The organism is Salinimicrobium sediminis, assembly GCF_900215295.1.
Lineage (GTDB): Bacteria > Bacteroidota > Bacteroidia > Flavobacteriales > Flavobacteriaceae > Salinimicrobium > Salinimicrobium sediminis.
Map to the genome: position 1 here is coordinate 518,546 of NZ_OCMF01000002.1, position 57,671 is coordinate 576,216.

Consider the following 57,671-nt stretch of genomic DNA (forward strand, 5'->3'; position numbering starts at 1 on the left):
GTAAGGGCGATTACCAACGAGAAGAACTTTGAGCTTTCTGTAAGCAACCAAGGTGAAAGGATATCAGAAACTGCACTTGCGCACCTGTTTGAACCATTTTACAGAGAGAGCAATGATGCTAATAAAAAAGGGCTTGGTTTGGGTCTTTTTATAGCTTCAGAAATTGCCAAAGCTCATTCCGGTGACCTCCTGGTGTGTTCGACCAGTAAGGAAACGCGGTTCACTCTTCAAATTCCTTTGAACGGAGGGAATTAGGCAATAACAGTTTACACCGGTGTAAATCCTAAATCAGGTTGTTAGTAGACTGCCGTGTACCGATGCGCAGCTACAGGCCTGGAAATTGGCACTATAGCTGCTTTCATTTCCGGCAGTCTGAAGCTTTTTTACCTGACGCTTCAGTCAAAGGCCTGTATGGAGTCCCGGTTATTTACTAAAAACACCTGCTCCATTCCTGTTAAGTCTTTATTAAGCTGCTTGTTTCCCCCTGTAACTCTTTTTACCTTAGGGAGATACCTATAAAAGCCAGCTATGAAGATGAAAAACAACACGCAAACTACAATTCTGCACTTGCAGGATCAAATGAAATTATGGACTTCCCTTCTTACGTTACTGCTGTTAAGTTGGAGTGCTCTTGCACAAAAACCAACAGTTAGAACAGATGCGGGAGATGTAGCCGTCCACAAGATCGCCGATGGTCTGGATCACCCATGGGGAATAGAATTTCTTCCCGATAATCGTTTACTGGTTACAGAAAGAGCCGGGACCTTAAGGATCCTTGAGGCAGACAATACTATTTCGGATCCTGTGCCGGGCACTCCCGAAGTTTTTAATGTAGGCCAGGGAGGCTTACTCGATGTGGCACTTCATCCCGATTTTGACCAGAATAAATATGTTTATTTCACTTATTCCGATCCGGGTCCGGACAGTACAGCTACCACAGCCCTTGGGAGAGGAACTTTTGAAAATGATCAGATCAATAATTTTGAGGTACTTTTTAAGATGGAGCCTTATGTAAAAGGACCAAACCATTTTGGTGGCAGGATCAACTTTACTGAAGATAATGAGATCTTACTTACGCTTGCCGAGAGGTTTAAATTTGATCCTGCACAGGATCTGTCAAGCCACTTGGGAACCGTAGTTCGTTTAAAAGACGATGGAACAGCTTCAGAAAAAAATCCAAAGTTCGAAGATAAAAATGCTCGGAAGGAAATCTGGTCATACGGTCACCGGAATATTGAAAGCGCGGCAATTCATCCGCAAACCGGGGAGCTCTGGGTAGCCGAAATGGGGCCTATGGGTGGTGATGAACTGCAGGTAGCCAAAGCCGGAAAGAACTATGGTTGGCCGGTGGTGAGCTGGGGAGACAACTATGATGGCAGTGAAATTCCGAAACCTTCCACCCGTCCCGAATTTGAGGATGCTGTAGTTAAATGGACCCCCACGATTTCCCCTTCCGGAATGATCTTCTATGAGGGAGATTTGTTTCCTGAATGGAAGAACAGCATGTTCATTGGCGGCCTTACCAGCAGCGGTTTGGTACGTGTGAAGGTAAATGGTGCACAGGCAGAAGAAGTGGAAAGAATTCCGTTGGCAAAAAGGATCAGAGATGTGGAGCAACATCCGGATGGATCCATTTGGGTGATCACAGACGAAGATAATGGTATGATCCTCCAACTTAAGCCGGTGAAATGAAGATTGCAACCTATAATGTAAACGGGATCAACGCCCGCCTGCCTGTCCTCCTGGACTGGCTGGAACAGGAATCCCCGGATGTGGTTTGTCTTCAGGAATTAAAGGCTCCGGATGAAAAGATTCCGAAGCATGAGATAGCCCGCTCGGGATATAATGCGATTTGGCACGGACAAAAGCGGTGGAATGGCGTGGCAATTCTGGCTAAGGAACAGCTCGAAATAAAAGAAGTTGGGCGGGGATTGGAAGGAGAACCCGAAGATGAGCAAAGTAGGTACCTGGAAGCAATAATAAATGATATAGTTATTGGCTGTTTGTACCTTCCCAACGGGAATCCAGCGCCCGGACCAAAATTTGATTATAAATTGCGCTGGTTCGACAGGCTGGCAAAAAAGGCAAAACAGTTGCTGGACCAGGATGTACCGGTGATCCTCACCGGAGATTACAATGTAATGCCCACAGAAAAGGATGTTTACAAGCCGGAAAGATGGGTGGATGATGCCCTTTTTCGTCCTGAAACCAGAAAAGCTTTTCATGATCTCTCAGCCCAGGGATGGACAGATGCTATTAGAAAACTTTATCCAGATGAAACTATCTACACCTTCTGGGATTATTTTAGGAATGCCTTTGGAAGAAATGCAGGATTGAGAATAGATCATTTCCTGCTAAGCCCGCACCTGGTTCCAAAATTGAAAAATGCCGGAGTGGACAAGCACGTTCGGGGTTGGGAGAAAAGCAGCGATCACGCACCTGTGTGGATCGAACTGGAGAAGGAATAGGAAGTGCCAGGACAGATCTTAAAGCAATCCAGGACCGTCTGATTATTTAAAATAAAGGAAGAGTATTAGGCAATTAACCTATAGGCACAGCTAAAAGAGGGATATTAAGCTCATCAATAAGGTCTTTCTTCTTGTTAGTGGTAAACATGTCATAGAGAAAACCTTTTCTTTTATGCCCTGCCACGACAAGTTCGATGTCATTCTCCTCTACTTTCTTCTTTATAGCTTTAGGAATGGAACCTTCAATAAGGATCCCTTCGGCAGGAAGGTCATACTTTTGGATAATTTCCTCAGCACACTTTCTCACAAAGGCAGCTTCTTTCTTACGCTCTTCTGTGCGTTGGTCATAAATATACTGTGGACCTGCTTCCAGGGCAAGAAAATCATCGGGATTGGGTTCTGAGACGTGAAGCACCCATATCTTGGCATTGGTGTGTTTTCCAATATTTACCGCATGGGCAATTAATTTTTCCGCATTCTCCGGTTTGGCAATAGCCACAAGTATATTTTTCATAAGGCTGATTTCAAACCAATAAAGTTAGGAAAAATTGAGAGAATTAAAATAGCCTGTACTTCCGGTAAAGTGACCGGAAAATGATTTTATTTAAACACGTACTAATCAGATTAATTTTAAATTAAATCCTGAAAAGTTTATTACAAGCTAGTCGATGGATTGATACTAACTATATCCTGGGCGACCATTACTGCTCCTTTATCAAAGAGGATCCATGAAACGCTAAACAACATGATCACGCACACCACTATAAAAAGGAGATTTGTGAATTTATCCACGATTGATCCCCATTTGTTTTCCGGTCTTTCCTCAAAATTTGCAGCATCCATAAACATTAATTTAATTCAAACCTTTTGTAAGTAAAATATTACAAAAAATCTCAAGGTTAATGTATTTCAACACAAATATAAGTATTTCAACTTAATATCCTTAACGAAATTTTAAGAAGAGCGGCGGTAAAACGTTAAATTTCACTCACTAATGTTTCTGCTACTAAAAATTGGGTTTTATTTTTTCACTGCTTTCCAAATCCTGCTGAAAAGCATGATGCATAGCAGGACAATAATTCCCACTATTAGTCCTACAATGAATTCAGCAATTATTCCGGGGATAGGAAGATGCTCTACCAGCTCGTGCACGAAATGAAGGTTGTGGACAAAAATACCTCCTGAAACCAGAAGTAAGGCAAGGGTTCCAATTACCGAAAGGCTTTTTATGATCTTAGGTAATGCAGCCACAAGGAAATGTCCAATCTTATCTGAAAACGAATTTTCCCGGTCATTATAATTAATAAGTTTGGTACCATATTCATCCATTCTCACGATAAGGGCAACAATTCCATAAACTCCCACTGTTGCCACGAGAGCAATAATCGTCACGACCAAGATCTTAGTGACAAGGGTTTCATCTACTACACTCCCCAAGGCTATTATAATGATCTCTACCGACAGAATAAAATCGGTCACAATTGCCGACTTGATCTTCTCTTTTTCCAAACCCAGGATATCTTCTTTGGTCATTTTTTCAAGCTTTGGTGCTTCTGAAGGATGAGCATGCGGAAAGAAGTATTCGTAGATCTTTTCGGCCCCTTCATAAGCCAGATAGAGTCCTCCAATGACCAGGATGACTGTCACAGCGGCGGGTAAAAAGGCACTTAATAAAAAAGCCAGGGGTAAAATGATGAGTTTATTGAGAAATGATCCTTTAGTAATGGCCCAAAGGACGGGAAGTTCCCGGTCTGACACGAATCCGGAAGCTTTCTCGGCATTCACCGCAAGATCATCTCCCAATATCCCTGCTGTTTTTTTTCCGGCGACCTTAGACATCATCGCCACGTCGTCCATTAAAGTTGCTATATCATCCAGAAGTGCAAAAAATCCTGAAGCCATACTTTTTTAATTTTTAAGGACAGCAAGATAAGCCAAATAAAAAAACTGCTGCAGCTGTTTTAGCCGGGTTTAACTTATAGAAGAATTGACGACACAGGAATGCCCAGGCCTAAAAAAGCATCTTCAAAGAAGCCATTTTAAGGAAGACATTTTCAGAAGACTTAAGAATTGAAAATAAAGTTTCTCCCAAACTTTTATTTTACATCAAAACTAAAGTGGTTCTGGGAATTATGTTCTTCAGGCTCCCCTATTGAGACTTTCCACCTGTCATAAGCCGCCTTTTTTAACCACTGCACTTCATAAACATCTTTAAGAGCAGGATCTTCGGCAGCAGCCCCTGCTAAGGAAGCTGCAAGCCTGTAATCTTCACTTTCCCTGCTGTGGTGAAGCACAAATGCTGCATGAAATTTATCCAGGGATTTCAACATATCCTTTCTGCCTAAAATGTCTTTGACCTGTTGTAACCTTAGGCTGTCCCGTTCTTTTAGCTTGCTAAAAATGTCAATATAAGATCTTAGTTGCCAGCGGTCCTTTTGATCTGTTTTATAGGCATGTTCCAGTTGCTCTGCGGGAAAGCCGGAGTATTTCACAGCTTCCCCATAAGGCCTGAAGAGAGATACGAATATCCCGAAAAGAGAGATAGCTATCACAAAAAACGGAATTTTCAGGTACTTTGAATTTACTCTTTTAAAACTCCTAATGACACCGGTGACCACCAGGAAAATCAGGGCCAGGAGGACTATTGCAAGCAGAAAGAATTCGGAGGATTTGATTTGAAAGGATAGAAATGCAGTTAGCAGAACAAGGGCAACAATAGGTATACGCATCATTTTGATTGTGGGGATTTATAAATACGACGCCTAAAAGTCAATTTTGTTACTGTTTCCGGCTTTCTTCGGAAGCATAGAGGCTCTAGAAAACCTCCGAAGCTATCCTTCTTATATTTTCGCTTTTGCCCATGGAGTAGTAATGCAGTACAGGCACTCCCGCAGCCACCAGTTCCCGACTCTGTTGAATACACCATTCAATTCCCACTTCCTGCACCTCATTGTTGGAAGAACATTTTTCCACCTCTCGGACCAAATCACAGGGAAGATCAACATGGAAACGGTGCGGGATAAGGCTTAGGTGTTTCTTAATGGAAATGGGTTTTAAACCAGGGATGATAGGAATATGAATTCCGCTTTTTCTGCATTTTTCTACAAATTCAAAGAACCTGGAATTATCAAAGAACATTTGGGTCACCACATACTCTGCTCCCGCTTCCTGTTTTGACTTTAGGTATTGAATATCCCGATCCAGGCTGGGGGCTTCCATGTGTTTTTCAGGATAACCCGCGACTCCTATACAGAATTCAGTTTTATGGCCATTTTCCAGGGCCTCGTCCAGAAAATTTCCCTCATTCATTTCTGAAACCTGTTTCACAAGGTCACAGGCGTAACGGTGGCCGTCTGCTTCGGGTTTAAAATAGACTTCACTTTTTACGGCATCTCCCCGTAAGGCCATCACATTCTGAATTTCCAAAAAGTCAAGATCAATGAGAAAATTTTCTGTGTCCTCTTTGGAGAATCCACCGCAAAGGATATGTGGCACAGCATCTACTTTATATTTGCTCTGGATGGCTGCACAAATTCCCACGGTGCCAGGGCGTTTTCTTACCACTCTTTTCTCCAGAAGTCCTTTTTCCCGCTCAATAAATACATATTCCTCCCGGTGATAGGTCACATCAATGAACGGAGGCCTGAACTCCATGAGCGGATCTATCCCGTCAAAAATGCCCTGTACATTATGCCCTTTTAAAGGCGGAAGGATCTCAAAAGAGAAAAGAGTCCTGCCTCCGGCTCTTTCAATATGCTCTGTAATTTTCATTTGGTCTGCTTTTCAGTTTTTAGGAAGTTCATCTGTGATCGAAGGGCTTAACCACCTTTCAGCTTCCTCTAAGGTGATACTCTTTCTTGCTGCAAAATTCTTTACCTGGTCGCTGCAGATTTTTCCCACTCCAAAGTACCTGGCTTCGGGATTTCCGAAATAGTACCCGCTCACACTGGCAGCCGGCCACATGGCTAGGCTTTCCGTCAGCTTCACACCTATTCGCTCCTCTACATCCAGCACCTCCCAAATTGTCAGTTTTTCGAGGTGATCGGGACAGGCGGGATAACCGGGAGCAGGCCGAATGCCCTTATAGCTCTCTTTGATCAATTCCTCATTAGTGAGGCGCTCTTCTGCAGCATAACCCCAAATTTCTTTTCTCACCTTTTCATGCAGGTATTCTGCAAAAGCTTCAGCCAATCTATCGGCCAGGGCTTTGATCATAATGGAATTATAGTCATCATGGTCTGACTCAAATTTCTTTGCCAGTTCATCTGTTCCGAAGCCGGCAGTAACACAAAAGCAACCCATATAATCCTGAATTCCGGAATCTTTAGGAGCTACAAAGTCTGCCAGAGCAAAATTGGGTTTCCCTTCATATTTCTTTAGTTGCTGTCTCAGGGTGCGAAAAGTCTGAGTTTTTCCCCTTTCTTTAGAAGTTACAATTTCTACATCATCATCGTTCACGCTGTTTGCAGGAAAGAGCCCGTAAACAGCCTTAGCCTTTAAAAGTCTTTCTTTAAAGATCCTTTTCAGCAAAGCATTAGCATCAGAAAACAGAGATGATGCCTGCTCCCCTACCACTTCATCTTTCAGTATCTCCGGAAATCTTCCATGCAGCTCCCAACTTCTGAAAAATGGGGTCCAGTCTATGTATTTTTCAAGTTTTTCAAGCTCCAGGTCCTCAAGCACCTGTATCTCCAGATTTTTAGGTTTTGTTATTTCAGTATTTTTCCAATCGATCCGGAACTTGTTTTTTCTCGCCTCCCCAATGGACAAATACTCTTTAACTTTACTGCGCTTCTGAAAGTTCTGCCGGAATTTATCATATTCGGCCTTCAGGTCATCTATATACTTTTTCCGGCTGCTTTCCTTAAGCAGATCTCCCACTATGGTCACTGCCCGGGACGCATCATTAACATGCACCACAGCCTGCTTATATTGAGGATCGATCTTCACTGCAGTATGGGCCTTTGAGGTAGTAGCGCCACCTATGAGCAGAGGAATATGAAAATCCTGCCGCTCCATTTCCGCAGCCAGATGTACCATTTCATCAAGGGAAGGCGTAATAAGCCCGCTAAGGCCAATGATATCTACATTTTCATTCTTTGCAGTCTCTATGATCCTTTCCGGAGGTACCATGACTCCGAGGTCGATGATCTCGTAGTTGTTACAGCCCAGTACAACACCTACTATATTTTTTCCGATATCGTGCACGTCACCTTTGACTGTGGCTAGTAAAATTCTCCCCTTCGCACCCCGGCCCCCGGAAGGGGCATTGGGGGCAGCGGCCTTCTCGTCATCGATAAAAGGCAACAGGTAAGCCACCGCCTTCTTCATCACCCTGGCAGATTTTACTACCTGGGGCAGGAACATCTTTCCGCTGCCAAAGAGATCCCCCACCACGTTCATCCCTGTCATTAAAGAGCCTTCGATGACATCAATAGGTTTATCGGCTTGTTTTCGGGCTTCCTCAATATCTTCTGTGATATAGGTGTCAATACCTTTCACAAGAGCATGAGTAATGCGGTCCTGCAGGGATTTTTCCCTCCAGGAAAGATCCTGCTTACTCTCTTTTTTTGTCGCAACCACCTGTTCTGCTAAATTCAGCAGTCGTTCGGTGGCATCATACCGGCGGTCCAGGATCACATCCTCCACATGCTCCAGCAGATCTTCAGGAATATTATCATAGACCTCTAAAAGCGCCGGATTAACAATTCCCATATTCATTCCCGCTTGTATAGCATGGTAAAGAAAGACAGAATGCATGGCCTCTCTTACCGGATTATTTCCGCGGAAAGAAAAGGACACATTGCTCACTCCCCCGCTAAGGCTTACATGCGGCAGGTTTTCCCTGACCCAACGCGTGGCTTCGATATAATGAATGGCATTTTTCCTGTGTTCCTCCATGCCTGTCCCTACCGGAAAAATATTGAGGTCAAAGATGATATCCTCAGGAGGAAAATTCACTTTTTGAGTGAGCAGGTCATAGGAGCGTTTTGCAATTTCGATCCTTCTCTCATAGTTATCTGCCTGTCCAACTTCATCAAATGCCATTACAATCACTGCCGCACCATATCTCCTTATCTTTCGCGCCTGCTTCAGGAACTCCTCCTCCCCTTCCTTGATACTTATGGAATTGACCACACATTTCCCCTGCACCACCTGCAAGCCGGCTTCGATGATCTCCCATTTGGAACTGTCGATCATTACCGGAACTCTTGAAATATCAGGTTCCGAAGCGATAAGGTTAAGGAACTTTACCATGGCTGCTTTTCCGTCAAGAAGTCCGTCATCCATATTCACATCGATGATCTGCGCGCCGCCTTCCACCTGCTCCCGGGCAATATCCAGGGCTTCTTCAAATTTTTCTTCATTAATAAGCCTCAGGAATTTTTTGGATCCTGCCACATTGGTACGTTCTCCCACATTGATAAAATTACTCTCGGGAGTTATTACCAAAGGCTCCAAACCGGACAGTTTTAATGCTCGTTTTCCAGCCATAATTAAAGGGTTTCAGTTTGAAGGTTCCAATTAAGAGGCCTTGGCGGGTATTCCCGCGCTACCTCAGCAATGGCTTTGATATGCGCGGGAGTTGTACCACAACAACCGCCCAAAATATTTACCAGCCCCCTTTCCAGATATTCCCTGGTTTGGTTTGCCATTTCTTCAGGAGATTGTTCATATTCTCCAAATGCATTGGGCAGGCCGGCGTTTGGATAAGCTGACACTCCATATTCAGTTTTCTGAGAAAGCACCTCCAGGTGCGGAGTCAATTGTTTTGCACCCAAAGCACAATTGAAGCCCACGCTAAGCAACGGAATATGGGACACAGAAATGAGGAAAGCCTCGGCTGTTTGACCGCTAAGGGTCCTGCCTGAAGCATCGGTGATGGTTCCGCTTATCATTACCGGAAGATCCAATGCCAGTTCTTCTTTTATTTCATCTATGGCAAAGAGGGCAGCCTTGGCGTTAAGGGTGTCAAAAACGGTTTCCACAAGGAGCACGTCCACTCCGCCATCAATCAGCGCTCTCGCCTGGTCTTTATAGGCTTTGTAGAGATCATCGAAGGTAATTGCGCGGTAGCCGGGATCATTGACATTGGGAGACATACTGGCCGTTTTATTTGTTGGGCCAATGGCACCTGCAACAAATCGTGGCTTTTGAGGATCTTCAGCGGTAACAGCTACTGCCACTTCCTTTGCGATCCTTGCCGACTCATAATTGAGTTCGTACACCAGTTCCTGCATTTGATAATCGGCCATTGCAATGGAGGTGGCAGAAAAAGTGTTGGTTTCTACGATGTCGGCACCGGCGAGAAAGTACTTTCGGTGGATCTCGGCAATAGCCTGGGGTTGAGTAATAGATAAGAGATCATTATTTCCCTGCAAGGGCACAGGCCAATCCCGAAACCTGTTTCCGCGGAAATCGGCTTCTTTAAATTTATATTCCTGCAGCATAGTGCCCATGGCACCATCGAGGATCAATATTTTTTTTGAGAGAAGGTCTTCTAGTTTTGACATGAATAAAAATTGCATTATCAAAAAAGAAGAGGGAAAAGAATTCTTCGTTATCTATCCACAGGTCGTGGTAGAATTTAGCACCTTCTCCCAACGGGAGGGTTGCCAAGGCTTCAAAGGGTCTAATCCCTCCACCTTTCTTGATAACTGGTTAAGTATATTAAAGAACTTAAAGAACAAATATAAGAGGTTTTGCACAAAATCCAAGCAGGAAGATCTATTCCATTATTTGGGTATGGGCAAAACAAATTCGGCCAGCATTGGAAAATGATCAGAACCAAAATCTCCCAGTCTCTCCAATTCTTTCAGTTGAAACTCCTCAGAAACAAAAAAATGGTCGAGAGGCCATCGCATAAAGAAGGAGTCGGCACTAAAAGAATTAAAAAGCCCCCTTCCGAGCCTAACATTCCGCAGGTCCCCTCGGTTTTCAAAAAATCTTGTGGTTTTTGACCAGGAGACATCATTGAAATCTCCTGCAACAATAGACGGTAACTGCTCTTTTGCTACAAGTGCACCTACTTTTGCCAGAGCAACTTCGCTTTCTCCAATATTATCCGGATATTTTTCACTTGGGAAAGGCGCAACAGGATGTATTCCGTGAAAAGCAAATTTTTGTCCTGAAGGCAAGGCCACAGTGGCATGGAAAGATGGAACATCGTCATGTTTTAAGAATCTTTTTTTCGCGTCATTTAAAGGTAGTTTGGAATAAAGAGCCATTCCATAAGCATTGTCTAAAGGATGTTCCATTCTATATGGAAATTCCGGATTAAGAATTTGAAGTTGCTTTACCCACCACGCGTCTACTTCCATAGCCAGGACCATATCGGGATCATGTTCTTCAATTAGCTGCAGGAATGCATCTGCATTCCGGTTGGAGATCAACACATTCGCGATCAAAAGTTTAAATGAAGAAGCTTTGGAGTGATTAATATCAGCGGCCGCAACCTTTTTTTGACCTACCAGGTAAGGTCCTATTTTTACGGAATGAATGATAATGGAACCTGCGAGACCGAGTACTACAAAAACAGAAATTGAAGTCCACCTCCATTTCAGGAACAGGATAAGGATAATACAAAGAAGAGAAAGCAGAAGATATTGCAGGCGTGGGAAATCCAAAATCTTCGCATACCAATAAGAAACATCATGAATTAAAGATAATCCACTAAGAAGGATCACCAGAAAACCGACTCCCAAAATAATATTTAAAAAAACAGATCTAAGATTTACTTTCATTTTAGAAGAGGTTATATAACAGGATTCAATAACTGCGGTAAAAGAATATTTTTCGAAAGTTACAGATTTAAGGAAGGAGAAATGTTAAGTTGAAAATAAAGTCATGAGGCGGGTGCACTTAAAATTATTCCCAACCTTCATTCCGGAGAAAATAACATTTTTCTCTAAAATTCTAATTTTCCCGTATTTTACGTACCGGCATACCAATTAACAATTATTGCAGCAAATGAAAAAAAGTCAATCCAGAGCCTTTTCAGTATTTATTCTCATAGTGGGATCTTATTTTTTTATAAAAGGCATAGCAGCCGGCCAATCCTTTTTGGCTCCCCTGGTGACCGCTGTAATTCTTGCGCTTATCGTCCTTCCGCTTTCCCGCAAAATGGAAGGCAGGATCATTGGCCGGAGCTTTTCCTCCTTCGTAAGTACTCTACTTATTTTTATTTTTTCCCTTTTCTTTTTCGCCCTCTGCTCCCTGCAGATCAAAAGTTTTGTAGATGACTGGCCGGAAATAAAAAGAACCATGGCGCCCGAAGTGGAGGAATTCAAGACCTTTCTTTTTGAACATACTCCTATGAGCAAGGAATCTCTGGAAGCCAACTATCCTGAAGGTTCCATTCCATTCCTGGACAAACCCCTTAATGAAGGAGCCCGTGCGCTTTCCTTTTTAAGGCAGGCAATGAATTTCCTGGGGGTTTACCTGCTTACCTTTATTTATATCTTCTTTATCCTTAATTACAGAAAGCATTACAAGCAGTTCCTGCTAAGGCTTTTTCCGGATAGAAAAAAACATCATATAAAAAGGATCCTCGAAAAATCTGCAGAAGTGGTACAGGATTATCTTTTGGGAAGGTTGATCCTCATGTCCATTCTGGCCGTTTTATATTCCATAGGCTTAGGATTATCGGGAGTAGAGAATTATATATTGATAGGGATCATTGCTTCTCTTTTGACCCTAATTCCCTGGATAGGGAATATAATCGGGCTGGCTATGGCGATGGCTTTTGGATATTTGACTTCGGGAGATCTCAATGTGCTGTGGGGCATCATCATTACTTTCACCGTATCTCAATTCCTGGAAAGCTATATCCTGCAGCCGTACATCGTGGGAGACAAGGTAGGGCTTCATCCTTTTTTCGTTATTATTTTTGTGATTCTGGGGGGCGCCGTGTGGGGATTAATGGGAATGGTTTTGTCAATTCCGGTAATGGCTATAGTGACCATTGTTTTTCAAAATATTGATCCACTCAATCCTCTCGGGTTTCTATTCGGAAAGGAAACAGAAGATTAAATTTTTCCTGAAATTCTTTCCTATGGCTGAATATAGCTTATGGAATTAATTACTACCGAATCCCCCGGAAATTGTTGACCGGGAAATACTATAAATCCAATTTCTTTGGAACGTTGAGGCACAAAGTCGATCTCCAGCTCTGCCTTGCCTGCAACCTTCCCTTTATAGTAAAGCTCAAAACTTATTTTTGCAGCTTCCGCAGTTTTCTGTCCCATGTTCTCGATCTCCACTTTATATTTATTACCTGCGGAATTGGGGTCTTTTGTAAGGCTAACGAGGAGTTCAGGAGGGTTGCTATCATTCTGAAAGATCCGGAAGCCGAGATAGCTTAAAAGAATAATGAGGATTAGAATTCCACTGTAAAAGGTGATCGTTTCGAGGATGTTCCTTTCTTCTTTATTTGTCATACTTTCTATTTTCCAATAATTAATCTTCCTGCCGATGCACCCAGGGCTGCCGGTACGGCTAATACAATGACCTGCGCAATAATGATCTCTGCACTATTACCCGTCACCCTGCCAAAGAACCAGAGCATGATGAATGATACCAGAAGGGCAGAAAAGTAGCTCATGACCACCAGTAACAAGGTATGTTGCAGGTTAGGTTTCTCCTCCAGGGAGGTATTCCGGAAATCTATATATCCAAGGATCAACGCACACAGCACCAGAGAGAGCAGCACCATAAGTAGGAGGTGAATAGGCGTACTCGCTATCGCAATGATGAGGATCTCATCTGTAGGGGCAACAGAAGATGATACTAAAACTCCGCCACACAGAGCTAAAACCAACATTTGTATTGTACTGCCTTCGTCCTTCTTCTTTCCGTTACCTACCCTATCGTCTTCCCCCAGCTGGGCCGTACCAACAGAAATACCTATGGCAACGATCATGGCTTCCACGATGACCTTACCTGCTATTTCTCTAAAAGACATAGTAAAGCCGACTTTATTGATCAGTAATAAAAACAGAAAGGTAACCACAAAGGACAGGCCTATTTCTTCCATCGATTCTCTGAAAAGATCTGCAGTAGAAATATCCTTTCTCACTCCCGCGTGTTTATTATAACCCAGCAGGAGTAAAAAGGTAAAGAGTACAAATCCTGCCAGTTTTAACGGGGAAGCTATAAAACCCGTCCACCATACCTCCATGGTATAGAGCAATGGCAGGCTAAATAGCAGGCCTCCAATGATGCCCCGACTGTATTCCTTGGCCGTATCAGCGACTCCTCTTTTATCCAATCGTTCCTAATTTACTTATGAATGTAAGAAATATATGATAAGCTGCTGCTGCTCCATAAGATCTTAACCCTTTTTTACAATTTTTCGATAACCGATACCGATGGTCTATTGCCTCTTCTGGAAAGATCCTCCGGTAAGATTTTGTATATTTCTATGATGAAGTCTGGCAAACTTCTATGTTACTGAAGGGTAAAGTTTAAATAAACCAAGCAAGAGCAACAATGGATGTCAAAAAAGAGTCTGAAGAAGAAGCTATCAAAAATATACTGAAGGAGGAGAAGGTAAAGAAAGCCCTTACCGAAACAGACCTTGCCAAAGAAGGTGTTTCTCCTTCGGGCAGGAAAAACATCCTGTTGCTTATAGGTTATACCATCGTAGTGTTTTTAATAGGCGGGCTGCTGTATTACCTGTTGGAGTACCGAATCATTCCTGTTTCAGAAAGTTATATTCCGCTAGGTCAAAAACTTGTTTTTGGTGCGATGATGATCGCCTTTGTTTTGTTTCTAAACCGGCTTCTAAAACAGATCCTCATGCGGAAGATCAATGACCGGGCCAGTGAATACAACTTTAAAAGCCTGATCAACCTGCTGACTTTCCTTCTCATTTTTCTTATCGCTGTCTCCCTTATCTTCTCCAACTGGTACGCAACCATGGTCTCCTTTGGAGTGGTTTCTCTTATCCTTGGTTTAGCTCTGCAAAATCCGCTTACCAGTTTATTCGGGTGGATCTACCTGCTTATCCGGAAACCCTATGAAGTTGGAGACAGGATCAAGATCGGGAATGTTTACGGAGACGTGATGAACGTGGGTTATTTTGACACTACGCTGTGGGAGTTTGGAGGGGACTATCTATCCGGCGATCATCCCAGCGGGAAGATCATCAGGTTTTCCAATTCCAAGATCTTTAGTGAATACGTGGTGAATTACTCCTGGCCACTATTTCCGTTCATATGGAGCGAAGTGAAATTCTATGTTTCCTACACCAGCGACTTTGATTTTATCTCGCTCACCGTTACGGAGATTGCCGAGAAAGAAGTAGGAGAAGCAATGTTGAGAAGGGTGACCCGGCTAAAGAAGATCCTGGAAGATTCCATGGTCCAGGAGCTGGAGATCAAGGAAAAACCCTCTGTGATCTTCAGTGCTCATAACAATACCTGGATAGAGGTTGTTGTGAGATTCCTGGTGGAGCCAAAGAACCTGGGTCCTACTAAATCCCTGCTGTTCACCCACATCATGAAAAAACTGAAACAACATCCCGATAAAGTGATCTTTCCAAATTCCCCTGCTAAATCCTGAGTTTTTTTCCAAAAAACAGGCTGTCGAAAAAGCCGGTAAAACGTCATCCTGAATTTATTTCAGGATCCATACTAATTTAGATCAGGATCTAATTAGAAGCTGAAACCAGTTCAGCTTGACGAAAATTAACTTTTAGACAGCCTGTTGTAAATTGATTTCCCAGTTCATCTCAATTCATATCCTTCAGGAATTGCCGCAGGATATACTGTAGGATCCCTCCGTTAGTATAATAGGCAATTTCGATCTCGGAATCCAGTCTTGACTTAGCCTCAAATTCTATTTTTTCACCATTCTCCTTTTCTGCTGAAACTTTAATGATCTTACCGGGATGCAGATCATCTGAGATTCCTGAAAAATTGAATTTTTCATCCCCTTTAATTCCGAGGCTTTCAGAAGTTTGCCCGTTCATGAATTCCAGCGGCAGTACGCCCATTTGCATCAAATTGCTGCGGTGAATACGCTCAAAGCTTTCGGCAAGTACTGCTTTTATTCCGAGGAGATTCGTACCCTTGGCTGCCCAGTCCCGGGAAGAGCCGCTGCCGTACTCTTTTCCGGCGATCACAATAAGCGGCGTCCTGTCTTCGGCATACTTCATGGCAGCATCATATACCGTCATGGTTTCATTGGTAGGGAAATAGGTGGAATAACCTCCCTCCTTTTGAGTGATCCTGTTCTTGATCCTAACATTGGCAAAAGTACCACGCATCATCACCTCATGGTTGCCGCGCCGCGAGCCATAGGAGTTAAAATCCTTAGGCTCCACACCTTTGCTCTTGAGGTATTTTCCTGCTGCCGAATTCTCTCCAAAGGCACCTGCCGGCGAAATATGATCTGTAGTCACAGAATCGCCGAGAAACAGTAGTACCCTGGCATCTTTAATATCTTCAGGATCTTTAGGAGTTTCAGAAAGGTCTTTGAAGAAAGGTACTTCTTTGATATAGGTAGAATCATCTTCCCAGATGTATTCCTTTCCTTCCGCAGTAGAGAGCTTCTGCCACTGCTCTTCCCCGTCAAAGATCACGTCATATACCTGCTTGAAATCTTCCACCCGCATACTGTTTTTAATAGTTTCGTTGATCTCCTCCTGGGTGGGCCAAATGTCTTTTAAATACACCGGTAATCCATTGGGATCATACCCCAGGGGATCATTGATGAGATCTATATCCACCCGTCCCACCAGGGCATAAGCCACTACCAGCATGGGAGACATAAGGAAATTCATCTTCACCTGTGGATGTACCCGGGCTTCAAAATTCCGGTTTCCGGAAAGCACAGATGCTACCACCAGTTCATTTTCATCTACGGCATCGGCAATATGTTTGGGCAAGGGGCCGCTGTTCCCAATACAGGAAGTACAGCCGTAGCCAACAGTATGGAAGCGTAGGGCATCAAGATCTTCAGAAAGTCCCGAGCGATCCAGATAGGTAGTCACCACTTTTGACCCCGGCGCCAGGCTGGTCTTTACCCAGGATTTGGTGCGCAGGCCACGGGAAAGTGCTTTTCTCGCCACCAGGCCAGCCCCAATCATCACGGCAGGATTGGAGGTATTGGTGCAGCTGGTAATGGCTGCGATCACAATATTCCCATCACTTAAATGGTATTCAGCATTCTTATATTTGATCCTTACAGACCTTAATTTTTTCTCATTTTCTACGGTCACCTCCGGAGAGGCGTGTTCCTCATTATCGGTAAACTGGGTTTGAGAGCCGCCTTCTGCCAGCCATCTATGCTCCTGCCGCTCTTCCAACGGAATATAATGCCTCTCAAATTCCTCTTTTAGCAGCTCCTGAAATTTATTAGCCAGGTCCTCTACAAAGATCTTATCCTGTGGTCTTTTGGGACCCGAAACCGTTGGCCGCAAACTGCCGAGATCCAGTTCGGCTATTTCTGAATATTCTATCTGCTCATTCCCGGTGCGCCACAACAGGTTGTCTTCACAATACTCCTTTACCAGCCCTATTTGCTCGGCAGACCTGTTGGTCTTCTTCATGTATTCCAGGGTTTGGTCGTCAATGGGGAAATAAGTGACCGTACAGCCAAATTCCGGCGACATATTTGAGATCGTGGCCCTATCTGTCACAGTAAGATGATCCAGCCCATCGCCAAAGACCTCCACAAATTTGCCCACTACTCCCACATCGCGCAACAGCCTGGTGATAGTAAGTACCATATCTGTCGCGGTACAACCTTCGGGGATCCGGCCTGTGAGCTTTAGTCCCACTACCTGCGGACAGGTGAAGTAAACCGGCTGACCCAGCATGGCAGCTTCGGCTTCAATTCCGCCTACCCCCCAGCCCAATACGCCGATTCCGTTTACCATGGGGGTGTGGGAGTCAAGTCCCACAAGACTATCGGGGAAGACCCAGCCATCTCTTTGGATCACACCCTGCGCCAGATATTCCAGGTTTACCTGGTGGCAAATTCCCATTCCGGGAGGCACCACAGTAAAATTGTTCATGCCTTTTTGCCCCCACTTCAGCAGCTTATAACGTTCCCTGTTGCGCTCATACTCGCGCTCCACGTTCTTGGCTTCGGAATAATTTGTGCCGAAGTAATCTACCTGTACGGAGTGATCTATCACAAGGTCTACAGGGATCACAGGATTGATCTTTGTGCCATCCCCTCCTTTCCTGATCACTTCTGAACGTAAAGAGGCGATATCGACTACCGAAGGTACACCTGTAAAATCCTGCATGAGCACCCGGGCAGGTTTGAAGGGAATCTCTTTATCTGTCCCTGCCGCATTCCATTGAGAAAGCGTGTCCAGATGTTCATCTGTAATCCCAAAGCCGTCATGGTTGCGCAGTGCATTTTCCAGCAGAATGCGGATCGAAAAAGGTAATCTTTCCACATTGACTCCTTTTTCCCGGAGCTTTTTTAAGGAGGCGATCTTGTAATCCATAATGTTTGTCTTTATGTGGTTAGCGGTGAGGATTTTCGGGGAAAGCCCGAAACCATTAAATTACAAATTTTAACCGGAACCTTTACTTTTTTTCCCTTTTTAGCCACTCCTTTTCGGGAAATAAATAACAGATCAATTTATAAAGGATCAGGCGCTCTTTGCCTGTTCAAAAATTTTTGCAGTTTCCTCAGAGAAATTCAAAAATTTTCCTACTTTTAAAAACTTGTTAACGGGTAAGGGCAGAAACAAATCCCTACAAGTTTCTGTCTGTTCAAAACCAACTTCCAATTTCCCCCACAATTCATGGCCTTATTCCAGGTTTCAGTACTTAAAAATCATTTAAAGCTTCAGGATAAAAAAAGTTGTGATATAATGGGTTACCTGCAAGCCTACAAAGAAAATTTTGAGTAAAAAAATAGGATATATAGATGAATCTGGTGATAAAAGTATACACTTCAAAAAAGGAGGTGTAACAACCTTTTTCATAGTAAGTGCAGTAATTATTGATGAAGATTCCGTTAATCAAGTTCGCGAGGAATTTATTAAAATAGCTCGTCGTCACACACAAGCACCTGAAATAAAATCGAACTCCAAAACATTTAGAGATATCGATAAAAGAATCAATTTTCTCAAAGATGTTTCTAAGCTTGATTTTAGAATTTATAGTGTCATTGTAGACAAAAGAAAAATTTTTGAGGATAGTGGTCTACAGTTTAGAGATAGTTTTTACAAATACGTAAATGGATTATTAGATCACGAATTGTACGATTATTACCCTTATTTAAAATTAGTAGCAGATAATCACGGCTCCGATAAGTTTATAGATGGGTTTATAGATTATGTCGAAAAAAACCATAAACAGACTGAATTATTTAGAGGTCCTGAGTTCCAATTTTCTGATAGTAAAGACGAACCATTAATACAATTAGCGGATTTTATTACAGGAAGCATCGCAAAATGTTATGAGCCTGGAAAGGTTGAGTTTAGAAGTAAGGAAATTCCTCAAATTTTAAAAACACATATACTACATTTAAGAGAATGGCCGGAAAAACCACCAAAATTATTTCGGCAAATAGATGATGAAGATGAAAAATATAACCAAGAATTGGTTGATTTTATATTTTTTAGAATCAATGAATTTATTCACGCTAATCAAGATCGTCCAGAGGTAGAAATTAAGAATCAACTGATTTGCTTAAATTATTTAATTTATAGATTCAAAATTGATCCTCACGAATACATATTTTCAGATGAAATTATTGATAGAATTAAAGTCCGAGATTCGCACATCAATAAAAGAATTTTCAGCAAAGAAATTATTTCAAATCTACGAGAGAATAAAATATTGATTTTAAGTTCTCAAAGCGGCTATAAAATTCCTTGTTGTAAAGCTGATTTAGTTAGATTTTTTAATAGTTATAGTTCACAAATTATACCTATGATCGACACATTAGCTAAAACAAATATTGTTATTAAAAGTGCAACATCTGGAAATATAAATTTGTTAGAAGAGAATAATTATGAGCTGCTAAAAGAATTAATTAATGTTGCGGCCAGCAGGTAACAACGGTTATTCGCCAATAGCCGGCTGGCTTAGAAAGAAAATAATTAACTTGACCAACAAACCAATACTAAACCGACAACTCCGCGTCCCCTACTCCGCCAACTGGCGATAACCGAGACCGTTGTAAAACCTATGAAAAAAATAATACTACAAACATTATTAGGAATTCTAACCATATCCTGTTCATCAACAAAAGTTGTGGATAACGTAGAGGCCAATAATTTAAAAGAACAAGCAGTTAATGCCAATTTCGCAGGTAAGGTAGATTCCCAACATCTGAATTTGATCAAACAGTATTATCACTGGCAGGACGAAGAAATCCTGATAATAAATTATAAACAACCGATTTCCAGTTGCCACTTTGATAACAATACAATCACTTCAAAGGGTAAAAAGTGGTGGAAAGATTTTTACTCCGACATTAATACAGCCAACACTTTAAATATTCAAGTATTGGCAAACGGAGAAAAGGTGAAAAACAAATTGGATGACCTTAATTTTTTTGACGACAAAAATGATCTCCTGTTAAATAATTTCTTTAATCGAAAAAGATCTTGTTTCGGAGTATTAGTGGTGAATAAGAATGGTGATTATTTTCAATATAACGGGCATTATTCCGAAAGACAAGTTGGCGCCTTTATAGAAAACCTGAGAAAGTAATACGTGTAACAACAAAATAACACAGATCGAGAAATACCTGTCAATACCGCCGTTTTTAAATACTAATCAAATTAGCGTCAAGTTGAAAAGTTTGAGCTCCTAAATCCCACATGCGTTCTTCAGGACCTAGTCAAACATATGAAACAAACCTGTTTAATATTACTTCTTATTCCAATATTGGGAATTTCACAGATGCGCGAACGTTTAAATTCAACAGATTTAGAACGTTATGGACTTAAAGATTCGGTATTGGAAATTATTCACAAAGAATACGAACCCAGATATTCCAATGATTCGATTTACACACTTGAATTGTATGACTTTCTTGCACCTCACAATTATAAACTTGTATTTGATCAAAAAGGCTACTTAAATACCAGAACAGAATTAAGGAAAAAAAATGATTCATTAATTTCAGGAGCAGTCTGGAACTATAAATACGATCAAAATAAACGAATCTTGCAGGAAAAGAGAATTTCTCACCAGTACTCAAAAGACACAATTATTTGGAATTATGAATACAAAGGAGATTCTGTTATTAACGTTCAACAACTGGACAAAACTTATGATGTTCTGTATTATATATACAGGCAGGAAGGAAAATTTGAATATTTAAATCACGCTAATTCTGACAGTTCTTATCAAACTAAAAAGTTATTTGTTTACGATAAATTCAATAGGTTGATTCGTATGGAGGATTATGCCGAAAAAGAATTTGTGCAGGATTTGAGGATATCCACCTATAACGATACGACAACTAATAATATGTTCAGGGAAATCGTGATCTGGACTAAATACGACAATGCCTTTTATAATGAATTTGAATACGATAAAAACGGAAATGTAATCACAATGATAATTGGGAATTTCTCAGATGACAAAAAGTCCATCAACAGATATGAATATATCTATGATAATAGAAACAATTGGATTGAGAAGAGACATATCGGTTGGAGAGGAAAACTATCAGCGGTTTTTAAACGAGAAATAAGATATTATTAAAATACGATTGCCTAATAGCACAAATTGGGGAATACCTCTCTAAAAGGGCATTTTTGAATACCTTTTATATAAAGTTTTTTACTGATAATTTATGTCCCCTAAGCCGCAACGGAATCAAAGCCGTTAGCAAAAAAGTATAGGTACAAGGAGTATCTTTCTAAGGATTAAAAACAACAAAGTGGTTTCAGAAGAAGGTATGGCGGACAATATGAGCCTGTCTGGCCAACTGAAAGAATAGATCTGCTCCAAAATGCGCAAGCCAAAAATCCCTTTTTTGACTACCTTTAAAGAAACAGGTTAGCAGGCAACCGGAAACCATAAACACATTGCATTAAAAAATTCCAAATGAGAAATTATGTTGTTATAGGAGGATCTTCTGGAATCGGCAAAGAATTGGTCAGGATTTTGGCGGAGCAGGGAGACAGGATCTTTGCTACCTACCACCACACATCTCCCGAAGAAACATTTGAAAACCTGACATTTCAAAAGTTTGATGTTCTTAATGATACTCTTGATCAAAGTGATTTTCCGGAAGCCCTTCATGGTTTTGTATATTGCCCCGGAAGTATTAATCTAAAACCCTTTCATCGCTTTAAAGAAGAGGATTTCCTGGAAGATTACAGGCTACAGGTGCTGGGAGCAACAAAATTGATCCAACAACTTTTACCCGCACTTAAAAAAGCAGACGAAGCTTCGATAGTATTATTTTCTACGGTCGCGGTACAAACCGGTTTTAATTTTCATTCCCAGGTTGCTGCTTCCAAAGGCGCAATTGAGGGCTTAACAAGAGCATTGGCTGCCGAATTTGCGCCAAACATCCGGGTAAATGCCATCGCCCCTTCCCTTACTGATACTCCGCTGGCCGGAAAATTACTGGGAACTCCCGAAAAAGTGGAGGCCCAGTCAAAGCTAAATCCCATGAAAAGAATTGGAAGTCCTCTCGACATTGCCACAGCCGCAGCCTTCCTCCTATCTCCAAAATCTTCATGGATCACCGGACAAATTTTAAAGGTGGATGGGGGATTCTCCACCTTAAAATAGAATCTGAAAATTTTAATCTATGAATCAGGAATGAAAGCCTTCTTTAAAGACATTTTTGAATACCATCACCATTTCAACCAAAAACTGGCCGACCAATTGATCCGGAATGAAGGGAAATTGGGAGAAAGGGCGATCCCACTGTTCTCTCATCTCCTCAATGCGCAGCAGATCTGGAATTCCAGAATTATGTGTGAAGAACCTCTGGGAGTTCACCAGGTGCACCCGCTGATGGAATGCAGGCAACTGGACCGGGAAAATTTTTCAAAAACCCTGAAAATTCTCGGGATGTATGAACTGGAGCAGCCGGTAAAATACCGAAATTCAGGTGGCGAAGAATATCAGAATTCAGTAAAAGAAATTCTCTTCCATATTGCCAATCACACCACCCACCACAGAGGGCAGATCATTTATGAGCTTCGGCAACAGGGCATTGCGCCCATAGTCACCGACTACATTTTTTACAAAAGATAACAGCTTTTCAAAAATCGCATTTTTTACTACCTTTAAAATCCTGCTTACCCTAACCGGTTGATCCCTTACACCTCCACTCTGGTAATCTGAAACATGGACAGGTATTCTAAATCCCGCCAGTTATGAAAAATATCAGGATATTAGTGATCATCGTGATCAGCTTCATTAGTTGCTCAAAGGATGACGATGATCCTGATGCTTCAAAAGTCAGCGTTCCAATAGGTAGTATAGCTGTAGAAATAAATGGAAAAACAGAAACCTTCAATGTGGATACAAGAGCAGTCATAGATACTATTCCCTGGTCTTTTGGGCGGAATGCGGTGAAACTATCGATTTCAGGAAAAAGTACTGGTGATCAAAATTCAGAGAATATATTGATCTGGTTTTTTGTTACTCCAGAAAGAGAAATAGATGCAGGCACATACCCCGATCTGGAGAAACAGATCTATCATTTTCTGGAATATAACAGTGACTGGCGGGGAGATCTTTACAATTACGGCTCTAATCGTTATGTAAATGAGTACTATTCCTCAAGATCATCAATAACACGAATTGACTCTGTTATTAAAGGAACATTTACCGGAAATCTTGGAATTGGAACAGGCGCTGTGGGAGAAGAACAGCCACCCCGGGATTATAAAATGAGAAATGGACAGTTTAACCTTGTTTTAGAAAAGTAAAATTTTAAGGATCAAAGGATACCCGGAATTTTCACTAAAATGAAATTTTATTTTTTGACTATCTTTAAAAACCCACGAGAAGCAGCAACCGGCTCTCCCTACTTCGCCAATTTGCTCTAACCGGAAGGATTTAATGCACTATCGACATGATCGACATTCCGTAAATTAACTTTAAAACAGGAAAATGAGGAAAATTTGCTTTATCCTATTGGCCGGTATTTTTTTAAGCTGTGATGGCGACCCTATAGAAGAAGGCGTTGAAACCACTATCGAGGGAACTATCTACGACAAGCAGAATGAAATTCCTTTCGAAAATCTCAAACTCAAAGTTGCTGAATATAAAGTTCATCGTTCAGGCATTTATACTAACCGGGAGTTTATCCAGTGGATCGATTCAACCTACACAGATCAATACGGGGAATTTTATTTGAAATTTAAAACTTCAGGACGGGGAGATTATTACAAATTTGTAGTGGAAACAAAACCTAATATCTGGGATTATCATCAAAGTGTCTTTGAAATACCATATATTGGGAAGAGTCTAAGTTTAGACCTGGATCTATTACATTTTTATCCAGTGAACCTTGTCATTGAAGTGAAAGACATTGAGCATCTTCCGGTTTCTTTGAATCTTCGTCATTATCAGGATCTGGAAGATATCACTACCGGTAGTGGGACAGTTGAAAGATTGATCTATGCAGATAAGAACAGCGATACCGAAGTTGCTTTCGGAAGAAAGATCGCTCCCAACCAATATGAGCGGTACACTGTCATTATTCCCGCCACCAATACTTCTGAACTGACAAATTATAATCTGACTATTAATAATTCCGATTTTAAACCTACGGAATAGCGCTGCAGCTTCTGAAAAATAATCTCATCACCCTCTCCCGGAATTGAAAAACACGATCATATTTTGAATAGCTATATCGAAACTTTAAGGACCTGGAATAAGATCGCTGCTTTATATGAGGAAAAGTTCATGGATCTTGACCTGTATGATCATACCTATGACTTTTTAAGTGACGCAATTAAAAAGGAAAAGCCTTTTATCTTAGATGCAGGTTGCGGCCCCGGGAATATTAGCAGGTATCTTCTATCCAAACATCCCGGTTTTAAAATCTTCGGAATTGATGTAGCTCCCAACATGGTAGCCCTGGCAACGAAAAACAATCCGGCTGCAAAATTTTCCGTAGTGGACCTTCGCTCTATTGATCAATTCCAAACGAAATACGACGGTATCATCTGCGGATTTGGTCTACCCTACTTATCTGAAGCAGATGCCAAAAAATTCATTTTTGACTGCCATAATCTTCTTCATGAAAGCGGGGTGCTGTATCTTAGTTTTGTAGCAGGCGATCCAAAGCAGTCGGGATTCAAAACCGGAACTCCCGGAGACAGGGTTTATTTCTATTATCATTCCGCAGAAAAGATAAGGAAACAACTTGCCGAAACGGGTTTTGAGGAACTTAAAAGTTTTGAGGTTCCTTACAAAACGTCAGACACAGAAAGGGAGATGCATTCCGTCATAATAACAAGAAAAAGAGATACCTAATTAATATTGAATGAAGAAATTCATTAGAAGTGAAACAGTGAAAAACCTGTTATGGATAGCCTTTGGAGTTATAGGCGGCATCAACTATTTTTCAAGAGAGGAATACTGGATTAGCGGTATCCATTTTTTAGTTGCAGTCCTTTACGCCTATAACCTTGGAAAGCATCTAATTTCTTCCAATAGAAAAATGGTAAAGAATAAAGGTTAGGACCGGGAATTCCGGAGCTTTCCAAAAGAAGTTATAATTTGCTCTCACCATTTATGGAAACAAATATTTACACCACCAAAAAACTGGAGAAGTTTGTAAAAAAGCTGATAAGGACCGATGAGGACCCTCACGATAGATCTCATAGTCTCCTGGGGGACTGGAATGCCACTCTTTTCTATGTGGACCGCAAGAAATGCCTGCTCTTCACTAACAAAAAGACAAAATATAATGTCATCCTTAGCAATATAAGAGCTTCCGATCTAAGCAGTATCGGTGAAATATTCAAAAATGCATTCTACAGTCAATTGGTCTACGATGGCATCATATCCACTTATGACCATATCAAATCCCTTACAGGCCGTCTCATCTTTCGACCTACCGATAATGACCGCAGCACTCTCGGATTTCAGAATCACAGCCTCGCAAACTGGGATTGGTGGCGGGACAAATATGTTACCTTAGAAAATATGCCTATGAAGGAATTGAACGGCCGCATCAACAATGTTCCTATCAAACTTGTCAAAAGTTACAAAACGGAGGATTACACCTTTGCTTCCACAGAAATGAAAAAACTAATCCTGGAATAAAAATTTTATTTGATATACAACCAAAACCATAAAACTTTTGCAGCATCTTATTTAGAATCCATGAAGAAATTGCCATTTTTCACCCTCTTAGTCTTAGTTCTTCTTTTCACCTCCTGCGGCAATACCAAATATCATTACCATTTTGAAAGAGGAAGAATGGTAGATTTCACCACGGGAGAATGGATCCTTAACCGGCCCTATACCAATTATAATGAGGAGCGTATCAACAAGATCGCTTACAGGGAATTTAAAAAGATCCTTGATGACTCCCTGATCCCGGTGAAAGAAGTAAAAACAGAAGATCTGCTCCCCGTGCGGCTCGCTTTTGATCCTTCCGCAGAAGAACTGGCAGGTATAAAAGCTGCGACAGGAAAAGATTTTCTTATCAACGTGGAGTCCAACATGATCAAAAATGAGATGGGATCTTTTGCTCACACTCCTGCAATGGGCAGTACTGTAAAAACAAATGAAGCAGGCATCAAAATAAAGATCTACAACCTGAATACGCGGGAGATCATTTCTGAAAGCAGCGTCACGGGAACAGCAAAAGTGACCAAAAGTACGGGAGACAAGAATTGGGATTACGTACATAACGCGGAAACAATTTCCATGCAGGGGCTTATAAAATTGATAAGGAGGTATAAGAAGTACGGTATAACAAAGTGAATTCCGGACCGGGTTATTTATCACGGCAGGAAATTAAACCGGAAAAAACAAAAAGGGCATCACATAATTGCAACGCCCTTGAAAACAATCAACTATCACCATTGAATTGTTTTTCTAACTAATAATATACGAATATCATACCGAAATTAATTAAGTTTCTTTGGGGCTAAAGAGATCATAAATTTGTCATAAAATTGTAGTTTTAACGAATGGTAAAAGCGGTAATCATTGACGATGAAGTAAATGCCCAGAATCTATTGGAAAAGACACTGGAAAGGTGTTTTCCTAATAAATTCAATGTGGTAGAAAAATGCAATTCGGTAGATTCCGGTGTGCATGCGATCAAGAAATATGAACCCGAACTGGTTTTTTTGGATATCCAGATGCCCGAGAAAAATGGCTTTGAATTGTTCAAATATTTTGATGTGATCAATTTTGAGGTGATCTTCATTACCGCCTTCAATCAATTTGCGATCAAGGCCATTAAACGCAGTGCTCTGGACTATTTACTTAAACCCGTAAACAGCCTGGAATTGGCTGAAGCGATAAAAAAGTTTGACACCAGGAACAAAGGGAACTTTGCTCAAAAAAAATTGACTCTTCTGCTCGAAAATCTTAATGTTAACGATCAACAGGTGAGTAAGATCGCTTTTCCAACAGTTGAAGGCTTCGAACTCCTGCACTCCAATCAAATTTTGTACTGCAAAGCCGAAAGTAATTATTGTTGTATCAAACAGATAAGCGGTCATACAAAAATGGCGACCAAAACCTTAAAGTATGTGGAGGAAATCCTTCCCTCAAATGCCTTTATCAGGATACATAAAACCTTTGTTATTAATCTAAACTATGTGGTGAGATACCACAAAACCAATAAGGAAGTAGAATTAACCAATGGAGAGAAGCTTCCTGTTTCTTTTCGTAAAGAAGAGGAGTTTATCAATGCCATTTTACAAAACAATTAGGCTTTCCTTCCTCCTCTGTTTGTTCTTTAACTGGGCTTTTTCCCAAAATTATCCCGTTAAACATTATTCAGCAGCCAATGAATTACCCAATAACGCCGTAAGGTCTCTGCTGGTAGACAGCAATAACATCTTATGGATAGGGACTGAAAATGGAGTGGTTAAAAAAGAAAACGATGAATTCAATTATCTTTTTGAAGAAGATGGTCTTGCCCTTAACAGCTGCTGGGCTATTGCCGAAGATAAGAACAAAAATTTATGGTTTGGGAGCTACGGTAAAGGTGTAAGCATCTATGATGGATACAATTTTAAAGTTATTTCTGAAGAACAAGGGTTGGTTCATAATGAAATCACGACGCTGTCGCCTTATGAAAATAAGATGTACGTGGGGACCAGTGACGGAATTTCAGTTATCGATATAAATACTTTTGAAGTCCAAACTTTAGACCATCCATCCAGTAATGAACTTTTCAGGATTTCAGATTTTTTTAAATTCAGAAATGAAATCTATGTGTTCACTTACAGATCAGGAATCTATAAAATTCTGAACAAGGAAAATAATAGCAGGCTGGTCAAAGTGAATGACCATAAATTCGTTTATTCCGTTTTTGTCCACAACGACAGTATCTACAGCAGCAACAAAGGTTTTTTTACTAAAAGTCCGCTGGTGGATTATCTTGGAAAAAATCCTACTTCAGCAAAAAAATCAGGGACCTCTATTATTTGGGATCATGTAAAAACGAATGATGATAGAATTTTTGCAGCAGCCTGGGGTATCTATGACCCCAATGGCGGGATCTATGAACTGCAGGACAGGCAGATGAATTCCAGGGCTTCAGAATTTGATATTTCAAGCAAGGAAGTGACCTCCCTGGCTTATGACCCCAACTTTGAAAGATTATATGTAGGCACCAAAGATGCCGGTTTGTTTGAAGTTGCATTAGATCCTCAGATCAAGTTCAAAGAATTCGAGGGAAAAAGTCTTTTAAGTTTTGCAGAAACAGAAAATACTTTGGCTTTTGTATTTAACGATGGTATTGTTATAAAAAATGATGGAACAGAGCAAAACATAAGCCTGGCAAAATTAAAGACCTGGCAGAGAAATTATGTTCTGAATACCAGACTTCCCTTGCCTAAACACAAAGATAATTTTTATGAACTTGACCATTCCACAAAGGCCGGAGACATCAAAATTTATGACATCAAGGTCTCCGGAGAACTTTATTGGGTGAATACGAATATCGGGATCTATGTTATAAATGAAGCGGCCGAATTGCATCGCTATTTGCCCCTGCATTCAGAAGAGATCAATTTTACTCCAAAAGGAGATCTTATTGAAACCCATCCCTATGGTGGCGTACGGGTTTATAAGGACCTGGATGCTTTCACCTATACTTACTTTAGCCCGCAAGTGCCCACTACTCCAACTATGGTAGTGAATAGTTTACGTAAGGCTGAAAAAACGTACTTCGTTTCGGTCTTTTCCGGCCTTTTTCTTTGGGATAACGACAGGTTTATATCTTATCTACATGATGGCATTTGGAAGGAACAACAGTTAAGACATATTACCTCCTTGGGAGAAAATATTGCAGTGTCATCTGAGTTTGGGGATGTGTTTATTATAAAAGATGACAGGGCACAATTCCAGATTCTAAAAAAAATTCCGCGGGCCGAAATTGAGGGAAACACTATTTCCTTTCTAAAAGATTACAGGGAGATCCTGATCATTGGGACAGAAAAAGGTCTTACCCTGTATGCAAATGACCGAACCATATTTTTGGATCAGGAACAGGGATTGAAACAACCATTATTATCTGCAGAAGTTGATAAAGACAGGCTATATATTGGAAGTAACAGCGGATATTATAATATTGACCTGCAGGATGTAATTCATTCAGAAGCCTTAATAGATCATATCAACCTAAAAGAGATCTTCATCAACAACAGTAAATTTTCTTTGGGTTCGGTGCGAAACAAAGACGAGATCAATCTGGACCATGATCAAAATACTATCTTATTGAAATTCAACACCAATGCACATCCCTTTCCGCATAAATTGAGATACCGGTATCGGTTGAATTCCGGAGACGACTGGAGCCTCCCCTCTGTAAAACCAGAAATTTTCCTGCCTTTTTTACCGGCTGATGATTATGAGGTAGAAGTAAAAGTATTGGACAAAAGTACCGGGTTAAGTTATTCTCAGCAGCTTCTGACTCTTTCCATACTTCCTCCTTTTTGGAAAACCTGGTGGTTCCTTTTATTGATCATGACTTTGGGAATTTTAATGGTGTACGGCATCTATAGATTCCAGATCCTGCAAAGCCGCAAATTTGAAGAACAAAAAAGACTCATCCAAAAACGGTTTGAAGAAACAAAAATGGAAGCATTACTGGCACAAATGAATCCGCACTTTATTTTTAATGCCATGAATTCCATTCAATACTATATCATGGAAAGCGATATAGATAATGCCACTGTTTTCCTGGGAGATTTTGCAAGATTGATAAGGTTAAATCTGGATCACTGTACAAAGCCCAGGATCCTTTTAATCGAAGAAATTGAGTACCTGCAGTCTTATATCAGGGTGGAAAATACCCGGTTTAATAATGCCCTAAAGGTGGAGATGGATATAGATCCTGCTATTGACGTTTATGAAATCCAAATTCCCACCATGCTATTACAGACATTTGTGGAAAATGTATTTGTTCATGCCTTCCCTCCGGGAGTGAAGGATCCAACTTTAAAGATTACATTCAAGAGGCTTCAGGAAAACGTCTTACAATGTAAGATTGAAGATAACGGGGTGGGTTTCACTCCCGGAACTTCTAATAAACTTCATACCTCCAGAGGTGTTTCCTTGGTAAAAGAGCGTTTAATTCTTTTGGGATATAATATTGATGAAGCCATTTCCATTACTTCCACTAAAAATAAGGGTACAACGGTTGAACTTAGACTACAGGTTTAACGATTACTTATAAAATCCATACGTTCGCTAAATGGAATTATATGGTTTTCTTTTTAGATATATATTTACAAAAAATTAAGAATTAGAGTTAGAATAGTTCTGCGGATAATTAATTATATGTAGGGTATTAATAAGTTTCCGGGATAAGTTTGATTCTTATTTCCTTAATTTTTAAACAATCAATTCGGTCTTGAGATCGGTGAATTGTCTGCAAAAACCACTAGCCATTAGTTAGTGGTTTTTTTTGTAGTTATGTTCCCGCAGTCTTTTATTATTCCATGTGAAATGGAGTTAGCTATAAATACACAGCCTGCGGTCATAAAAGAAAATAGGTCGCTACAATATTGGTTAGCAGTAGAGAAAATTGGATTACCTGAAGATGATCCAGGGAGGGGAGCCTGCAAAGAAAACCACGCCCTGCTCCCATAGTTTTATTAAGAAGCAGAGGGATTAACTGCGTTGATCCCCGGGAGGGGAACCTTGCATCTTTAAATGCTTCAGGCTGCGCCTGTAAACATTTTCTTTTTAATCCAGGTTTTCAAACTCCGTTTGAACCTTCCTTAAAAACAAAATGCTTCCCATTTCCGGGAAGCATTTAAAGTTTGCGGAGAAAGAGGGATTCGAACCCCCGGAGGTGTGACCCTCAACAGTTTTCAAGACTGCCGCATTCGACCACTCTGCCATTTCTCCTGAGTGCCTCATCAGCTATTTGCTGAATGCGGGTGCAAATATAAAAACCTTTTTGGAATATAAAACAAGTTTCTCGAAATTTTAAAAAAGAAGTTTTCCTTTAAGAATTGTAGGAAAAGGTAAGCGTGAAGATTCTTACAACATCTGTTAAATACAGGTTAAATCAACTTTACCCATGTAAATTTGTAAGACAAAATATTCTATCTTGAGCTTCAAAGCATTAGCCTGTAATATGGCTCCATAAGTGAGAAGCGTATCCCCCTACAGTACACTTCTCACTTTTTTAGTCCCCCTGTTCCTTTTGAAGAAAATATTTGATGATATCTGTTGTGGTAACTATCCCGGTTAGACAGTTGTCATCTACTACAGGCAAAGCGTGAAATTCGCTTTTTAGAAATAGACGGGCGGCTTCTGTGACTGTGGTTTGAGAATTGATGTGCTGCACCTTGGCTGTCATGACCTGTTCAACAGAGAACATATCGTAAACTGTAGTCTCTACTTCCTCATCATTTGAATTCAGTGCATCCGCAAAGGAGATCCGAAGCAAATCGTTCAGACTCAGCATTCCCACAATATGATCATTCTCAACTACGGGCAAATGTCTAATATGATTTTTTTTCATTAAAGATTCAGCAGTAGCAAGATCATCAGACAAAGAAACTCTATGGATGTTTTTTGTCATTATTTCGGAAACAGGTACGTCATTTTTCATGTCATTTATTATTAGGCATTTCTCTCGGGTCCTTTAAAAATACGACAAAATCACCTCATTCTATTCAATGCACCGGGTTTTTTTCTTCAGTTTTAACCTGATATCACCGAGCAATTGAAAGCTTTCATTTTTGCTAAAATCTGTTATCTTGCCTGTTCTTATTTAAACCCTAAAATAAAAAATGAAAAAAGTAATTCTATTTTCTCTTGCGGTTAGCCTTGGAGCATGTAAAGCTCAGCAGCCGCGTGACATTGCCGATGCTAATCCAATGGAGTATGCCAATACCATAACTTCCGGAGATCTTAAAGAGCACCTTTATACCTTTGCAAGTGATGAGTTCCAGGGCAGGAATACGGGAGAACCCGGACAAAAAATGGCTGCCGAATACCTTAAAAAAGAGTATAAAAAACTCAATATCCCATCTCCTTTGGGCGGGGATGATTATTACCAGGAAATTCCGGGAAGTTATTTCACCAGAGGAGAGATAAAAGATACAGAAAATGTGCTGGCTTATATCAAAGGCAACAGCATGCCCGAAGAGGTTCTTGTGATCTCTTCTCACTATGATCACGTAGGTGTTGACGATGAAGGCAATATTTATAACGGGGCCGATGATGATGGCTCGGGAACTGTTGCTATCCTGGAAATTGCTGAAGCTTTTAAAAAGGCTCAGGAGGACGGATTCACTCCAAAACGTTCCATCCTGTTCCTTAACGTCACGGGGGAGGAAAAAGGTCTTGTCGGCTCTAAATTTTACTCTGAAAACCCTGTCTTTCCACTGGCTAATACGGTTACCAACCTCAACATCGATATGATAGGACGTATTGGAGAAGGAATGGAGAATGCCGGAGATTACGTTTATCTTATTGGAAGTGATAAACTAAGTACGGAGCTTCATGAATTAAGCGAGGAAGTGAATGCGAAATATATGAACATGAACCTGGATTACACTTTTAACGATGAGAATGATCCTAACAGGTTTTACTACAGAAGCGATCATTACCATTTCGCCAAAAATGATATTCCAATTATCTTTTATTTCAACGGGGTACATGAGGATTACCACCAGCCTACAGATACACCGGACAAGATCGAATATGATCTGCTGGCAAAAAGAGCAAAGCTGATCTTCTTAACAGCCTGGGAAGTTGCAAACCGTGATGAAAGACCTTTCGTTGATAAACCTACTTTAACCGAAGCATCAGAATAGTTACTGATCTTTAGAAGTACTACCATCAAACCTCATAGGTCTTTTAGACTGTGAGGTTTTTTATTTTTAGCGGCCACCCCTCCTTCGAAGGGGGCCCGTCCAATTTATATTTTAATAAGATAACAGCTGCGGAAACATTTATAAAAAATCCACTCCGGGAATAAAGAGTTACCGCGGAGTGACATAATGAAGTTGTTTTCTTGTGAAGCAGTTAAAATCGCTGTCAGGGTTTTCAACCTCTGACAGGGTTGATCAAATTTGGCATAGGTTTATCATTTGTGTTGGCGCGGATTTGTAATCCGTGCCGTGAACTACTCTCCCACCTGTCAGCGGCTTTATGCCCTGACAGGGTTTACTCCAAATGCCTCATTAAAAAGCTGGCGTCGGACTCGGACCGTATGAGTAACTACAAATCCGGCAGATCATACCCCACCCCGACCTGCGGCCACCCCTCCGTAGGAGGGGACAATTCAATTCTAATTTTGGAAAAATTGGCAGCTCCGGGGGAGCGGTATATTTATAGAAAATCCACTCCGGGAATAAAGAGCTACCGCGGAGTGATTTAATTAAGTTGCTTCCTTGTAAAGCAGTTGAAACCGCTGTCAGGGTTTTCCCAACCTCTGACAGGGTTGAGTCCAAAATTTTAGCATTGGTTCACCTTTCCTGTTGGCGCGGATTTGTAATCCGTGCCGTGAACTATTTAAAAATACTATCCAAAAAAAAAACCTCCTCGTTTTCACAAGGAGCTTTTAAAACGGGTGGAAGACCGGGTTCCCTTCGATCCCGAAGCCTCGGGACTCAGGACGGGCTTCTCACCCGGTCTTCAATTATAAAATAGATCACATCTATCAAAAAAAAAGCTCCTCGTTTTCACAAGGAGCTTTTAAAACGGGTGGAAGACCGGGTTCGAACCGGCGACCTCCTGAACCACAATCAGGCGCTCTAACCAGCTGAGCTACAACCACCATTTTAATCGGACGCAAATGTAGTACAAATCCTTTCTTTTACAAAAGAAAAAAATCGCTTTTTTATATCAAATCAAACAGGGAATCTACTGCCACATGGCGGCTCACGTTGTAACCTTCTGCATATTCAGTATTTATGAGTCGTCCCAGATCCCTTGCCCTGTAGCTAATACTGTCAAAAAAATTACTGCTGGAAATAGGAGTGTCGGGTTCCTTGCTGTTTTCATCAAAGAATTGCGACCTGTAGGCCTTTACAGATTCCAGCTTTTTGTCCATAAACCCGGTGACATCCACCACCACGTCCGGTTTAAGATTTCTCCACTGGATGTAGTGGAAAACATTTTTCGGGCGCCAGGCGTGTTGGGAATTGCCGTCTAATATGGTTTCGATCTTTCTAAGGCCGCTTAAAAAACAGGCATCATTTACCAGTTGCGCCCCTTTGCCATGGTCAATGTGTCGGTCCTCAATGGCGTTACACAACACGATCTCGGGCCTGTATTTTCTCAGGATCTTAATGATCTCAAGTTGGTGAGCGACATTGTTGACAAAGAATCCGTCGCTGAATTCAAGATTTTCTCTAAAAGCCACTCCCAATATCTTTGCGGCATCTTGTGCCTCCTGATCTCTTATTTCTGCTGTGCCGCGGGTGCCGAGTTCTCCCCTGGTAAGATCGAGGATCCCGACTTTCTTTCCGCGTGAAATCTCTTTGGCCAGAGTAGCCGAACAACTTAATTCCACATCATCGGGATGAGCCCCGATAGCAAGTATATCTATTTTCATTTTTACTCTTCTTGTCTTTATGGTTTCGCTTTTATGGCCACGAATACACACATATTTTTATTTCTGAACTCAATAAACTGCTCACCGACCCCAGACCACTGAACACTGAACACTGAACACTAAAAAATCCTGGTTCTTGCCTTTATAAACGAACATCAAGCATATCCTTCCGAGTCTCCTCCAGGGCCTGCTCGATATCTGCAATAAGATCTTCGGCTTCTTCAATACCTACAGAAAACCTCATCAATTGATCCCCTATCCCCTGCTCTTCCCGCTCTTCGGCAGTTAAAAGTGCGTGAGAGGTCTTGGTGGGGGAAAGAATTGTTGATTCTACCCCGGCCAGGCTCATGGAAGGTTTAATAAGCTTCAAATATTTCATAAAGGTTGTTGAATCGAGATCCTTCAGCTCAAAACTCAGCATCCCCCCAAAACCTTTCATTTGTTTTTTAGCAAGCTCATGATCCTCGTGGGAAGGCAATCCGGGGTAAAACACCTTGCTTACAAATTCGTTTTGCTCAAGGAATTCTGCCAGCTTCTGCGCATTCTCATTCTGCGCCCTCACCCGAATTCCCATGGTCTTAATACTTCTTTCGAGTAGCCATACTGTGTAATCACTAAGGCTTCCGCCGAAATTTTTAGCCAACTGAAAGATCCTGTCGATCTTCTCTTCCGAAGAAATAACAGCTCCAGCAAGAATATCGCTGTGCCCGCCCATATATTTCGTGGCCGAATGTATCACCACATCGATCCCAAAGTCAATCGGATTCTGGTTCACCGGCGAGGCAAAAGTGTTATCGATCATACTCACCAGCCCATGGTTCTTCGCGAGATCTGCCACCGCCTGAATATCTGTGACAGTAAGCAAAGGATTTGACGGGGTCTCTATATAAATGACTTTGGTGTTCTCTTTTATCTCCTTTTCAAAAGCCGCTGCGGAAAGATCTTTGGTAAAAGAAAAATCGATCCCAAATTTTTCAAATTCTTCGGTCACCAGGTTGCTGGTGCCGCCGTAAAGCGTCTTCTGAAGCACCACATGATCCCCTTTATGTAAAAAAGCCAGCAGCGAAGTGCTTACTGCGGCCATTCCGCTTCCAAAGATAAGAGCAGCGTCTCCATGTTCCAGGGCTGCCATTTTTTGCGCCAGGGCCCGTTGGTTGGGCGTGTTAAAATATCGTGGGTAACGCTTTACCTCCACATCTTCATAAGCGTAGGAGGTAGACATATAAAGTGGGGAGACGGCGCCGCGAAATTGTTCGTCCTTTAGCTCTCCCACGTGCGTACAAATGGTATTTAATCCGGGTTTTCTTGAGGTCATAGTTGCTTGAAAAAATTCTTCCCTAAGTTAAAAAGAAATACCGAGACACAAGAGGTGCCAAAAATGACATTTTCAGGAGGTATTCCTGCGAACCCCTGCTGTTTCTCACTACTTTTCTATCTTTACGTTATGAAATTGCTTTTTAAGAACATAAAACAACTGGTCCAGGTTAGAGAAGAGACCCTTAAGCCGCTAAAAGGCAGCGAAATGAAGGAACTTCCGTTGCTGGATAACGCCTGGTTGCTGGTGGAAGACGGAAAGATCGCCGACTTCGGAAAGATGGCCGATCTTCCCACTTTTGAAGATGCATCTGTGATCGATGCCTCCGGAAAAATGCTTTTACCCGGCTGGATCGATTCCCATACACATTTGGTTTACGCCGGAAACCGCGAGCAGGAATTCGTCGACCGCATCAACGGCTTAACTTATGAAGAGATCGCTGAAAAAGGTGGCGGAATCGTGAATTCAGCTAAAAAATTACAGGAAACTTCGGAAGATGACCTCTACCTGCAGTCGGCTAGGCGGCTGGAGGAAGTGATCAAGATGGGCACAACGGCCATCGAAATAAAATCGGGATACGGACTCACCACAGAAGCCGAACTAAAGATGCTGCGGGTGATCCACAAACTGAAACAGAACTACAAGCTTCCTGTGAAGGCAACATTTTTAGGAGCTCATGCCCTGCCTCCGGAATTCAAGAACGACAAAGATGGTTACATGGACCTCCTCATCAACGAGATGCTGCCCAAAGTAGCCGAAGCAGGTTTGGCAGATTATGTGGACATTTTCTGCGAAAAAGGTTATTTTTCAGTAGAAGATACCCATAGGTTGCTCGAAGCCGGCAAAAAGTTTGGTCTTATTCCGAAGATCCATGTGAATCAATTCAACGCGATTGGTGGAATTAAAGCTGCCGTGGCTCATAACGCCCTTTCCGTAGATCATCTCGAGGTAATGGAGCCGGAAGATCTTGAGGCGCTAAAAAGCAGTGACACTATGCCCGTTGCGCTTCCCTCCTGCTCTCTTTTCCTTGGCATTCCATATACTCCCGCACGTGAGATCCTGGATAATGACCTGCCGCTGGCACTCGCTACCGATTATAATCCCGGAAGCACCCCCAGCGGAAACATGAACCTGGTGATCTCGCTGGCCTGCATCAAGATGAAAATGAACCCGGAAGAGGCGATCAACGCAGCGACGATCAATGCTGCTTACGCCATGGGCATTCTTGACACCCATGGCAGCATTACCAAAGGCAAGGCTGCCAACCTCATCCTTACAGATGATATCCCCTCCTACGGATTTTTGCCGTATTCTTTTGGGGCCAACCATATTAATTCGGTTTACATCAACGGTAAAAAAGTATAGATGCACCACCTGAAGCTTTATTCTGAAAAACATATCTCCAAACTCATTGCAATCCGGAACGGAGAGACCAAGCTGGGGCAAAAGTTTCAGTTTGTAGAGAGCCTTGAGGAGCTGGAAAAAACTGATGCCCGATTTGTTATTTTTGGCATTCCTGAAGATATAGGCGTTAGTGCGAACTTCGGAAATGCCGGAACAGCCAATGCCTGGGAAGCTTTTTTAAGAGCATTCCTGAATGTGCAGGAGAATGAATACAATTCCGGGGAAGAGATCGTGCTGCTGGGAGAGATCAATACTGCAGAACTGATGCAAAAAGCGGGAAACATAGATGTTTCAGATCCCAATTATGTTCAGAAGCTTGGAGATCTTGTGGAGCAGGTGGATGTGATGGTGAGCGAGGTGGTCAAAAAGGTGATTTTGGCAGGGAAATTTCCCATTATCATTGGCGGCGGACATAATAATGCTTTCGGAAATCTCAAAGGTGCTGCGGAAGCTTCCGGAAAGACTATTAATGTGCTCAACATCGATGCCCATACAGATCTGCGCCGGTTAGAACACAGACACAGTGGGAACGGCTTCAGCTATGCCCTTAAAAATGGCTTTTTAGAGAGGTATTCTATTTTCGGCTTGCATAAAAATTACACACCTCAGTACATTTTTGACGAGATGAATGCTTCCGAAGCAATACAGTACCGGCTCCTGGAAGAGCTTCCGCAGCAAGAGCGACCAGGGAAATTCCGGCAGGCACTGGATTTTGTAAAAGGAGAAAAGTTCGGCCTCGAACTTGATTGCGACGCAATAGCAAATTTCCCCAGCAGTGCCGCTTCACCCGCAGGATTCAGCATCGACGAGGTAAGAAGCTATTTGAAAATAGCTGCAAAAGAAAAAAATTGTTGTTATCTTCATATTTGTGAGGCAATGTCAGCCACAAACTATCCAACAGGAAAGGCGCTGAGCTATTTGGCTACCGATTTTTTACAAGAGCGATAATATGCATGAAACTGTACAATTTTACGTAGAATGGGCTGCTTTGGTCATCGAAGTTGCAGGAGTTTTAGTCATGGTCATTGGGCCTTTTTTTGCACTATGGAGATACTTCTTTAATCAACATGAGGATGGAAGCACTTACCGCACCTTTAGGCATGATCTGGGAAAAGCAATTTTGTTAGGCCTGGAATTTTTAGTGGCAGGCGACATTATAGCTACAGTAAGCACGGCTCCTACGATGGATAATGTACTCGTACTTGCAGTCATTGTAGTAATAAGAACCTTCTTAAGCCTTTCTTTGCAGGTTGAACTTGAGGGCAAATGGCCCTGGCAAAAAAAAGAAATCGGAAATTAATTCATGGAGATCATTTCATTTGAACCTAAATATGCCAAAGATTTCAGAGATCTGAACATCGAATGGCTGGAAAAGTATTTTTGGGTAGAACCTCATGATGAGGAGGTATTGGGTAAACCTGAAAAATACATTATAGAACCCGGGGGAAATATCTTTTTTGTTCGGGAACATGATAAGATCATAGGCACCGTGGCCCTGATGAAAATTGAGGAAGGTATTTTTGAACTTACAAAAATGGCAGTAGTACCCGCAGCACAGGGAAAGAAGATAGGTCAAAAACTTATGGTCCATTCCATTGACTTCGCAAAAAGCCGGGGCTGGAAAAAACTGATCATCTGGTCTAACCGCAAACTTGAGAACGCGATCTATATCTACCGGAAATACGGATTTACGGAAATTCCCATTGAAGGGGAGAATCCTTACGCCCGTGGCGACATAAAAATGGAGCTGCCGCTTTCCTAAAGAATTACTAAAGCTGTGGCTAAAGGACTCATAAAGTTGTAATTTTAACAAAAACAACTACTTATGAGACATATCATTTACCTTTTAGTGGCAGGCATTTTCTTTACCGGATGTAAAAATAATTCTGAAGAAACAGAGTCCACAGTGCCACAGGAAGAGGCGCGTGAAACCCGTGACACCATGGAAACCGCACAGGTGGAAGTAATACCAGTTTCTCATGCTACAATGATCATCAAGTGGAACAATACCACGATATATGTAGACCCTGTTGGAGGCGCAGATACTTATTCTGAACAAGACTCTGCAGATGTAATTTTACTCACAGACATTCACGGCGACCACTTGGATGCTGAAACTCTTCAGGGGCTGGAATTAGGAAATATAACTATCATTGCGCCCCAGGCGGTAAAAGATGAATTGCCCGATTCCCTGGCAACAAAGGTGAAGGTGATGAACAATGGCGAAAAGAAGAGCCTGCAGAATTTTACTGTAGAAGCCATTCCCATGTATAATTTAAGAGAAGAAGCCAAACAGTACCACCCTAAAGGCCGCGGAAATGGCTACGTAATTGAAAGTGAAGGACAGCGGCTTTATATCGCAGGAGACACCGAAGATATTCCTGAAATGCGACAGCTTAAAGATATCGACATTGCATTGATCCCGATGAACCTGCCCTATACCATGACCGTGGAAAAAGCTGCAGACGCGGTGTTGGAATTTGCACCAGACAAGGTGTATCCTTATCATTTTAGGGGAACAGAAGGGAAGGCAGATGTAGAAAAATTCAAGCAGCTCGTGAATGAAGGCAATAAGGATATTGAAGTGATCCTTGCAAACTGGTACCCTGAAGACGCAGCGGAATAACAACAAAAGAAATAAGTTAAAAACCCCGCTTGAGCGGGGTTTTAATTATCCTACAGCATGAAGAACCTTTTTTCAAGCCTCGCCTCCATCTACCGCAATATCAAGAGTAAAATCGCTTTTTACCCAACGCTATTTGCGCTCTCGGGACTGTTGTTTGCCTTTATAATGCTGTACCTGGAGGAAAGGGGAATCTCAGGTTATCTTGTCGAGAACATCCCGATACTTGTGGTAAATAACGGAGATACTGCCCTAACCATTTTAAGCGCCTGTATCACCGGACTCATCTCGATGATGGTTTTTAGTTTTTCAATGGTTATGGTGCTTCTCAACCAGGCCTCCACGAACTTTTCTCCCCGACTTCTTCCCGGACTTATTTCAGACCATAAACATCAAATCATTTTAGGGATCTATCTCTCAAGTATCCTCTTTTGCATCTTCATTCTTTTTTCTATTCAGCCTACAGGAGATCAATACCAGATTCCGGGTTTTTCGGTCCTGGTGGGTATTTTAGCAACAGTGATCTGTATCTGCGCCTTTATTTATTTTATCCACACTATTTCCCAAAGTATCCAGATTACTTTTATTCTTGACAAGATCTACCTTACGGCAAAAGATAGGCTGAAGATCCTCCTGGAGCGGGAATCTGAGCAGTCGACGGAATTCCCCGACACCTCCACCTGGAAGGAATATTATACCGAGACCAGTGGTTATTTCAGAGATATTTCCAGGGATCCACTGTTAAATTTCTGCAAAGATCATAAAACCCGAATAGAAATTCTTCCTGTGCGGGGCATGTTCGCGCTTCAGGGGATTCCATTATTCCGCAGTGAAAAAAACCTTTCGAAGGATGAACTTAAGGGCATTCTCCGATATTTTCATTTCGCCAGAGAAGAGCTTGTGAGCAATAATTACGTTTTGGCTTTTAAACAGATCGCCGAAGTAATTGCAAAAGCCATGTCTCCCGGAATAAATGACCCCGGGACAGCCTTAAATGCCATAGACTACCTTACAGAGCTGCTAAGGATGAGGATGCTAAAAAGTGATGTCTCATACATATCTTCAGAAGGCAAAACCTATGCCTGTGAAAGAGCTGTGAATTTTGAGGAGTTACTCTACAATCTTTTGGCCTCCCTTAGAACCTACTGTAAACATGATATTGTAGTGGTTCAAAAGTTGGGAAAGATGTTCAGCTATCTTCAAGAACAGCAGGCAAACGAAAGTTCCTATTATAATGTTTTAGACAGGGAGGCAAAAAGATTGCTGCAGGACGCCCAACAAAGCATTGACAATAAAGCCGACCAGGATGTTATAGATAGAATGGCAAAAGAGCTAAAGATCGACCTGAGTCAAGACTCCAATAAAAAACTGCTTTAGAATTTCTTCCAAAGCAGTTTCTCCATACCTTCAAAAAAGGCATTATCTCACCAGCTTTTTATACTTGATCCTTTTTGGAGCCTGGTCTCCCAGACGTTTCTTTTTATTCTCTTCATATTCAGAGAAGCTTCCTTCAAAGAAATACACTTCAGAATTTCCTTCAAAAGCGAGGATGTGAGTACACACCCTGTCCATAAACCAACGGTCGTGAGATATGATCACTGCACAACCTGCAAAATTCTCCAGACCTTCTTCCAAAGCTCTAAGTGTATTCACATCAAGGTCGTTAGTAGGCTCATCCAGCAGCAATACGTTTCCTTCTTCTTTTAAGGTCATCGCCAGGTGAAGGCGGTTCCTCTCACCTCCCGAAAGTTTGCTTACTTTTTTGTTTTGCTCACTTCCGCTGAAGTTAAATCGGCTTAAGTAAGCTCTTGAGTTAACCTGTCGGCCGCCCATAAGGATCAACTCCTGCTCGTCGCTGAAGTTTTGCCAAATGGTTTTTTCGGGATCTATATTAGTATGACTTTGATCTACATAGGCGATCTTTACAGTGTCTCCTACATCAAAAGTACCTTTATCGGGTTTCTCTTCGCCCATGATCATTTTAAAGATCGTGGTCTTACCTGCCCCGTTAGGCCCAATGATTCCAACGATCCCCGCCTGCGGAAGTTTAAAATTAAGATCATCATACAGCAGTTTATCTCCAAAGGCCTTGCTCACCCCTTTGGCCTCGATCACATTAGTTCCCAAACGCGGACCATTTGGTATGTAGATCTCCAGCTGTTCATCCATTTTTTTCTGGTCCTGGCTTAACAATTTATCGTAGTTGTTAAGTCGGGCCTTTTGTTTAGCCTGTCTTCCTTTTGGTGCCATACGTGACCATTCCAATTCTCGCTCCAAAGTCTTTTGACGTTTGCTGGCCTGCTTTTGTTCCTGGGCAAGACGTTTTGCTTTTTGATCAAGCCAGGAAGAGTAATTTCCTTTCCAGGGAATTCCCTCCCCGCGATCCAATTCAAGGATCCATCCCGCAACATTATCCAGGAAGTAACGGTCGTGAGTTACGGCGATCACAGTTCCTTTATATTGCTGAAGGTGTTGTTCCAGCCAAAGGACAGACTCGGCGTCCAGGTGGTTGGTAGGCTCATCCAGCAGCAACACATCTGGCTCCTGAAGCAGTAGTCGGCAAAGTGCTACCCTTCTTCTCTCCCCTCCGGAAAGTACTCCGATCTTTTTATCGGGCTCGGGAGTTCGAAGTGCATCCATGGCGATCTCCAGCTTGGTATCAAGTTCCCAGGCATTGCTGGCGTCGATCTGGTCCTGCAAGGCAGCCTGCTTATCCATAAGCTTCTGCATTTTATCGGGATCTTCATAAACTTCCGGCAGCCCAAACATGTCGTTAATCTTGTTGTATTCTTCCAGGATCGCAACGGTTTCTGCGGCACCTTCTTTAACAACTTCTAAAACTGTTTTCTCATCATCAAGTTTTGGCTCCTGTTCCAAAAGACCTACGGTGTAACCCGGCGCGAATACGACATCCCCCTGATAGTTCTTTTCATCCCCTGCAATGATCTTCAGCAAGGTAGATTTACCCGATCCATTTAGACCAAGGATCCCAATCTTTGCTCCATAAAAGAAACTTAAATAGATGTTCTTTAGTACCGGAGTATTTGCTCCCTGGTAGGTTTTGGTCAACCCACTCATGGAGAAAATCACTTTATTATCGTCTGCCATAAATATAAATTTTCAGTTTATTCTTCAGAAAGTCTTTAATCCTTCCTCTAATTCTAATTAACAGACAAATATCACAATTTTAGATTTGATTTTATTACTGCTGCTTAAGAATTTCAGGAGGGATGGAGTCCAAGGTGCCTCAGGATGATGAGGAGCTGTCCACTATGGTAAGAAGTATGCTCAATAACCAGCATTATCTCTCTAAAGAAGCTGTGATGCTCATTGGAAGGCACATGATCATCCAGTTCAACTCTATCAATTAAAGCGGCTAATTTTTCCCGGCCTTCGAAAAATCTTTGTTGCAGCTCTTTCCATTCAGTTTCCTTAGCCGGGGCTACTTTGTCGGGCCAGTAATCCTGCGGCCAGGAAGGAGGTGAGTAAAGCGAATTTGTGCAGTATTCCAGAATGTCATCTTGCGTGAAACACATATGGTAGAAAAGCTCATAGAAAGAGTAAGGAAGTCCCTTGGGCCTAAAATGAATGTCTGTAAAAGAAATCTTTTTAAGCATCTCGTCAACAGGCATGAATGCCTCCCCTCCCAGAAGGTGAGTTTGGAGTTGCTTTTTAAGGAGGTTGTTGGAATTCATTTAAGAGATTTACATAAGGTTTCAGGAAGCATAAGTTACAATTAAAATTTTCTAATAATTAAAATTCCAGGTAGAGAAAAAATAAGTTCATCTTCCAAAATCAATCCTTTGTCACCGGGAATTGCATATATATCTACACTCCTTTTTTCATCTCCTAATTGACCCTAAATTCATGTAAATCAAAACATTATGGTCATGAAAACAAAACTAAAATTTCTGGGAGTAGTACTTCTTGTTTGTAGCCTTGGAGCTTGTGAAAAAGATGAACTCGAGATAGTGGATCTTGATCGATCTGCTTCTGCCGATCTTAAAGCCGTTAAAAATTATAATAACGGGATGATTAAATCTTACAGTAATGAGACAGTTCTCACCTGGAACGAATTTTTAAGTAATTCGATAGACAACTCATTGCCCCAGCCATTTGAGGCCAAGATTTATGCAATGGTTACTTTGGCTATGCATGATGCACTGAATAATGTAGTTCCAAAATATGAAACTTATGCCCTGGATAATATAGGAGTTGATGCAGGTGACATTTCCAAAAAGAACATTCATTCCATTGCCGATGCAGCGGTATCTCAAGCTGCGAGAGATATGATTGCTGTTCTTTATCCCGATGCGCAGGCTGCTGCCGATGATCTACTAACCTCGATCCTTTCCGGAATTGAGGATTCAGAATTAAAAACCAGGGGAATTCTCATTGGACAGGATGCTGCAGCTGCTATGTTTGAAAAAAGAGCAAATGATTTCCCTTTGCGCTTTGAAACCTTTGTTGGCACGACAGAACCCGGAGACTATCAGTCGAACTGGCCACCTTTCATTAATGCTACCCCAATGTGGCCTGCTAATGCAGTTTATGCTCCTACTTTAGGAGACCTTACTCCTTTTGGAGCACTTTCCGGAGATCAATTTAGGAATGAAACGCCTAATGCTCTAAATTCCGCAGCATACCTGGCGGATTATAATGAAGTAAAATCTCTGGGTTGTACCACCTGCCCTTTAAGAACAGCTGAGCAAACCGAAATTGGCGCCTTCTGGATCGAGAGTACTGCAAGTTCAATGAACAGGGTGGCAAGAACCCTGGTAGCGCAGGAAGACCTGGATGGTTGGGAAGCTGCACGTCTTATAGCCCTTGTTGAAATGGCCGTAATGGATGGCTATATTGCTTCATTTGAAGGAAAGTATTATTTCAATTTTTGGAGGCCTATTTCTGCCATAAGAGCAGGAGACATGGATGGAATTGATCAAACTGAAGGAGATCTGGAGTGGACATCTAATTTTACCACACCGCCTACCCCGAATTTCCATCAACACATGCCTATACCGGTGCTGCTGCCGCCGCAGTTTTTATAGAGTATTTTAAAAAGGATAAAATTGATCTGACTGTCACCAGTCCTTACAATCTTCCTACTGCGGAACGACACTTATCAAGTTTTTCTCAAATGTCCTATGAAAATGCAATTTCAAGAATATATATTGGATTTCATTTTAGGCATGCAGTCGAGGTTGGAGAAAAACAAGGCAAAGAACTGGGGGAATATATTTTTAAAAATAACTTACAGGAACTTAAAAAGGTTTTATAACGAAGATCTCATGAAAAAATCTGAACCCTTTTTAGATAGTCCGGCTCAATAGCCGGACTTTTCTTTTGAATTCATCTTTCTGCTACCCCATCGGGCAAATCTGAAATATTGTAGGATAAACGACGAAAGGTTTGAGTATAGCTTTTTCCGATAGGTAGTTCAACTTTATTAATTTCCACATCAGTTTTTGTAAATGCTGTGATCTTGCTTAAAGATACCAGATAGGACCTGTGAATTCTTATAAACTGGTTTTCTGGCAACATTCTTTCTACATGATTTAGAGGAATCTTTACTTTGAGTTCACGTCCCTTCTTCATGTGTATTACCACATAATCCCGAAAGCTTTCCACGTAAAGTATTTCTTCTAAAAACACTTTAATCATTTTTCTTTCCGATCGAAAATAGACGAAACTCACAGGAGAAGACGCTGTCTCGGCAACAGGCACATTGGTTTGCAAAATCTTATTTACAGCCTTTAAGAATCTTTCAAAGGAGATGGGCTTAAGCAAGTAATCTACAGCATTAAGTTCAAAAGCTTCAACTGCAAATTCTTTGTGAGCCGTGGTAAATATTACTTTTGGAGGTTGAGGAATGGTCTTCAACAATTCTGTTCCAAATAATTTCGGCATATGTACATCTAAAAACAGAATATCAATCTTCCTGTCCGAGAGTAAATTCAGGACCTCAAAGGCATTCTTACAGGTTCCGCAAACTTCGAGTTGAGGAACAGTTTCAATGTACTTTTCAAGAACCTTCACCGCAGGTGGTTCGTCATCTACTATCAAACACCTGTAAATCATTTTCAGATAGATTTAGTTAATTGCAAATTATCCAGGTACTGCTCTTCCAGGATCTCTACCTCCAGCTCAAGGTTGATCACATAAACTTCTTCCAGTTTTTCTTTAACCAGCCTGTATTTTCCTTTGTAAAGGATCTCCAATCTTCTCATGACATTGGAAAGACCAATTCCACCCTTTGTTGTTCCTTTTCCTGGTTCAGGATCAATACTATTGATGAGAACAAACTTTAAAAGCGATCCATCCAAAGATAAATGGAAGCTTATCCAGCATTGATCTATTTGTTTACTGGTCCCATGTTTAAAAGCATTCTCAAGAAACGGAAGCAGTAACAGAGGAGCAATTTGAAATGCTTCTATATTTCCGGAAATACTTACAGAAAGTTCCAGTCTGTCGCCATAACGCATTTTTTCCAGAGCAATATAATTTTGCAAAAGTTCCACCTCCCGGGCTAAAGATATTCTGTGGGTATTGCTTTCATATATCATAAACCTTAGCAATTCTGATAATTTCAGAACTATTTGAGGAGATTTCGGTGAAAATTCCAGGGTATGGGAGTAGAGGTTATTGAGGGTATTAAATAAAAAATGAGGATGAAGTTGCGTCTTTAGCAGTCTAAGTTCTGCTACTGTTCTCTGCTGTTCGGCTTCTATCGTTTGTTTTCTTTGCAGGTACCAGTATTTCAGAAGTTTTATAGAAGCCGCAATTGCTGCAATGTGTATAAACGGAAGTATATTTCTCCCAACGGTGAAGCTTGCTCCCTGCAGGCGTGGATCACTGGTTAAAGACAATTGAGCAACAACTGTATAGATTCCACAGACCATGATGAGAAATATAAATCCCAAAAAGAATTGAAGATATTTTCGGTGTAAAAGAAAAGTGGGGACTAAAAAATACAGAAGGCTGTAAACCATGATAAGATGCCCCGGAAGAAAAAACATGGCATTCAGGATCGACTTCATTGGATCCACTCCCAGCCCAAACCCCCAGGCAAAATACATGACTACCAATATCCAGAAAAGAATATGCAGCCCTATAGTTTTAAGTTTTGCACTCACCTCTTTATTTTATAAACAACAACTACTGCTGAAAATATTAAATCAAAAAGGGGATTTTAAATCAGCCTACCTCTCGTTTGGGGAAGTAAGTTTAAATGAGAAAAGTAGATATGAAAAGATACAAATTACCCTTATATAAATTTTAAAAATTTTCCAGGGAGAATAGTTAACTTCTGATTTTTTAGAAAAAAGGATATCCTCTTCTTGAGAGAAAAAGAGAAATATTACTAATCTAAGGGGAATGTTATTTTTTAAACCCTTCCTTTTAAGGCATTAAAAGCCCAGGACATTACAAAAAAACCTATACCCACCGTGGAAAAACCAATAGCATAATCCTGATATTTTAGTACCCCAAGAAGGACAAGGGCTATACCGATTAAAAGCATACAAAATGATGCCCAGGCAAAAATTGAATTCTTGTTCATTCCCATATTGCAAAAAAAGTAAAGGTTACAGGAGCAGCAGGCTCCCGGAGGGCAAAAGTATATAAGCGATGCCGGTGCTAATATGACAAAGGTCGCAATTTTAAATATTATTTTAAAGATTTATAGTTAGCGGGTTTTTGTATTTTAGCAAGCATTGAAAAAATAGAGGCTGTTGAGCCTCTCATACATTTTAAACCGACTCTTTAACCTTATCAATGGATATTCAATTTAATAAAAACGAAGACCACAACAAATTATTAGTTTCAGATCTTAACCACCGCCTTAAACAGGTTAAACTTGGTGGCGGGGAAAAACGTATAGAAAAACATCACAAAAAGGGCAAAATGACTGCCCGTGAGCGGATCAATTACCTGCTGGATGATGAAAAAGAAGCCATTGAAATCGGGGCTTTTGCAGGAGATGGTATGTATGAAGAACATGGCGGCTGTCCCAGTGGCGGTGTGGTGGTGAAGATTGGAAAGGTTTCTGGAAAACAGTGTATTGTGGTTGCTAATGATGCCACGGTAAAAGCGGGCGCCTGGTTCCCTATAACTGCAAAAAAGAACCTGAGAGCTCAGGAGATTTCCATTGAAAATCGTTTACCTATTATTTATCTGGTGGATTCCGCCGGAGTTTACCTGCCCATGCAGGATGAGATCTTTCCTGATAAAGAACACTTTGGAAGGATCTTTAGGAACAATGCTGTTATGAGCAGTATGGGGATCACCCAGATCTCTGCCGTTATGGGCAGCTGTGTTGCCGGGGGCGCCTATTTGCCTATCATGAGCGACGAAGCTCTTATCGTAGAGAAAACCGGAAGTATTTTCCTCGCCGGAAGCTATCTTGTAAAAGCAGCGATTGGAGAATCCATAGATAATGAAACTCTTGGAGGCGCTACCACTCACAGCGAGATCAGCGGGGTGACCGACTATAAAGCTAAAGATGATAAAGACGCCCTGGACACTATCAAAGGTTTGATGGACAAGATCGGGGATTATGATAAGGCCGGTTACAACCGGAAATCTCCAAAAAAACCGGCTAAAGATCCGCAGGAGATCTACGGAATACTTCCCAAACTTCGGAATGAGCAGTATGACATGCACGAGATCATTGCGAGGCTGGTAGATGATTCTGAATTCCAGGAATACAAGGAAGGTTACGGGCAAACTATTATTACCGCCTACGCCCGAATTGACGGCTGGGCAGTGGGAATAGTTGCCAATCAACGCAAAATCGTCAAAAATGCAAAAAAAGAGATGCAATTTGGCGGAGTGATCTATTCCGATTCTGCCGACAAAGCCACACGATTTATAGCAAATTGTAACCAAAAGAAAATTCCGTTGGTGTTCCTTCAGGACGTGACCGGTTTCATGGTGGGTAGCAAAAGCGAACATGGAGGCATCATAAAGGACGGCGCAAAAATGGTAAATGCGGTAAGTAATTCCGTAGTGCCAAAATTCACAGTGATCATTGGAAACTCTTACGGTGCGGGTAATTATGCGATGTGCGGAAAAGCCTATGACCCACGCCTCATTTTTGCATGGCCAAGCGCCGAACTTGCTGTGATGGGTGGCACCCAGGCTGCAAAGGTACTGGCGCAGATCGAAACAGCTTCCATGGAGAAAAAAGGAGAAAAAGTAGATGCCGAAAAGGAGAAGGAAGTATTCGAACAGATCAGAGCCCGCTACGACCGGCAAACTTCGGCCTATTACTCTGCAGCACATCTGTGGACAGATGCGGTGATCGATCCCCTGGACACCAGGAAATGGATCTCTACGGGTATTGAAGCTGCCAACCATGCTCCTATTGAAAAAGATTTTAACCTTGGTGTGATCCAAACCTAAGTTCCCTTTCCAAAATGAGAATTTCTGCCCTCCTTTTTTTACTGATCCTGGTTATTGCCCCTATTCAGGCCCAGGTGCTTTCCAATAAAATTACCTTTACTGAGGCCGATACCCTTCGGGGTTCCCTGCGGCCGGAAAGAAATTATGATGTTCAAAAATATCATCTTAATGTCCGGGTGGAACCGGATGAAAGGTTCATTTCCGGGTATAACACTATTAGTTTTAAAGCTGATGAAGATCTTCCGGTAATGCAGGTGGACCTTTTTCAGAACATGAAGGTGGATTCCATTTTGTACAAGGGAGAAAAGATGAAATTCAACAGAAGGTACGATGCCGTATTTGTTGATCTCCAGCCAAAAGTGACAAAAAACAGTATAGATTCAATACAATTCTTCTATTCCGGAAATCCTAAAGTAGCCAAAAACGCACCCTGGGACGGCGGATTTGTTTTTGATAAAGACAAGGAAGGAAATCATTTTATTGCTGTGGCAGTTCAGGGGACCGGAGCCAGCCTTTGGTATCCCAACAAGGACCATCAAAGCGATGAACCCGAAGAAGTTTTGATCCAGGTGGCAGTGCCTCATGAATTGATGAACGTATCCAACGGTAGGTTTGTAGGTAAAGAAGTGCTGGAGGACGGTTATACACGGTGGGATTGGAAAGTAGAAAGTCCTATAAACAATTATAATGTAGTGGTCAATATTGCTAATTATGTTCATTTTGAGGACAGATTCAGAGACCTGGATTTAGATTACTACGTGCTGCCATACCACCTGGAAAAGGCAAAAAAACAATTTGAGGAGGTGAAGTTTATGATGAACTGCTTCTATGAGAAATTTGGCGCTTATCCCTTTGAAGAAGATGGATTTAAACTGGTGGAAACCCCTTACCTGGGCATGGAGCACCAAAGTGCTGTAGCCTACGGAAACGATTATAAAATGGGCTATCTGGGCAAGGACTTAAGCGGCACCGGCATCGGCCTTAAATGGGATTTTATCATTATACATGAAACAGGCCATGAATGGTTTGGAAACAGCATTACAGCAGCAGATATTGCCGATATGTGGATCCATGAAGGCTTCACCTCCTATTCGGAAGCTGTTTATATCGAATGCCGCTGGGGGAAAGAAGAGGCTCTGGAATACCTACAGGGAACCCGGCGGGGAATAGGAAATCAAAAGCCGGTCATCGGACATTACGGTGTCAACAGTGAAGGCTCGGGTGATATGTATGCCAAGGGTGCAAATCTGCTGAACACCATTCGCAGTATCTATGACAATGACGAACTATGGTGGAAAACCTTAAAAAATTATACTGAAACTTACCGTCACAAGATCATTACCACTCAGGAAACCGAAGCTTTTTTCAATAAGGCTATTGCATATGACCTGCAGCCGGTCTTTGATCAATACCTGCGGAATAAATCAATCCCGGAATTACAATTCCGCAAGAAAGGCAAAAAGACAGAATTTCGATGGAAGGCAGATGTAGAGAATTTTGATATGCCGGTGGATGTGATTCTCAAAGGTAAAGAAGTGCGACTTCATCCTTCCGACCAATGGCAAAAATTAGAAGTAAAGGTTTCTTCTCCGGAAGAAATTGAAGTCATGGAGAAGGAATTCTATATTAACAGAAAGAATCTGTAATTAGGTTTCACACCACAAATTTTATTGATGGCGCGGATTTGCAATCCGTGCCGATTCCTTATTCTTACCTCCAACCACTGTCAGGGTTTAAAACCGCGGATAGTGTTTTTCGATGGATGGCGCGGATTTGCAATCCGTGCAGATTCCTTATTCTTACCTCCAACCACTGTCAGGGTTTAAAACCGGTAACAGAGTTTTCCCATGGATGGCCCGGATTTGCATTCAGTGCTGATTCCTTATTCTTACCTCCAACCGCTGTCAGGATCTAAAACCGCTGACAGGGTTTTTCGATGGATGGCGGATTTGCAATCCGTGCCGCTTACTCTACCAGAAAAAGCAACCGCTGTCAAGGATATTGTGTAAAATTTTCTTCTCCGCTTTTTCAAATCACTAATTTTCAGTAAATTATAGTTTCTAAATCAGGAGCTATGATGTCTATCAAATCCCTAAACAAATGGGCCAATGCGCATACCTATTATCCGCTTGACCTGCTGAGAATCGTATTGGGAGTTTTCTTTTTCTTAAAAGGAATTCAATTCGTTGCACAAACTCACATGCTTACCGAACTTATTGGACCTCTTAAAGGTTATGGGGGAGTAATGTTGTTGATACATTATATCGCTCCCGCACATTTGGTAGGTGGCCTTTTAATTGCCTTTGGATTACTTACCCGCTGGGCGCTTATTGCACAGTTGCCAATCCTGTTTGGAGCTATACTTATAAATTTTATGGGAGTAATGCACTGGGGAAATTTAATTTTGGCAGTAGTTGCCCTGGCGCTTACCGCCTTCTTTATCTATTACGGTTCGGGAAAGCATTCTCTGGACTACTACTTCAAAATGCAGGTTTAGGCCATTCTGCTTTTTAGAGTGTTGGCGCGATGTATCTTTCCGTTGGGAGTTTCTTCAAACTTCTCGACGAAATATATCTTTTTAGGCACTTCGAACTTACCCAGTTTCCGGCAGGCTTTAATCTCCCGTTCCAGGTTGTTTAGAGCAACTTCAGAAAACTCGCTCTCTACCATAAGGACCAGCTTTTCTCCTAATGCCGCATCGGGTAAGGAAGTCACAAAGAACCGGTGAGCAATGATAGGTGCAAGCTTGGCTTCTATCTCTTCGGGATGTAATTTTACTCCGCCGGAGTTGATCACATTGTCTATCCTGCCTTTCCAGATAAATGTTTTTTCTGAAAGCAGTTCCACAACATCATTGGTGATCAAGGTCTCATCGGTAAGCTGCGGGGCATCAATGACCAGGCAGCCGCGGTCATCTGTACTGATACTTACATTTGGAAGCACCGTAAAAGGCACGGGGTCTTCTTTGATCTTTTTCTTTGGATTGACATGCCGGGCAGCAATATGGGAAACGGTTTCGGTCATCCCATAGGTTTCGTATACCTCTGTACCTATTTCCTGCACCAGATTCCGGAGATTACTTGACACTGCTCCTCCTCCAACAATTAGTTTTTTGATCAAATGTAACCTGCTAAGGGAGTTATCCAACTGGAACGGCGTCATCGCACAAAAATCATAGATCTTGAAAATACGATCCAACGGATTGGCTTTGGGAAGTTCCAGGTCGAGTTTCCAACCAAGAAGCATGGCTCTTACAAGCATCATCTTCCCCGCAATAAAGTTGACCGGAAGACAATGCAGGGCTGTAGTTCCGGGTCCCAGATCAAAGAATTTGCCCGTGGCACGGGCACTATTGATCATTTGTTGTTTCCTGATCCTTATTCTCTTTGGAGGTCCGGTAGAGCCGGAAGTTTTTACTTCAACATAATCTTTATCATTCAACCAGTCCAGTAAAAAATTGCCCGCCTGGCCTTCATAGGGTTCCCCTTCCTTAATCAAACTATAAGCTACCGCGGCCAGATCCTCATTGGTATAGTACAGGCCGTTTAACCTGAAATCGGGATGTGTCTCGGGTAAGCTGAATTCATTTTGCATAACTTTAATAAAGTTTAACTGCCTGAATTATAAAGTTAACAAATTGCAGAGGAAAACTAGATTTCTTCAGAATATTTTAAGGTTTCCGGTGGATATACCTTTCCAAAAAGCTTCTCTTTCCAATTGTTCCATCTATAGGTGCGAGCCATTAAAAAGAGAAAAACAGGATAGACAATTACAATTGGAAGGAGGATATCCAGGCCTGCTGTGGGTTCAGAAACATCCTTTAGCACAGAATTCGTTTCAAATGCAGTCCAGTCGGCCGTTACAAGGAGAGCACCGATGAGATTGTTTCCGGCGTGAAAGCCAAGGGCCAGCTCCAGTCCTTCATCCATAAGGGTCATGATTCCAAGCAGGAACCCTGTACCTATATAGTAGAACATAATGATGTATCCCAGTTTTTCCACTTCGGGATTAAAGATGTGCATTCCTCCAAAAATAACCGAAGTTATTACTAAAGGCAGCCATTTATTTTTGGCAAGAACTCCAATTCCCTGCATGAGATAACCCCTAAACAGGTATTCTTCAAAACTGGTTTGCAAGGGAACCATGATCAAAGCAATAGCTGCAAGGATAAGAAATGGAACCATGTCAAAATTCCAAAGGTAGTCCTCCGGTTGCAGGTTGTAATCAATGATCGTAGTTACAACTGTAAAGACAGCAACAATACTGAAGCCAAAAAAGAACCTGCCCCAATCTATTTTTTTTCGGCTGGTAGTGGCATCTTTGATTTTTTGGTTGTGCAAAAATCTAATCACAAAAAAAAGTGCGGCAAGGCCTACGGCAAAAGTAAGCAGTAACAGGAAAAAATTTAAGTTCGAATCCAGCACCTTGAACATCTCTGACTGGGTAAGGGTAAGGACCTCGGGGCCGGCCTCAAAGAAAAGGGCTGCCATAAAAGGTATGGCTCCAAATAATTGCCACCCAAGAAAAACTATGATAAGGCCAACTAAATAACGCCACCATTCTGTTCTTGCTTTAAATGCCTGTTGTATAAACATGTTCTTTATTATAGATTAAATTTCCAGTTTTTTTTGGGATGAAACCACAGTTGTCCATTTTCAACCTCCAGAGGGGCTTCAAAATTGTTGGTATATAAACCGCCGGTACCCAATCCTTGCGGCATTTCATTATTAAGCGTAAAAGTATGTTGTGCAATGGCGTTTAGTCCCACATTACTCTCCAGCGCACTTGTGATCCACCATCCGGTATTTTGATCTTTTGCAAGTTTTATCCACTCTTCTGTTCCTTTAAATCCGCCGATGAGGCTGGGCTTAAAAATGAGGTATTGCGGCTGTATTATTTGTAGCAGTTTGTGCTTTTCTGTTACATGAGTTACTCCAATTAGTTCTTCATCTAAAGCAATAGGTAAAGGCGTTTTATCACAGAGTGCTGCCATCTCCTCCGGCTGTCCCTGTTTAATGGGCTGTTCAATACTGTGCAGCTCCAGCTCACTAAGGCGTTTCAGTTTTTCCATGGCTTCAGAAGCCTTGAATGCTCCATTGGCATCTACTCTTATCTCTATTTCTCCGGAAGTAAATTCTTTCCGGATAAACTTCAGCAGGTCAATTTCAGTTTCAAAATTAATGGCTCCTATTTTCAGCTTAATACACCTGAAGCCTTGTTCTATCTTTTGAATGATCTGCTCTTTCATGAATTGCTCCTCCCCCATCCATACAAGTCCATTAATAGGAATAGAAGCATTTCCCCGTGTAAATTCCGAAGGGAACAAGAGGAAAGGATCCGGAGCCCCTAATGACCGAAAAGCCATCTCCACCCCAAATTGAATGCTTGGAAACTCCCGAAGCTCATCCCACAGTTTCTCCTCTCCTAAATGTATATTTTTACACACCCATTCCAATTTCTCCTCATAACCGGGGCGGTCATCATAGCTAAGACTACGAAGGATCCCACATTCCCCGATCCCCTTTTTGGCATTTTTTTCAAGGATGAGAAACCAGGTCTCTTTTTGTGTAAGAACGCCCCGCGAAGTTCCGCTGGGGCGCTTGAAATTCAGAATATATTTGTGATAGGTTGCCTGCACTTGCTGCAATTAAAGTTCGATGCTTTCTCCTGTTTCCAGCAGCATAAGGTCTTTACCTTTCTTGTAAAATTTTCGTTTGGCCATCTCATGATCTATTTCAATGAAACCAAAGGTATCATAATGACAGCCCAGGATCTTGTCACATTCTACAAAATCACTGGCTAAAATTGCGTCATCTATTCCCATTGTAAAGTTGTCACCAATTGGCAGAATGGCAAGATCCAGCCTGGTGTGCATAGGAATTAGTTTCATATCCATGGTAAGGGCGGTATCTCCCGCTATATAGATATTCTTATGTTCGCCTTCAATGACAAACCCTCCGGGTTGGCCGCCGTAGCTTCCGTCGGGAAAGGAACTGGTATGAATGGCGTTGACATATTTTACAGTTCCGAAGTCAAAACTCCACTTACCGCCATGGTTAAGCGGATGCACTTCCAAACCTTTATTCTCGTAATGAGTGGTAATTTCGTAATTGCTGATGATCACAGCGCCTGTGCGTTTTGCAATAGCTTCGGCATCCAAAGTGTGATCCTGGTGCGCGTGGGTGAGCAGGATGTAATCTGCTTTTAGCTCTTCAATATTTACTTTATCCTTCACCTTTTCGTTTCCCGAAATAAATGGGTCGACCAAAAGATGAATTCCTTTAACTTCAATAGAAAATGTGCTGTGTCCGTAATGTGTTATTTTCATGATGTCATGTTTTAAAACAAAATACAAAATCCCCCCGAAAAAAGGGGCTACAAAATGCCCTTTTTGACACCTATAAAATTTGCCCCAGTCCAAACAACAGGGCGAGAATAAAGGTTCCTATGGCCAGTTTCTTGAGTTCGGGATCGAGCATTACCGGGTTTTTGTTTTCCATTACTCTTTTAAGATGCATCAATAAAGGAAAGAAGGCAAACAGGTATAACAGGTCATCTATACTTTCAAATGAAAGAGCCGAGTACAGAATAATGCAGCTAAAAGCACCCAGCAGCAGGAAATAGTGATATTGTTTGGCTTTTTTGGCACCCATTTTCACCACCAGGGTGTTTTTTCCTGCCCGGGCATCTGCGGCATGATCCCGCATATTGTTCAGGTTTAGAACTCCGGCGCTAAGAAAGCCCACAGTAGCAGCCGGCAGCAACACCTGCCAGTCCCATTCCAGAGCATATAAAAAATATGAACCATAAACCCCTACCAGGCCAAAAAAGATAAACACAAAAACATCTCCCAGACCGCGGTAACCGTAAGCAGAATCTCCCACGGTATATTTCACGGCAGCAACAATGGCAGCGATGCCCAGCAGCAGGAAGAGTACTGCATAGAAAAGACTACGGCCGCCAAAGGCGACGTAAATAAGGGCGACCGCAAATGAAAAGGTTATAATTGCAGTGCCTATCATGCCCCAGTACATTTCCTTGCGGGTCATTAGTCCGCTTTGCAAGGCGCGTTGGGGGCCCACCCGTTCTTCGTTGTCTGTGCCTTTCACAAAATCCCCATAGTCATTAGCGAAATTGGAAAGCACCTGCAACCCCAGAGTGGTAGCCAGAGCAAGCGAAAAGATCACCGCATTGAATTCCTCCTGTGCCACAGCAATAGCACTCCCCACAATAATTCCTGAAATCGATAGCGGAAGCGTTCGCAACCTCGCCGCACTCACCCAGGTGTCAAAATTTGCCATTATCGCATTATTTTTACCAGCAACTCCTTTAAAAGATCTCCCTGCGGCACATTAGCGGCTCCTACGCCTTTGCCTTTTACATCGGCCTCCCGCAGGTGGGAAATTATGCTGCTCACTTTTTTCATATTGTAATTTTTAGCTGCCGTGACATAATCATTCACAAAATAGGGATTCACCTTAAGGACCTTTGCAACATTTCCTTTGGATTGATCTGTAAGCGCATGATATTGCTGCAGCTGAGAAAAGAAGCTAAAGAGCAGGGCAACCGTCACCACCATAGGATTATCTTTTTCATTTTGAGAAAAGTAGTTGATGATGCGATGCGCCTTTAAGCTGTCCTTCATTCCAATAGCCTTACGCAATTCGAAATTATTGAAATCTTTGCTGATACCAATATTTTCCTCGATAAGTTCGGGAGTGATGATAGTGCCTTTTGGAGCTATTAGCTGGAGTTTTTGCAGCTCGTTATCAATCTTCCCCAGGTCATTCCCCAGGAATTCAAGCAGCATTTGAGCTGCTTTGGGCGCTATCTGAAAACCGCGGGTATGCATCTCACTTTGAATCCACTCAACCACCTGGTTATCATAAAGGCGTTTGTTTTCATAGATCACCCCGTTTTTAGAGATTGCCTTATGAAGTTTCTTCCTCTTGTCCAGCTTCTTGTACTTATAATTGAAAACAAGCACGGTTGAGGGCTGGGGATTCTCGGCATAACCGGTAAGTTGTTCAATGGAACGGGAAAGATCCTGGGCTTCCTTTACAATGATCACCTGTTTCTCGGCCATCATTGGGTAACGTTTTGCGTTACCAATAATATCCTCCACAGTGACATCGCGGCCATACAAAACCATTTGGTTAAAGCCTTTTTCGTCCTCCCGCAGCACGTTATCTTCAATAAAATCTGAGATCTTATCTATAAAATAAGGCTCTTCCCCCGTTAAAAAATAGATGGGTTTCACATCTCCTTTTTTAATGGC

The 57,671-nt window shown here is 41.8% G+C and carries 55 protein-coding genes, 2 tRNA genes and 1 riboswitch (2 of these 58 running past the window's edge); of the genes, 30 read left to right on the forward strand and 27 right to left on the reverse strand.

Annotation, left to right across the window (positions count from 1 at the left end; all coding sequences use genetic code 11):
• The 3 genes from CRO16_RS10060 to xth form a co-directional block, all read left to right on the forward strand.
• A protein-coding gene (locus CRO16_RS10060) for a GAF domain-containing sensor histidine kinase (RefSeq protein WP_218839731.1) crosses the window boundary here: on the forward strand, positions 1-255 show its end. It extends 933 nt beyond the left edge of the window; only the last 255 of its 1,188 coding nucleotides appear in the window; the start codon falls outside the window, past its left edge; it ends in the stop codon at positions 253-255.
• A 273-nt stretch (positions 256-528) separates the two neighbouring features.
• Positions 529-1,692 carry a PQQ-dependent sugar dehydrogenase gene (locus CRO16_RS10065; protein ID WP_218839732.1) on the forward strand — a complete coding sequence of 388 codons (1,164 nt, stop codon included), beginning with the start codon at positions 529-531 and terminating at the stop codon, positions 1,690-1,692.
• Positions 1,689-2,468: an exodeoxyribonuclease III gene (xth, locus tag CRO16_RS10070; RefSeq protein WP_097056247.1), complete on the forward strand. Its 780-nt coding sequence runs from the start codon at positions 1,689-1,691 to the stop codon at positions 2,466-2,468. The genes CRO16_RS10065 and xth overlap by 4 nt, the downstream gene beginning before the upstream one ends.
• A gap of 73 nt (positions 2,469-2,541) precedes the next feature.
• Here the strand turns inward: xth and CRO16_RS10075 are convergent, their stop codons facing one another.
• From CRO16_RS10075 to CRO16_RS10110, 8 genes are all read right to left on the reverse strand, one after another.
• Positions 2,542-2,982: a universal stress protein gene (locus CRO16_RS10075; RefSeq protein WP_097056248.1), complete on the reverse strand. Its 441-nt coding sequence runs from the start codon at positions 2,980-2,982 to the stop codon at positions 2,542-2,544.
• Between the two features lie 140 nt (positions 2,983-3,122).
• A complete protein-coding gene (locus tag CRO16_RS10080; protein ID WP_143544500.1) occupies positions 3,123-3,311 on the reverse strand; it encodes a hypothetical protein in 189 nt (62 codons plus the stop codon).
• A 177-nt stretch (positions 3,312-3,488) separates the two neighbouring features.
• Positions 3,489-4,370: a DUF808 domain-containing protein gene (locus CRO16_RS10085; protein ID WP_097056250.1), complete on the reverse strand. Its 882-nt coding sequence runs from the start codon at positions 4,368-4,370 to the stop codon at positions 3,489-3,491.
• 194 nt (positions 4,371-4,564) lie between these two features.
• A complete protein-coding gene (locus tag CRO16_RS10090) occupies positions 4,565-5,200 on the reverse strand; it encodes a hypothetical protein (protein ID WP_097056251.1) in 636 nt (211 codons plus the stop codon).
• A gap of 82 nt (positions 5,201-5,282) precedes the next feature.
• A complete protein-coding gene (metF, locus tag CRO16_RS10095) occupies positions 5,283-6,239 on the reverse strand; it encodes a methylenetetrahydrofolate reductase [NAD(P)H] (RefSeq protein WP_097056252.1) in 957 nt (318 codons plus the stop codon).
• Between the two features lie 12 nt (positions 6,240-6,251).
• Positions 6,252-8,963, reverse strand: coding sequence for a methionine synthase (gene metH / locus CRO16_RS10100; RefSeq protein ID WP_097056253.1), 2,712 nt, complete (start codon positions 8,961-8,963; stop codon positions 6,252-6,254).
• A 2-nt stretch (positions 8,964-8,965) separates the two neighbouring features.
• A complete protein-coding gene (locus tag CRO16_RS10105) occupies positions 8,966-9,982 on the reverse strand; it encodes a homocysteine S-methyltransferase family protein (RefSeq protein WP_097056254.1) in 1,017 nt (338 codons plus the stop codon).
• Between the two features lie 44 nt (positions 9,983-10,026).
• A riboswitch (SAM riboswitch) is annotated at positions 10,027-10,129 on the reverse strand.
• 75 nt (positions 10,130-10,204) lie between these two features.
• Complete coding sequence (locus CRO16_RS10110; RefSeq protein ID WP_097056255.1) at positions 10,205-11,212, reverse strand: endonuclease/exonuclease/phosphatase family protein; 1,008 nt, start codon at positions 11,210-11,212, stop codon at positions 10,205-10,207.
• Between the two features lie 226 nt (positions 11,213-11,438).
• Between CRO16_RS10110 and CRO16_RS10115 the strand changes: the two genes are divergently transcribed.
• Positions 11,439-12,500, forward strand: coding sequence for an AI-2E family transporter (locus CRO16_RS10115; protein ID WP_097056256.1), 1,062 nt, complete (start codon positions 11,439-11,441; stop codon positions 12,498-12,500).
• A 20-nt stretch (positions 12,501-12,520) separates the two neighbouring features.
• On the opposite strand, the gene CRO16_RS10120 is transcribed toward CRO16_RS10115, so the two are convergent.
• Both CRO16_RS10120 and CRO16_RS10125 read right to left on the reverse strand, forming a co-directional pair.
• The gene (locus CRO16_RS10120) at positions 12,521-12,907 is read right to left on the reverse strand and encodes a hypothetical protein (RefSeq protein ID WP_097056257.1); all 387 of its coding nucleotides are present in this window, start codon (positions 12,905-12,907) and stop codon (positions 12,521-12,523) included.
• Positions 12,908-12,912: 5 nt separating this feature from the next.
• Positions 12,913-13,737 carry a TIGR02587 family membrane protein gene (locus CRO16_RS10125; protein ID WP_097056258.1) on the reverse strand — a complete coding sequence of 275 codons (825 nt, stop codon included), beginning with the start codon at positions 13,735-13,737 and terminating at the stop codon, positions 12,913-12,915.
• Between the two features lie 221 nt (positions 13,738-13,958).
• Here CRO16_RS10125 and CRO16_RS10130 point away from each other — a divergent pair, with 221 nt between their 5' ends.
• Entirely contained in the window at positions 13,959-15,032 is a 1,074-nt protein-coding gene (locus CRO16_RS10130; RefSeq protein ID WP_097056259.1) for a mechanosensitive ion channel family protein, read from the forward strand.
• Between the two features lie 169 nt (positions 15,033-15,201).
• Here CRO16_RS10130 and acnA read toward each other — a convergent pair whose 3' ends face one another.
• The gene (gene acnA / locus CRO16_RS10135) at positions 15,202-17,949 is read right to left on the reverse strand and encodes an aconitate hydratase AcnA (RefSeq protein ID WP_262507448.1); all 2,748 of its coding nucleotides are present in this window, start codon (positions 17,947-17,949) and stop codon (positions 15,202-15,204) included.
• Between the two features lie 388 nt (positions 17,950-18,337).
• On the opposite strand from acnA, the gene CRO16_RS10140 reads away from it, so the two are divergent.
• The 13 genes from CRO16_RS10140 to CRO16_RS10200 all read left to right on the forward strand — a co-directional run bounded on the left by CRO16_RS10140 (position 18,338) and on the right by CRO16_RS10200 (position 30,292).
• Complete coding sequence (locus CRO16_RS10140; protein WP_179670524.1) at positions 18,338-19,498, forward strand: DUF3800 domain-containing protein; 1,161 nt, start codon at positions 18,338-18,340, stop codon at positions 19,496-19,498.
• 132 nt (positions 19,499-19,630) lie between these two features.
• The gene (locus tag CRO16_RS10145) at positions 19,631-20,158 is read left to right on the forward strand and encodes a hypothetical protein (RefSeq protein ID WP_143544502.1); all 528 of its coding nucleotides are present in this window, start codon (positions 19,631-19,633) and stop codon (positions 20,156-20,158) included.
• Between the two features lie 138 nt (positions 20,159-20,296).
• Positions 20,297-21,160 carry a hypothetical protein gene (locus CRO16_RS10150; protein WP_143544504.1) on the forward strand — a complete coding sequence of 288 codons (864 nt, stop codon included), beginning with the start codon at positions 20,297-20,299 and terminating at the stop codon, positions 21,158-21,160.
• 345 nt (positions 21,161-21,505) lie between these two features.
• Positions 21,506-22,201, forward strand: a complete 696-nt coding sequence (locus tag CRO16_RS10155) for an SDR family NAD(P)-dependent oxidoreductase (protein ID WP_097056264.1) — start codon at positions 21,506-21,508, stop codon at positions 22,199-22,201.
• A 30-nt stretch (positions 22,202-22,231) separates the two neighbouring features.
• Positions 22,232-22,672: a DinB family protein gene (locus CRO16_RS10160; protein ID WP_097056265.1), complete on the forward strand. Its 441-nt coding sequence runs from the start codon at positions 22,232-22,234 to the stop codon at positions 22,670-22,672.
• 122 nt (positions 22,673-22,794) lie between these two features.
• Positions 22,795-23,352 carry a hypothetical protein gene (locus tag CRO16_RS10165; RefSeq protein ID WP_097056266.1) on the forward strand — a complete coding sequence of 186 codons (558 nt, stop codon included), beginning with the start codon at positions 22,795-22,797 and terminating at the stop codon, positions 23,350-23,352.
• Between the two features lie 184 nt (positions 23,353-23,536).
• Positions 23,537-24,205, forward strand: a complete 669-nt coding sequence (locus CRO16_RS10170) for a peptidase associated/transthyretin-like domain-containing protein (RefSeq protein ID WP_097056267.1) — start codon at positions 23,537-23,539, stop codon at positions 24,203-24,205.
• 63 nt (positions 24,206-24,268) lie between these two features.
• Positions 24,269-24,907 carry a class I SAM-dependent DNA methyltransferase gene (locus CRO16_RS10175; protein ID WP_097056268.1) on the forward strand — a complete coding sequence of 213 codons (639 nt, stop codon included), beginning with the start codon at positions 24,269-24,271 and terminating at the stop codon, positions 24,905-24,907.
• A 10-nt stretch (positions 24,908-24,917) separates the two neighbouring features.
• Positions 24,918-25,115, forward strand: a complete 198-nt coding sequence (locus tag CRO16_RS10180; protein ID WP_097056269.1) for a hypothetical protein — start codon at positions 24,918-24,920, stop codon at positions 25,113-25,115.
• A 53-nt stretch (positions 25,116-25,168) separates the two neighbouring features.
• Positions 25,169-25,702, forward strand: coding sequence for a DUF6933 domain-containing protein (locus CRO16_RS10185; RefSeq protein ID WP_097056270.1), 534 nt, complete (start codon positions 25,169-25,171; stop codon positions 25,700-25,702).
• 9 nt (positions 25,703-25,711) lie between these two features.
• On the forward strand, positions 25,712-26,368 hold the full coding sequence (locus CRO16_RS10190) for a hypothetical protein (RefSeq protein ID WP_143544506.1): 657 nt from the start codon (positions 25,712-25,714) through the stop codon (positions 26,366-26,368).
• Positions 26,369-26,577: 209 nt separating this feature from the next.
• Positions 26,578-27,330 carry a LytR/AlgR family response regulator transcription factor gene (locus tag CRO16_RS10195; RefSeq protein WP_097056272.1) on the forward strand — a complete coding sequence of 251 codons (753 nt, stop codon included), beginning with the start codon at positions 26,578-26,580 and terminating at the stop codon, positions 27,328-27,330.
• Positions 27,308-30,292 (forward strand): sensor histidine kinase, encoded by a 2,985-nt coding sequence (locus CRO16_RS10200; RefSeq protein WP_097056273.1) that lies wholly within the window; start codon positions 27,308-27,310, stop codon positions 30,290-30,292. Before CRO16_RS10195 ends, CRO16_RS10200 begins: the two co-directional genes overlap by 23 nt.
• A gap of 605 nt (positions 30,293-30,897) precedes the next feature.
• On the opposite strand, the gene CRO16_RS10205 is transcribed toward CRO16_RS10200, so the two are convergent.
• Positions 30,898-30,982: transfer RNA gene (locus tag CRO16_RS10205), tRNA-Ser, on the reverse strand.
• A 283-nt stretch (positions 30,983-31,265) separates the two neighbouring features.
• The gene (locus tag CRO16_RS10210) at positions 31,266-31,694 is read right to left on the reverse strand and encodes a CBS domain-containing protein (RefSeq protein WP_097056274.1); all 429 of its coding nucleotides are present in this window, start codon (positions 31,692-31,694) and stop codon (positions 31,266-31,268) included.
• 181 nt (positions 31,695-31,875) lie between these two features.
• Here CRO16_RS10210 and CRO16_RS10215 point away from each other — a divergent pair, with 181 nt between their 5' ends.
• Positions 31,876-32,904 carry a M28 family metallopeptidase gene (locus CRO16_RS10215; RefSeq protein WP_097056275.1) on the forward strand — a complete coding sequence of 343 codons (1,029 nt, stop codon included), beginning with the start codon at positions 31,876-31,878 and terminating at the stop codon, positions 32,902-32,904.
• Positions 32,905-33,794: 890 nt separating this feature from the next.
• On the opposite strand, the gene CRO16_RS10220 is transcribed toward CRO16_RS10215, so the two are convergent.
• The 3 genes from CRO16_RS10220 to CRO16_RS10230 all read right to left on the reverse strand — a co-directional run bounded on the left by CRO16_RS10220 (position 33,795) and on the right by CRO16_RS10230 (position 35,964).
• Positions 33,795-33,870 (reverse strand) — tRNA-His (locus tag CRO16_RS10220).
• A 62-nt stretch (positions 33,871-33,932) separates the two neighbouring features.
• A complete protein-coding gene (gene bshB1 / locus CRO16_RS10225) occupies positions 33,933-34,649 on the reverse strand; it encodes a bacillithiol biosynthesis deacetylase BshB1 (protein ID WP_097056276.1) in 717 nt (238 codons plus the stop codon).
• 142 nt (positions 34,650-34,791) lie between these two features.
• Entirely contained in the window at positions 34,792-35,964 is a 1,173-nt protein-coding gene (locus CRO16_RS10230; RefSeq protein ID WP_097056277.1) for a trans-sulfuration enzyme family protein, read from the reverse strand.
• A gap of 129 nt (positions 35,965-36,093) precedes the next feature.
• On the opposite strand from CRO16_RS10230, the gene hutI reads away from it, so the two are divergent.
• From hutI to CRO16_RS10260, 6 genes are all read left to right on the forward strand, one after another.
• Positions 36,094-37,329 (forward strand): imidazolonepropionase, encoded by a 1,236-nt coding sequence (gene hutI / locus CRO16_RS10235; RefSeq protein WP_097056278.1) that lies wholly within the window; start codon positions 36,094-36,096, stop codon positions 37,327-37,329.
• Positions 37,330-38,316, forward strand: a complete 987-nt coding sequence (locus tag CRO16_RS10240) for a formimidoylglutamase (RefSeq protein WP_097056279.1) — start codon at positions 37,330-37,332, stop codon at positions 38,314-38,316.
• 1 nt (position 38,317) lies between these two features.
• Positions 38,318-38,668, forward strand: a complete 351-nt coding sequence (locus CRO16_RS10245) for a DUF1622 domain-containing protein (protein WP_097056280.1) — start codon at positions 38,318-38,320, stop codon at positions 38,666-38,668.
• Between the two features lie 3 nt (positions 38,669-38,671).
• Positions 38,672-39,130: a GNAT family N-acetyltransferase gene (locus CRO16_RS10250; protein WP_097056281.1), complete on the forward strand. Its 459-nt coding sequence runs from the start codon at positions 38,672-38,674 to the stop codon at positions 39,128-39,130.
• A gap of 63 nt (positions 39,131-39,193) precedes the next feature.
• The gene (locus CRO16_RS10255; protein ID WP_097056282.1) at positions 39,194-39,994 is read left to right on the forward strand and encodes an MBL fold metallo-hydrolase; all 801 of its coding nucleotides are present in this window, start codon (positions 39,194-39,196) and stop codon (positions 39,992-39,994) included.
• 57 nt (positions 39,995-40,051) lie between these two features.
• On the forward strand, positions 40,052-41,368 hold the full coding sequence (locus CRO16_RS10260) for a DUF2254 domain-containing protein (protein ID WP_097056283.1): 1,317 nt from the start codon (positions 40,052-40,054) through the stop codon (positions 41,366-41,368).
• Positions 41,369-41,410: 42 nt separating this feature from the next.
• Here CRO16_RS10260 and ettA read toward each other — a convergent pair whose 3' ends face one another.
• Both ettA and CRO16_RS10270 read right to left on the reverse strand, forming a co-directional pair.
• Positions 41,411-43,099, reverse strand: coding sequence for an energy-dependent translational throttle protein EttA (gene ettA / locus CRO16_RS10265; RefSeq protein WP_097056284.1), 1,689 nt, complete (start codon positions 43,097-43,099; stop codon positions 41,411-41,413).
• Positions 43,100-43,212: 113 nt separating this feature from the next.
• Positions 43,213-43,686 (reverse strand): DinB family protein, encoded by a 474-nt coding sequence (locus tag CRO16_RS10270; protein ID WP_097056285.1) that lies wholly within the window; start codon positions 43,684-43,686, stop codon positions 43,213-43,215.
• Positions 43,687-43,881: 195 nt separating this feature from the next.
• Here CRO16_RS10270 and CRO16_RS10275 point away from each other — a divergent pair, with 195 nt between their 5' ends.
• Together CRO16_RS10275 and CRO16_RS16460 are read left to right on the forward strand one after the other, a co-directional pair.
• Positions 43,882-45,039 (forward strand): vanadium-dependent haloperoxidase, encoded by a 1,158-nt coding sequence (locus CRO16_RS10275; RefSeq protein WP_097056286.1) that lies wholly within the window; start codon positions 43,882-43,884, stop codon positions 45,037-45,039.
• Entirely contained in the window at positions 45,036-45,269 is a 234-nt protein-coding gene (locus tag CRO16_RS16460; RefSeq protein ID WP_394341399.1) for a phosphatase PAP2 family protein, read from the forward strand. Before CRO16_RS10275 ends, CRO16_RS16460 begins: the two co-directional genes overlap by 4 nt.
• A gap of 71 nt (positions 45,270-45,340) precedes the next feature.
• On the opposite strand, the gene CRO16_RS10285 is transcribed toward CRO16_RS16460, so the two are convergent.
• The 3 genes from CRO16_RS10285 to CRO16_RS16330 all read right to left on the reverse strand — a co-directional run bounded on the left by CRO16_RS10285 (position 45,341) and on the right by CRO16_RS16330 (position 47,555).
• Complete coding sequence (locus tag CRO16_RS10285) at positions 45,341-46,069, reverse strand: LytR/AlgR family response regulator transcription factor (RefSeq protein WP_097056288.1); 729 nt, start codon at positions 46,067-46,069, stop codon at positions 45,341-45,343.
• A gap of 2 nt (positions 46,070-46,071) precedes the next feature.
• Complete coding sequence (locus CRO16_RS10290; protein ID WP_143544508.1) at positions 46,072-47,124, reverse strand: sensor histidine kinase; 1,053 nt, start codon at positions 47,122-47,124, stop codon at positions 46,072-46,074.
• Positions 47,125-47,375: 251 nt separating this feature from the next.
• Positions 47,376-47,555 (reverse strand): CAL67264 family membrane protein, encoded by a 180-nt coding sequence (locus CRO16_RS16330; RefSeq protein ID WP_097056291.1) that lies wholly within the window; start codon positions 47,553-47,555, stop codon positions 47,376-47,378.
• A 209-nt stretch (positions 47,556-47,764) separates the two neighbouring features.
• On the opposite strand from CRO16_RS16330, the gene CRO16_RS10305 reads away from it, so the two are divergent.
• The 3 genes from CRO16_RS10305 (at position 47,765) to CRO16_RS10315 (ending at position 51,890) form a co-directional block, all read left to right on the forward strand.
• Positions 47,765-49,393, forward strand: coding sequence for an acyl-CoA carboxylase subunit beta (locus CRO16_RS10305; RefSeq protein WP_097056292.1), 1,629 nt, complete (start codon positions 47,765-47,767; stop codon positions 49,391-49,393).
• Between the two features lie 14 nt (positions 49,394-49,407).
• A complete protein-coding gene (locus tag CRO16_RS10310) occupies positions 49,408-51,039 on the forward strand; it encodes a M1 family metallopeptidase (protein ID WP_097056293.1) in 1,632 nt (543 codons plus the stop codon).
• A 428-nt stretch (positions 51,040-51,467) separates the two neighbouring features.
• On the forward strand, positions 51,468-51,890 hold the full coding sequence (locus tag CRO16_RS10315) for a DoxX family protein (protein WP_097056294.1): 423 nt from the start codon (positions 51,468-51,470) through the stop codon (positions 51,888-51,890).
• On the opposite strand, the gene CRO16_RS10320 is transcribed toward CRO16_RS10315, so the two are convergent.
• The 6 genes from CRO16_RS10320 to holA form a co-directional block, all read right to left on the reverse strand.
• Positions 51,887-52,987 (reverse strand): AMP-binding protein, encoded by a 1,101-nt coding sequence (locus CRO16_RS10320; protein WP_097056295.1) that lies wholly within the window; start codon positions 52,985-52,987, stop codon positions 51,887-51,889. The two genes, CRO16_RS10315 and CRO16_RS10320, sit on opposite strands and share 4 nt — an antisense overlap.
• Before the next feature lie 56 nt (positions 52,988-53,043).
• Entirely contained in the window at positions 53,044-53,988 is a 945-nt protein-coding gene (locus CRO16_RS10325; protein WP_097056296.1) for a CPBP family intramembrane glutamic endopeptidase, read from the reverse strand.
• 8 nt (positions 53,989-53,996) lie between these two features.
• On the reverse strand, positions 53,997-55,031 hold the full coding sequence (locus tag CRO16_RS10330; protein WP_097056459.1) for an o-succinylbenzoate synthase: 1,035 nt from the start codon (positions 55,029-55,031) through the stop codon (positions 53,997-53,999).
• Positions 55,032-55,040: 9 nt separating this feature from the next.
• Positions 55,041-55,721, reverse strand: coding sequence for a metal-dependent hydrolase (locus CRO16_RS10335; protein WP_097056460.1), 681 nt, complete (start codon positions 55,719-55,721; stop codon positions 55,041-55,043).
• Positions 55,722-55,791: 70 nt separating this feature from the next.
• Positions 55,792-56,694 (reverse strand): 1,4-dihydroxy-2-naphthoate polyprenyltransferase, encoded by a 903-nt coding sequence (locus tag CRO16_RS10340; RefSeq protein WP_097056297.1) that lies wholly within the window; start codon positions 56,692-56,694, stop codon positions 55,792-55,794.
• Positions 56,694-57,671, reverse strand: the 3' portion of a protein-coding gene (gene holA, locus CRO16_RS10345) for a DNA polymerase III subunit delta (RefSeq protein WP_097056298.1). 27 nt of this gene lie beyond the right edge of the window; the window shows 978 of its 1,005 coding nt (coding positions 28-1,005); its start codon lies beyond the right edge, outside the window; it ends in the stop codon at positions 56,694-56,696. The genes CRO16_RS10340 and holA overlap by 1 nt, the downstream gene beginning before the upstream one ends.

Excerpts from the sequence above, each read along its gene's own strand:
- CRO16_RS10065 (WP_218839732.1), top strand. The coding sequence starts at position 529 with ATGAAGATGAAAAACAACACGCAAACTACAATTCTGCACTTGCAGGAT.
- xth (WP_097056247.1), top strand. The coding sequence starts at position 1,689 with ATGAAGATTGCAACCTATAATGTAAACGGGATCAACGCCCGCCTGCCT.
- CRO16_RS10075 (WP_097056248.1), bottom strand. The coding sequence starts at position 2,982 with ATGAAAAATATACTTGTGGCTATTGCCAAACCGGAGAATGCGGAAAAA.
- CRO16_RS10080 (WP_143544500.1), bottom strand. The coding sequence starts at position 3,311 with ATGGATGCTGCAAATTTTGAGGAAAGACCGGAAAACAAATGGGGATCA.
- CRO16_RS10085 (WP_097056250.1), bottom strand. The coding sequence starts at position 4,370 with ATGGCTTCAGGATTTTTTGCACTTCTGGATGATATAGCAACTTTAATG.
- CRO16_RS10090 (WP_097056251.1), bottom strand. The coding sequence starts at position 5,200 with ATGATGCGTATACCTATTGTTGCCCTTGTTCTGCTAACTGCATTTCTA.
- metF (WP_097056252.1), bottom strand. The coding sequence starts at position 6,239 with ATGAAAATTACAGAGCATATTGAAAGAGCCGGAGGCAGGACTCTTTTC.
- metH (WP_097056253.1), bottom strand. The coding sequence starts at position 8,963 with ATGGCTGGAAAACGAGCATTAAAACTGTCCGGTTTGGAGCCTTTGGTA.
- CRO16_RS10105 (WP_097056254.1), bottom strand. The coding sequence starts at position 9,982 with ATGTCAAAACTAGAAGACCTTCTCTCAAAAAAAATATTGATCCTCGAT.
- CRO16_RS10110 (WP_097056255.1), bottom strand. The coding sequence starts at position 11,212 with ATGAAAGTAAATCTTAGATCTGTTTTTTTAAATATTATTTTGGGAGTC.
- CRO16_RS10115 (WP_097056256.1), top strand. The coding sequence starts at position 11,439 with ATGAAAAAAAGTCAATCCAGAGCCTTTTCAGTATTTATTCTCATAGTG.
- CRO16_RS10120 (WP_097056257.1), bottom strand. The coding sequence starts at position 12,907 with ATGACAAATAAAGAAGAAAGGAACATCCTCGAAACGATCACCTTTTAC.
- CRO16_RS10130 (WP_097056259.1), top strand. The coding sequence starts at position 13,959 with ATGGATGTCAAAAAAGAGTCTGAAGAAGAAGCTATCAAAAATATACTG.
- CRO16_RS10145 (WP_143544502.1), top strand. The coding sequence starts at position 19,631 with ATGAAAAAAATAATACTACAAACATTATTAGGAATTCTAACCATATCC.
- CRO16_RS10150 (WP_143544504.1), top strand. The coding sequence starts at position 20,297 with ATGAAACAAACCTGTTTAATATTACTTCTTATTCCAATATTGGGAATT.
- CRO16_RS10155 (WP_097056264.1), top strand. The coding sequence starts at position 21,506 with ATGAGAAATTATGTTGTTATAGGAGGATCTTCTGGAATCGGCAAAGAA.
- CRO16_RS10160 (WP_097056265.1), top strand. The coding sequence starts at position 22,232 with ATGAAAGCCTTCTTTAAAGACATTTTTGAATACCATCACCATTTCAAC.
- CRO16_RS10165 (WP_097056266.1), top strand. The coding sequence starts at position 22,795 with ATGAAAAATATCAGGATATTAGTGATCATCGTGATCAGCTTCATTAGT.
- CRO16_RS10170 (WP_097056267.1), top strand. The coding sequence starts at position 23,537 with ATGAGGAAAATTTGCTTTATCCTATTGGCCGGTATTTTTTTAAGCTGT.
- CRO16_RS10180 (WP_097056269.1), top strand. The coding sequence starts at position 24,918 with ATGAAGAAATTCATTAGAAGTGAAACAGTGAAAAACCTGTTATGGATA.
- CRO16_RS10185 (WP_097056270.1), top strand. The coding sequence starts at position 25,169 with ATGGAAACAAATATTTACACCACCAAAAAACTGGAGAAGTTTGTAAAA.
- CRO16_RS10195 (WP_097056272.1), top strand. The coding sequence starts at position 26,578 with ATGGTAAAAGCGGTAATCATTGACGATGAAGTAAATGCCCAGAATCTA.
- CRO16_RS10200 (WP_097056273.1), top strand. The coding sequence starts at position 27,308 with ATGCCATTTTACAAAACAATTAGGCTTTCCTTCCTCCTCTGTTTGTTC.
- CRO16_RS10210 (WP_097056274.1), bottom strand. The coding sequence starts at position 31,694 with ATGAAAAATGACGTACCTGTTTCCGAAATAATGACAAAAAACATCCAT.
- CRO16_RS10215 (WP_097056275.1), top strand. The coding sequence starts at position 31,876 with ATGAAAAAAGTAATTCTATTTTCTCTTGCGGTTAGCCTTGGAGCATGT.
- bshB1 (WP_097056276.1), bottom strand. The coding sequence starts at position 34,649 with ATGAAAATAGATATACTTGCTATCGGGGCTCATCCCGATGATGTGGAA.
- CRO16_RS10230 (WP_097056277.1), bottom strand. The coding sequence starts at position 35,964 with ATGACCTCAAGAAAACCCGGATTAAATACCATTTGTACGCACGTGGGA.
- hutI (WP_097056278.1), top strand. The coding sequence starts at position 36,094 with ATGAAATTGCTTTTTAAGAACATAAAACAACTGGTCCAGGTTAGAGAA.
- CRO16_RS10240 (WP_097056279.1), top strand. The coding sequence starts at position 37,330 with ATGCACCACCTGAAGCTTTATTCTGAAAAACATATCTCCAAACTCATT.
- CRO16_RS10245 (WP_097056280.1), top strand. The coding sequence starts at position 38,318 with ATGCATGAAACTGTACAATTTTACGTAGAATGGGCTGCTTTGGTCATC.
- CRO16_RS10250 (WP_097056281.1), top strand. The coding sequence starts at position 38,672 with ATGGAGATCATTTCATTTGAACCTAAATATGCCAAAGATTTCAGAGAT.
- CRO16_RS10255 (WP_097056282.1), top strand. The coding sequence starts at position 39,194 with ATGAGACATATCATTTACCTTTTAGTGGCAGGCATTTTCTTTACCGGA.
- CRO16_RS10260 (WP_097056283.1), top strand. The coding sequence starts at position 40,052 with ATGAAGAACCTTTTTTCAAGCCTCGCCTCCATCTACCGCAATATCAAG.
- ettA (WP_097056284.1), bottom strand. The coding sequence starts at position 43,099 with ATGGCAGACGATAATAAAGTGATTTTCTCCATGAGTGGGTTGACCAAA.
- CRO16_RS10270 (WP_097056285.1), bottom strand. The coding sequence starts at position 43,686 with ATGAATTCCAACAACCTCCTTAAAAAGCAACTCCAAACTCACCTTCTG.
- CRO16_RS10275 (WP_097056286.1), top strand. The coding sequence starts at position 43,882 with ATGAAAACAAAACTAAAATTTCTGGGAGTAGTACTTCTTGTTTGTAGC.
- CRO16_RS10285 (WP_097056288.1), bottom strand. The coding sequence starts at position 46,069 with ATGATTTACAGGTGTTTGATAGTAGATGACGAACCACCTGCGGTGAAG.
- CRO16_RS16330 (WP_097056291.1), bottom strand. The coding sequence starts at position 47,555 with ATGGGAATGAACAAGAATTCAATTTTTGCCTGGGCATCATTTTGTATG.
- CRO16_RS10305 (WP_097056292.1), top strand. The coding sequence starts at position 47,765 with ATGGATATTCAATTTAATAAAAACGAAGACCACAACAAATTATTAGTT.
- CRO16_RS10310 (WP_097056293.1), top strand. The coding sequence starts at position 49,408 with ATGAGAATTTCTGCCCTCCTTTTTTTACTGATCCTGGTTATTGCCCCT.
- CRO16_RS10315 (WP_097056294.1), top strand. The coding sequence starts at position 51,468 with ATGATGTCTATCAAATCCCTAAACAAATGGGCCAATGCGCATACCTAT.
- CRO16_RS10320 (WP_097056295.1), bottom strand. The coding sequence starts at position 52,987 with ATGCAAAATGAATTCAGCTTACCCGAGACACATCCCGATTTCAGGTTA.
- CRO16_RS10325 (WP_097056296.1), bottom strand. The coding sequence starts at position 53,988 with ATGTTTATACAACAGGCATTTAAAGCAAGAACAGAATGGTGGCGTTAT.
- CRO16_RS10335 (WP_097056460.1), bottom strand. The coding sequence starts at position 55,721 with ATGAAAATAACACATTACGGACACAGCACATTTTCTATTGAAGTTAAA.
- CRO16_RS10340 (WP_097056297.1), bottom strand. The coding sequence starts at position 56,694 with ATGGCAAATTTTGACACCTGGGTGAGTGCGGCGAGGTTGCGAACGCTT.